Origin of the sequence: Rhodobacter viridis, assembly GCF_003217355.1 — a bacterium.
Lineage (GTDB): Bacteria > Pseudomonadota > Alphaproteobacteria > Rhodobacterales > Rhodobacteraceae > Rhodobacter > Rhodobacter viridis.
Genome location: NZ_QJTK01000004.1, coordinates 112,531 through 167,871 on the forward strand (window position 1 = coordinate 112,531; position 55,341 = coordinate 167,871).

Genomic DNA, 55,341 nt, shown 5'->3' on the forward strand with positions numbered 1-55,341 from the left:
AGGCGCGAGTTCGACGCGCGGGTTTTGAAGATCATGGTGCCCGCAACGGCGCTCGGGGTGGGGCTCGGCTGGGCCACGGCCTCGGTGGTGCCCGAGGCGGCGGTGACAGCGCTGGTCGGCGTGATCGGGGTGGTCTTTGCACTGAACGCGCTGGTGCGCCCAAGCCTTGGCGCGGCACGCGCGGCGCGGCTGACGCCCGGGATCTTCTGGGGCACGATCACCGGCTTCACCAGTTTCGTCAGCCATTCGGGCGGCCCGCCGTTTCAGGCCTATACGATCCCGCTCAACCTGCCGCGCACGGTCTTTGCCGGAACCTCGACGATCCTCTTTGCCTGGGTGAATGCGATCAAGCTCATTCCCTATGCGGCGCTGGGGCAGATCAATTTCGGCAGTCTTGGCATCGCGCTGAAACTGGCCCCGGTGGCGGCGCTGTCGGTCTTTCTGGGCGTGAAGCTGGTGCGGATCCTGCCGCACGAAATCTTCTACAAGCTTGTCACTTGGGCGCTGTTGCTGATCTCGCTCAAGCTTCTGTGGGATGTGCTCGTCTGAAACGTGGAGCGGGGCAGCGCCCCCTTTCGCGCCGGTGCGGCGTGCCGCGCCGGACCGCGTCAGGCGCCCTTGCCCTGAGCGGGCAGCGGTTCCGCCAGGCTTTGATAGTCATTGCCCGAAGCGATCAGACAGGTCTGGCCGGAGGGCAGGGTGACCAGCACCGAAAACGTTCCGCTCGCCTCCGAGGCGAAGATCTCCAGCACGGAATCGTTCGAGGCGATGCCCATGCCGTGACGGCTCTCGGCATAGCGGTTTTCCAGTTGCCGGACGATCTCGGCGCGGGTGCCGCAGGCCGGACCTTCGGCGGCGGCGGGCAGGGCGGCGACCAGAAGCGCCGCAAAGCCGGAGAACAGCGTGAACAGAAGCGGGCGCATCGGATGCCTCTTGCGGTTGGGGATGCAAAAAGGCTGCGCCCGACTCATTCAAAATAAGGTTAATGCGCCGCGGGCTCCGATCTGACCCGATTTCGCGACGTTATTCTGCGCTGCGGCAAATCCGGGCTTGCTGAATCTGTCCGCCTTGTGCTTCATCGCGCAAGATTGTTGCGAGGAGAGAATCATGACCGCTGCCCGCCCCACCCGTTCGGTGCTCTATATCCCCGGCTCGAAAGAGCGCGCGCTGGAAAAGGCCACGGGTCTGGCCTGCGACGCGATCATCTTCGACCTTGAGGACGCCGTGGCGGTCGAGGAAAAGGTCAATGCGCGTGCCATTCTGATCACGGCGCTGCGCGAGGCCGATTTCGGCGCGCGGATGCGGATCGTGCGGATCAACGGGCTCGACAGCGACTGGGGGCGCGAGGATGCGCTGGCGATGGCCGCGGCGCTGAAGGATGGCGTGAAGATCGACGCCGTGCTGATCCCCAAGGTCTCGACCAAATCCGATCTGGATGCCGTCGCGAACCTGATCCCGACCGTGCCGCTCTGGGCGATGATGGAGACGGCGCTCGGCATGCTGAATGCCGCCGACATCGCCGCGCATCCGCGCCTTGAGGGCATGGTGATGGGCACGAACGACCTTGCAAAAGAGCTGCAATGCCGCTTCCGCCCGGATCGTCTGGCGCTGCAGACGGGGCTGGGCCTGTGCCTGCTGGCCGCCAAGGCGTTTGGCAAGATCATCGTCGATGGCGTCTACAATGCCTTCAAGGATGACGCGGGGCTGAAGGCCGAATGCGATCAGGGCCGCGATATGGGCTTTGATGGCAAGACGCTGATTCACCCGGCGCAACTGGAGATTGCCAACGCCGCCTTTGCGCCCTCCGAGGCCGAGATCGACCTGGCCCGGCGCCAGATTGCCGCCTTTGACGAGGCGCAAGCCGCAGGCCAGGGGGTCGCGGTTGTGGATGGAAAGATCGTCGAAAACCTGCATATCGTGACGGCGCGGCAGGTCCTTGCGAAAGCGGAGGCGATTGCCGCACTCGCAAGTTGAGAGGCAAGCCATGTCATTGATGATCCTCGGCATCCTGCTTTGGGTGCTGCCCCATTCCTTCAAGCGCCTTGCACCGCGCAAGCATCTGATGCTGATGCCGCAGATCAAGGCGATCGACGCCGCGCTGATCCTGATCGGGACTGCGCTGATGGTGATCGGCTATCGCGCGACCGAGGCGATGCCGAACCTTTACGACCCGCTGCCGGGCATGGGGCATGCGAACAACACGCTGATGCTGATCGCGGTCTATCTGTTCGGTGTCGGTGGCGCGCGCTCGATCCTGATCGACAAGATGCGCCATCCGATGCTGACCGGCATGCTGCTTTGGGCGGTCGCGCACCTGCTGGTGAATGGCGATCCGGCCTCCGTCGTGCTCTTTGGCGCGCTGGGCATCTGGGCCGTGGCCGAGATGGTGCTGATCAACCGCGCCGGCCCGTGGAAGAAACCGAAACCCGGCTCGCTCAAGGGCGATCTGAAGAACCTGATCGGCACGCTGATGTTCTATGGCATCATCGTCTGGGTGCACCAGCTCGTCATCGGCCACAGCCTCTTTCTGGGGACCTATCCATGAAACTCTACCGGCTCCTGACCGAAGATGACACGTCGGCCTTCTGTCACAAGGTCTCGCTTGCGCTCTCGAAAGGCTGGGCGCTGCATGGCGACCCGGCCTATGGCTTCGACGCCGCGCGCGGCGTGATGCGCTGTGCGCAGGCGGTGGTGAAGGATGTGCCGGGCGACTACCACCCCGATCTGAAACTGGGAGAGCAGTGAATGGCAGCGAAGACGAACCCCGGACGGTTTTTTGAGGATTACAAGGTGGGGCAAGTGATCGAACACGCTGTCCCCCGCACGGTGGCCGAGGGCGAGCGCGCGCTGTATCACGCGCTCTATCCGGCCCGGCATGCGCTCTATTCGAGCGACGTCTTCGCCGCGCATTGCGGTCTGGACGGCTCGCCGCTTGATGACCTCGTGGCCTTCCATGTCGTCTTCGGCAAGACCGTTCCCGATGTCTCGCTGAATGCCGTCGCCAACCTTGGCTATGCCGAGGGGCGCTGGCTTCTGCCGGTCTATCCGGGGGACACCTTGCGCTCGGTCTCCGAGGTGATCGGGGTCAAGGAAAACTCGAACGGCAAGTCGGGCAATGTCTATGTCCGCACCCAAGGCCTGAACCAGAATGACGAGGTCGTGCTGGAATACGTCCGCTGGGTAATGGTGCGCAAACGCGATGCCGCGAGCCCCGCGCCGGAAGCCGTGCTGCCCGAGCTGCGCAAGGTCGTTCCGCCCGAGGATCTGGTGATCCCCGAGGGGCTGACCTTCGAGGATTACGACTTCACGCTCTCCGGCGAGCCGCATCGGTGGGGCGATTACGAGATCGGCGAGAAGATCGACCACGTCGATGGCGTGACGATCGAGGAAGCCGAGCACATGCTGGCCACCCGGTTGTGGCAGAACACTGCCAAGGTGCATTTCGACGCCACCTTCCGCGAGGATGGCAAGCGGCTGATCTACGGCGGCCATGTGATCTCGATGGCGCGGGCGCTCTCGTTCAACGGGCTCGCCAATGCGCAGATGATCGTGGCGCTGAACGGTGGCGCGCATGCGAATCCCTGCTTTGCGGGCGATACCGTCAAGGCCTGGTCCGAGGTGCTCGACAAGGCCGAGACCGAGGCCCCGGGCGTCGGCGCGATCCGGTTGCGGCTGGTTGCGGTGAAACAGGGTGCGGCGCCCTTTGCCCTGAAGGGCGAGGACGGAAAATACGCGCCCGAGGTGCTTCTGGATCTCGATTATTGGGCGCTGATGCCGATGTGATCGCAAATCTGCCCTGTGGCGGGTGAGTCGGACAAACGGGGCGGAAACCGGGTCACGGTTTCCGCCCCCTCTGTTTGCGCTGCCATGCGCAGGGCTGGAGGCCGCCTTGCCCGGGATGAAAAGCGGCATTTGAATGTTACCGGACGACATCCCCGCGCTGTGCGAATTTGTGATCACAAAGCGGTATTTCGTGCGTTTTTTTGCAACTGCGCGGGTGAAATTTGATCTGGATGCGTGACTTGGGCGCCGTGACCGCCTATTCAGGTTCCACAATTCCGGCCAACCCGTCTGCCTCCACTCTCTGGCCCGCGCAGACGGCCCAGCGAGTGAGGGACCCCAAATGGCTGAACCGAAACGGGTCGAGCGACCCCTTTCCCCCTTCATGATCGGCCCGTATTACCGTCCGCAGATGACGTCGATGAGCTCGATCCTGACCCGGATTACCGGCAATGCGCTCATTGCGGGCTTCGTGCTCGGCGCGTGGTGGCTGATCGCCGCCGTCTCGAGCCCCGGCTACTTCGGCTTCGTGAACTGGATCGTCACCTCGTGGCTGGGCTATCTCGTCTTTGCGGGGATGGCCTGGGCGATGTGGTATCACTACCTGACCGGGCTGCGGCACCTGCTGTGGGACACCGGCAAGGGGCTCGACATCGAAACCGCCGAGAAACTCGGCTGGGGGGCGATCATCGGCTCGGTCGTGCTGACGCTCCTGACCCTGATCATTCTGGCGATTTTCTGAGGAGGCAACCATGCGGTATCTGACCGATCGCAAACGCGCCGTCGGCAAGGGGGCCTCTGGTTCCGGCACCGAGCATTACTGGTGGATGACGATGTCCTCGGTGGCGCTCGCCTTCCTCGTTCCGACCTTCATCTTCGTCTTCGGCTCGGCCATCGGCGGCACGCAGGAAGAGGTGATCGCGCATTTCGCCCGGCCCTTCCCGGCGATCCTGACCGGCCTCGTCACGCTTGTGGGCATGCGCCACTTCGCCAAGGGCGCGCAGGTCATGCTGGAAGACTACACCCAGGGCAGCCTGCGCAAGGGGCTGGTGATCCTCGTCTATTCGCTGTCCTACGTGATCACGGCCCTCGTGCTGTACGCTCTGGCGAAGATGACTTTCCTCAGCATCGTGCTGAACTCGGCGAACTGACAGGGATACCCGGACAATGGCTTCCTATACTTATGAAACCCACAACTATGACGTGGTGGTGGTCGGTGCCGGTGGCGCGGGCCTGCGGGCGACGCTGGGCATGGCCGAACAGGGGCTGCGCACCGCCTGCGTGACGAAAGTGTTCCCGACCCGCTCGCACACGGTTGCGGCGCAGGGCGGGATTGCCGCTTCGCTGGGCAACATGGGCCCGGACAGCTGGCAATGGCACATGTTCGACACCGTCAAGGGGTCGGACTGGCTCGGCGATACCGATGCGATGGAATATCTGGCTCGCTCCGCCCCGGCGGCGGTCTATGAACTGGAACATTACGGCGTGCCGTTCTCGCGCACCGAGGCGGGCAAGATCTACCAGCGCCCGTTCGGCGGTCACACCACCGAATTCGGCGACGGCCCGCCGGTGCAGCGCACCTGCGCCGCGGCCGACCGCACCGGCCACGCCATCCTGCACACGCTCTATGGCCAGTCGCTGAAGAACAACGCGGAATTCTTCATCGAATATTTCGCGCTCGATCTGATCATGTCCGACGATGGCGTTTGCCAGGGCGTGGTGTGCTGGAAACTCGATGACGGCACCTTCCACGTCTTCAACGCGAAGATGGTCGTGCTGGCGACGGGCGGCTACGGCCGCGCCTATTTCTCGGCCACCTCGGCGCACACCTGCACCGGCGACGGCGGCGGGATGGTGGCGCGGGCTGGCCTTGCGCTGCAGGACATGGAATTCGTGCAGTTCCACCCGACCGGCATCTATGGCTCGGGCTGCCTGATCACAGAAGGCGCGCGCGGCGAGGGTGGTTACCTGACGAACTCGCAAGGCGAGCGGTTCATGGAACGCTATGCCCCGCATTACAAGGATCTGGCGCCGCGCGATTATGTCTCGCGCTGCATGACGCTGGAAATCCGCGAAGGCCGCGGTGTGGGCGAGCATAAGGACCACATCCACCTGAACCTCAGCCACCTGCCGAAGGAAGCGCTGGCCGAACGTCTGCCGGGCATCTCGGAATCGGCGAAGATCTTCGCCGGTGTCGACGTGACCAAGGAACCGATCCCGGTTCTGCCGACGGTGCACTACAACATGGGCGGCATTCCGACGAACTACTGGGGCGAAGCGCTGAACCCGACCAAGGACAACCCGAATGCCGTCGTTCCGGGCCTGATGGCCGTGGGCGAGGCCGGTTGCGCCTCGGTGCACGGGGCGAACCGCCTTGGCTCGAACTCGCTGATCGACCTCGTGGTCTTCGGCCGTGCCGCCGCGATCCGCGCGGGCGAAATCGTCGATCCGAAAGCGCGTCCGGCGGCCTACAACCAGGCCTCGGTCGACAAGTGCTTCGATCGCTTCGACGGGCTGCGCCATGCCAAGGGCGGCACGCCGACGGCGGATCTGCGTCTGCAGATGCAGCGCACTATGCAGGCCGATGCGGCGGTGTTCCGCACCGACAAGACGCTGGCCGAAGGCAAGGCGAAGATGACCGAGATCGCGGCGAAAGTGTCGGATCTGAAAGTCACCGACCGCTCGCTCGTCTGGAACAGCGACCTGATGGAAACGCTGGAACTGACGAACCTGATGCCGAACGCGCTCGCCACCATCGTCGGCGCCGAAGCCCGCAAGGAAAGCCGCGGCGCCCATGCCTCGGAAGACCATGCGACGCGCGACGACGCGAACTGGCGCAAGCACTCGATCATGCGGGTCGAGGGCAACAAGGTCGATCTGACCTACCGCCCGGTGATCACCGAACCGCTGACCACCGAAGCGGAAGGCGGCATCAGCCTCGCCAAGATCGCCCCGAAAGCGCGGACGTTCTGAGATGGCACGGGTCTGGGCATATGGGATCGCAGCGGCAGGGCTTGCCCTTGCCGGTTGCGGCCCCATGGCCCTGCCCGAAGCCGAAGAGCTTTGCGCCGAGGCCGTTGCCCCGAAAGCCCCCCTTTCCGGCGAAGGCCGGATGGGTATCGCCTCGGATGGCAACTTCCATTCGGATATCGATCTGACCTTCAACCTGGGCGCCGCCGGAGACCCCGGCGTCGCCTATGCGAATTGCGTCCGCGCCCGGGCCGGACAGGCGCCGAGCCGCCCCTATTACGACGTGGGCGGGAGGCGCTGAGATGGAGATGCTCTGCTTCAGCGACGTTCCCGTGATGCCGGTCACCCGGATCCGCGAACATATCCCGCTGGGCGGTCCGCTCTGGCCCGAGTTCGAGCGCCAGACCGCCGCCCGCTTCTGCCATTCCGGCCGTCCGGTCGATGCGGCGCCGCCGCTGCGCAAGCCGGTGCGGAACTTCCACCGTCCGGCGCTCTGGGGGGGCTATCTCAGCCACGAATTCGGCCATCTGGTCGCCGAGCACATCACCCGGCTTCTGCCCGCTGTCAGCCAGCGTGGCGAAGATGTGGTGTTGTTCACCCTGCCCACCGGGATGGCGCCCGAGGCGCTGGCACCCTGGGTCCATGATCTCTTCGAATGGCTGACGATGCCGCCGCGTCGCGCGCGTTTCGTCACCGAGCCGAGCCTCGCCCCCGAATTGCGCGTCTGCGCCCAGGGCGAGATGATGGGCGGCGTCGCCCCCGATCCGGCCTATCTCGACCTTCTCGACACGCTGCCCGACCGTCACGGGCTTGAGCTGCAGCCGCGTCTGCCGCTTGTCTATGTCAGCCGCGCCGGGCTTGTGGCGCAGGGCCGCGGCGGGCATCTGGGCGAGAGCTATCTGGCGGGCCTGCTTGCAGAGCTTGGCGTGACGGTCGTCGACCCCGGTCGCCTGCCGATCCGCGCGCAGATGCAGGCCTATGCCCAGGCCGAGGCGCTGCTCTTCGCCGAAGGCTCGGCGCTGCATGGCCGCCAGCTGCTGGGCCGTCTCGATCAGGACATTCACATCCTGCGCCGCCGCGCGGGGCTTGATGTCAGCAAGGCCGTGTTGACGCCGCGCTGCCGCAGCCTGCAGTATCACGATGTCGTCGCCGGGCATCTGACGGTTTCGGGCACGTTCAAGGGGCCCGAGCACACGACCCCGCGCGAATTCCGCCACCTTTACGCGGCCTTCTACGACCTGCCCGCGCTCTTTGCCGCTTTCGCCGATCTTGGCGTGCCGCTTGCCCGGCACTGGGACCCTGATGCCTGGCGCCAGGCGGTGCTTGACGACGCGCTGCACTGGCTCGTGGCCCAGGCTGCCCCGGTGGCGCAGGCCATTCCCAATCTCATCCGTCTCATCGAGCAGATTTCCACCCCCGATGAGCTTCTCGACTTGGCCGAGCCGCCCCCGGCCCGGTCCGCTTCGCACTGAAAGGACGCCCAATGGTTCAGTTCACGCTTCCGAAAAACTCCAAGATCCGCGTCGGCAAGACCTGGCCGCGGCCCGAGGGCGCCAAAAACGTGCGCAAGTTCAAGATCTACCGCTGGGACCCGGATACCGGCGAGAATCCGCGGGTGGACACCTATTTCCTCGACATGGACCGCTGCGGCCCGATGGTTCTGGATGCGCTCTTGAAGATCAAGAACGAGATCGACCCGACGCTGACGTTCCGGCGCTCCTGCCGCGAGGGCATCTGCGGTTCCTGCGCGATGAACATCGACGGGATCAACACGCTGGCCTGCATCTACGGTCTCGACGAGATCAAGGGCGATGTCCGCATCTATCCGCTGCCGCACATGCCGGTGGTCAAGGACCTCGTGCCCGACCTGACGCTGTTCTACGCGCAGCACGCCTCGATCATGCCGTTCCTGCAAACGACGACGAACAAGCCGGAAAAAGAATGGCTGCAGTCGATCGAGGACCGCAAGAAACTCGACGGGCTTTATGAATGCGTGATGTGCGCCTCGTGCTCGACCTCGTGCCCGAGCTACTGGTGGAACTCGGACCGCTACCTTGGCCCGGCGGCGCTGCTTCATGCCTATCGCTGGATCATCGACAGCCGCGACGAGGCCACGGCCGAGCGTCTCGATGCGCTGGAAGACCCCTTCAAGCTTTATCGCTGCCACACGATCATGAACTGCGCCAAGACCTGCCCGAAGGGGCTGAACCCGGCGAAAGCGATTGCCGAGATCAAGAAGTTGATGGTTGGTCGGCACGTCTGATCCGGTCTCGAACCCCAAAAGGCCCCGGCAATGCCGGGGCCTTTTTGCTGCGTTGCGGAAAATGCATATCGCAGTTGCAGCATTGGTCGTGTTTGTGAGCGCCAACATGGGATAGTTTGTCGCAGGGGAGAAGAGCGACCTACAGGAGCGTCCCATGTCGAAGATCGTCACCTTCCGGAAGAAATACGAGCAGGAAAAAGCCGCCGAAGCGCTGAAGATTCTGGCCGATGCCTGGGCCTATTACACGCCTGCCCGGGGCAAGGCCGACCTGGTCGAAGAGACCGAAATCGAACAGATGTTCGAATATTACGCGGCCTGAGCCGCGCGTGCCGCAAAAGCCCCCTTGCCGGTCGGCGGGGGCTTTTCTTTTGCGCCAAAGCCGGGTGAGACTGGGGCAAAGGAGACCGCGCCCCGTGAAACTGACCCATCCTGAACATGCCCCGCCCGCCGATGCCGCGCGCTCGCGCGCGATCAAGCCGGTGATCTGCTATCCGGTCGAGACGCTGCCGCGCCCCGATCTTGCCGCGCTGCGCGCCGCCCGCGACGGCTGGACGAAGACCGCCGAGGTGATCGTCCCCGCGCGCGAGGCGAAATATTTCGAAGTCCCGGCCGGGTGCTTCTTCCGCATCACCTCGACCCTGGGGCCGCAGGTCGGCGACCTGAACCTCTGGGCGGCTGAGGATCTGAACGAGCGCTTCTTTTCCGGCAAGACCCGGGCGCTGCACGGCACGCATCTGTCGACGGGGGATCAGCTCTGGTCCTCGATCCCCTATCTGCGGCCGATGGCGACGATCACCGAGGACACGCTCGACTGGTACGGCATCGACGAGCACGGCGGCTCGGTGCATGACGTGATTGGCACGCGCTGCGACCCCTATACGCATCACATGCTGTCGGGCGGGGACAATTACCACCATTGCTGCCACTCGAACCTGACCCGCGCGCTGACCGAGGCGACGGGGCTGATGAAACACGCCTGCGAGTTCCATGTGCATGACGTGCTCAATGTCTTCATGTGCACGGGCTTCACCCGCGACACCGGGCAGTATTTCATGAAGGCCTCGCCGGTGCGGCCGGGCGATTATCTGGAATTCTTCGCCGAGATCGATCTGGGCGGAGCGCTCTCGGCCTGCCCGGGCGGGGATTGCTCGTCTGAGCATTCCTCGGATGCGGCGGCCTGCTATCCGCTGCTGGTCGAAGTGTTTACCCCGAAAGCCCCGCCCGCGGGCCGGGTGTCGCCTGCGCGCAATGGCTATGATCGCACGCATGGCTGCGATCTCGACTGACGGGGCAGGGGGGCGCTGCCCCCCTTACTCCGGCTGTGGCGCCTGCAGTTCGGTTTCCAGAAACCGCTCGAAGGCTTCCAGATCGAGCGGCTCGAACTGCCCGAAGCTCTGGATCCAGACGATCGCCCCCTCCATCGCCGCCGGTTCGAGCTTGCACCATTTCACCCGGCCGCGCTTTTCCTGCGAGATCAGACCGGCCTCGGCGAGGATCGCCAGATGTTTCGAGATCGCCGCGAGCGACATCTGAAACGGCTCGGCCACGTCGGTCACGGCCATGTCGTCTTCGAGCAGCATGGTCAGGATCGCCCGCCGCGTCGGGTCGGCCAGCGCCGCAAAGACGGCATCAAGCGCAGAGGAAGGGTCATCGGTCATGCGCCGACTTTGCGCATGCTGCGGCAAAACGTCAACCGATCGGTTGAATATCACTTTGGCCCGATGCCTGCAAAAACCCTGCCCCCCATCTGGATGTGATTGCGCAAACTGACGTAAAAACAAGACCTTGCGGGCGCAGAAAGACTCTGTCAACGGCGTTGACTCATCGGGCTTGCGCCGTTAGACACAGCCTCAACCTGCGGGGAGCATCCATGTCCGATGAAGTTGCGGAAGAGCCCGATCCCGAGCGCCTGGCGGCGCTGGAGAAACGGATTTCGCAACTGAAGAAGGCGGAAGAGGCCCCCAAACGCGCAGCGGATGGTGACCTGCGCATGGCCGACATGGCCTGGCGGATGGTCATCGAACTGGTTTCGGGGCTGGGGATCGGCTTCGGCATCGGATTTGGGCTCGACGCCGTTTTCGGCACCAAGCCATTCCTGATGCTGATCTTCGTCTTCCTCGGTCTCGCGGCGGGGGTGAAGGTGATGCTTCGCTCGGCCGCGGACTTGACAAAGGCACAGGCAGCTGCGGCCGCAGCTGGCAAAGAGGGGAAATAGTCGTGGCAGAAGAAGCTGGCACCGGCCTTGTGTTCCACCCGATGGAACCGTTCAAGATTCACTCGCTGTTCAGCGGCGAGCCGATCAGCTGGTACGAATTTTTCGTTCCCACCAACACCACCCTGTGGATGGCGATCGGCGTTCTGGCCATCGCCCTGCTGATGGTCGTGGGGACGCTGCGTCGCGCCATCGTTCCGGGCCGTGTTCAATCGGTTGCGGAACTCGCCTACGGCTTCATCCACAAGATGGTCGAAGACGTGGCGGGCAAGGACGGTCTGGTCTACTTCCCCTATATCTTCACGCTGTTCCTGTTCATCGTCTTCTCGAACTTCCTCGGGCTGATCCCGGGGGCCTTCACGCCCACCTCGCACATCGCGGTGACGGCGGTCATGGCGATGGGCGTGTTCGTCGGCGTCACGGCGCTTGGCTTCATGAAGCACGGCAGCCACTTCCTCGGCCTGTTCTGGGTCTCGGCCGCGCCGCTGGCGCTGCGCCCGATCCTGGCCGTGATCGAGGTGATCTCCTACTTCGTGCGCCCCGTCAGCCACTCCATTCGTCTTGCCGGCAACATGATGGCTGGCCACGCGGTGATGGAAGTGTTCGCGGCCTTCGCTCCGCTGATCCTGTTCTCCTTCGTCGGCGTCATCGTGACCCCGCTGTCGGTGCTGGCGATCGTCGCGATGTATGCGCTCGAAATCCTCGTGGCCTTCGTGCAGGCCTACGTCTTCACCATCCTGACCTGCGTCTACCTGAAAGACGCGCTGCATCCGGGCCACTGAGGCCCGGACCGCAGACAGGTCTTCGAAACAACCTCAATTCAGCCAATTCCAACCTCAAGGAGTGTCCATCATGGAAGGCGATATCGTTCAAATGGGTGCCTACATCGGTGCTGGTCTTGCGTGCACCGGCATGGGCGGCGCCGCCGTCGGTGTGGGCCACGTCGTCGGCAACTTCATCTCGGGCGCGCTGCGTAACCCGTCGGCGGCCGCTTCGCAAACCGCCACCATGTTCATCGGTATCGCGTTCGCCGAAGCGCTGGGGATCTTCTCGTTCCTCGTCGCGCTTCTGCTGATGTTCGCCGTCTGATCCCTGCTACCTATCCTTGCGGTCGGGTGGGTGCCCCGCACCCACCCGGTAACTGAGGGGTCCAGGGGGACGACATGGCAAACGAAACTCAAGCGGTCGAAGCCGCTGCTGCTGTCGCCGGACACGCTGCCGAGGCTGCGGAAAAAGGCGGGATGCCGCAACTCGACTTCTCGACCTTCCCGAACCAGATCTTCTGGCTGCTGTTGGCTCTGGGCGCCATCTACTGGCTTCTGACCAACATCGCCATTCCGCGCATCGCGGGGATCCTTGCGGACCGCGCGGGCACCATCACCGGTGATATCGAAGCGGCGGAACAGTACAAGCTGAAGGCCAAGGACGCGGAAGCGGCCTATGCCAAGGCTCTGGCCGACGCCCGTGCGCAAGCGCAAAAGATCATCGCCGAGACTCGTGCGGCGATCCAGAAGGACCTTGATGCTGCCGCGGCGAAAGCCGATGCGGATATCGGGGCCCGGGTTGCGCAGTCGGAAGTGAAGATCGCCGAAATCCGCGCCGGTGCGCTGGAGGCGGTTCAGATCGTCGCCACCGACACGGCCACGGCCATCGTCACGGCGCTGGGCGGCAAAGCCGATACGAGCGCGGTCACCGCCGCGGTCGGTCAGCGGGTGAAGGGGTAACGCGATGAAGAAACTGACGTTCCTGCTGGTTGCTCTGGCGGCGAACCCGGCTTTCGCTTCGGAAGAAGGCCCGTTCGTCTCGCTGCGCAACGCGCATTTCGTGATCCTCACCGCGTTCCTCATCTTCCTCGGCGTCCTGATCAAGTTCAAGGTCCCGTCGATGCTGATGGGCATGCTCGACAAGCGTGCCGAAGGCATCAAGTCGGAGCTGGACGAGGCCAAGGCGCTGCGTGACGAAGCGCAGAAGATCCTGGCGAGCTACGAGCGCAAGGCGCGCGAAGTGCAAGGGCAGGCCGACGAGATCGTCGCCGCTGCCAAGCGCGACGCGCAACTGGCGGCCGAGCAAGCCAAGGCGGACCTGAAGGAGGCCATCGCGCGCCGCCTGAAGGGCGCCGAAGACCGGATCGCCTCGGCGGAAGCCGCTGCGCTGAAGGACGTGAAGGACCGGGCCGTGCAAGTGGCGGTTGCCGCTGCGGCCGAGGTTCTGGCGAACCAGATGTCGGCGGCCGAGAAGTCGAAGATGATCGACGCCTCGATCGCGGAAGTGGAAACCCGGCTGAACTGAGCCGATTTCCAGACCAGATCGAAAACCCGGCCTCGCGGCCGGGTTTTTTTCTTTTGGGCCGTGTCGCAACGGGGCAGGGCAAAAGAAAACGCGCGCCCGAAGGCGCGCGTCGTTCCTTGAACGGGGCAGGGGGCTCAGACGGCGCGGATCGGCGTCACTTTCGCCATTGCAGGCGCCGCATTCGCGTCGATGAAATCGAGCACCAGCGGGCGGATGTTGTTGCGCCAGGACGAACCCGCGAAAATGCCGTAATGGCCTGCGCCCGGCTCCAGATGCTGCGCCTTCTTGCTGTCGGGCAGGCCGGTGCAGAGCCGCAGCGCCGCCACGCATTGCCCGGGCGCCGAGATGTCGTCGTTCGAGCCTTCAACCGTCTTCACCGCGACGCGGGTGATCTTGCCGATATCGACGCGCTTGCCTTCGACCTCGAAGCGGTTCTGCGCGATCTCGAGCCCCTTGAAGATGCGCTCGACCGTCGACAGGTAGAATTCTGCGGTCATGTCCATCACCGCCAGATATTCATCATAGAAGATGTTGTGATGGTCGTGTTCCGAGCCTTCGCCCTTCGACTCCATCAGGATCTTGTCCGAGAAGGCCTTGGTGTGCTTGTCCATGTTCATCGAGATGAACGAGGCAAGCTGCATCAGCCCCGGATAGACCAGACGCCCGGCGCCCTTGTATTTGAAGCCGACGCGCTGGATCACCATGTGCTCGAGCTGGCCCATCGTGACGCGGCGGCCGAAGTCGGTCACCTCGGTCGCGGCGGCATCGGGGTCGATCGGCCCGCCAATGAGCGTCAGCGTGCGCGGCTGCGCCTCGGGCTCTTCCTCGGCCAGATAGGCGGTGGCGGCCAGCGTCAGCGGCGCCGGTTGGCACACGGCGATGACGTTGATGTCCGGGCCAAGAAGCCGCATGAACTCGACGAGATAGAGCGTGTAGTCTTCGATGTCGAACTTGCCCGCCGAAACAGGGATGTCACGCGCGTTATGCCAATCCGTCACGTAAACGTCAGCATCGGGCAGGAGGCTCGCGACGGTCGAGCGCAGGAGCGTCGCATAATGGCCCGACATCGGCGCAACCAGAAGGATACGCCGGGCCATCGGCGCCCGGCCCTGCACCTTGAAGTGGATCAGCGCGCCGAAGGGCTTGTCGACCAGCGTCTCGATTTCGATCAGGTGATCCTTGCCGTCGGCGGCGGGAATCGAGCGGATGCCCCAGTCGGGCTTGATGACCATGCGCGCGAAGCTGCGCTCGGTCACGCGGCCCCAAGCCGACATCAGCTTGAACATCGGGTGCGGCGTCAGCCCCCAGACAGGATAGGACGCCATGGCCCGGGCCGAGGCGCCCATCCACTCATTCGTGTTCCTGATGGTTTCCATCAGGTCATAGCTCATCATGCCCTTCATTGGCGCTCCCCAAGAAACCGCTCAATCGCCGCTTGTCCCTGTCCAAGCGGACGTTATGTTTCTTAGTCAAGGATAGGGAGGAAATATAGTTATGACAACGCCTGAAAAGGTCGAATCTGCTGCATCGCAGCAAATGCGGGACAATCTGGCGCGAATTGAGACCCTCACGCAACGCATGGTAGAAGCCATTGCGCAAAAGCGCCCGTTGAATCCGGCTCTGGAAGGGCCGGGGCTTGATCTTTACGTGTCGTCTTCGACCGCGCTGATGCGCGAGATGACGGCGAATCCCGCGAAGATCTTCGAGGCGCAGGTGAACTATTGGGCGCAGGCGATGACGCATTACATCGACGCCACCCATGCTTTCGCGCAAGGCACGTTCAAACCCCCGGCAGACCCGGGGCCGAAGGATCGCCGCTTTTCCAATCCGCTTTGGGATACCCATCCCTATTTCAACTTCATCAAGCAGCAATATCTGATCGCCTCGACCTCGATCGAAGAGGCGCTGGCGAAGATCGAGGGGCTTGACCCCGTCGATCGCAAGCGGCTCGAGATGTTCTCGAAGCAGATCATCGACATGATGGCGCCGACGAATTTTCTGGCGACCAACCCCGATGCGCTGGAAAAAGCCGTTGCGACAGAAGGGGAAAGCCTGGTGCGCGGGCTGGAGAATCTCGTGCGCGACATCGAGGCGAACCGGGGCGATCTGGTGATCACGCTCGCGGACAAGAACGCTTTCAGTGTCGGGCACAACATCGGCACGGCGAAGGGGCAGGTGGTCTATCGCAACCGGCTGATGGAGCTGATCCAGTACACGCCGACGACGCCCACCGTGCACAAGACACCGCTGATCATCTTCCCGCCGTGGATCAACAAGTTCTACATCCTCGATCTGAAGCCGCAAAACAGCCTGATCCGCTGGATCGTCGATCAGGGCTTCACCCTTTTCGTCGTCAGCTGGAAGAACCCGGACCGGTCTTACGCCGATGTGGGGATGGAGGATTACATCCGCGACGGCTATCTGACCGCGATCGAGGAGGTGAAGGCGATCACCGGCGAGAAGCAGGTCAATGCGGTGGGCTATTGCATCGCCGGAACGACGCTGAGCCTGGTTCTGGCGCTGCTGGAGAAGCGCAAGGACCGCTCGATCAAGACCGCGACCTTCTTTACCACGCTGACGGATTTCTCCGATCAGGGCGAGTTCACGCCGTTCTTGCAGGATGATTTCGTCGACGGGATCGAGCGTCAGGTGCGCATGGACGGGGTGCTGTCGAGCTATTACATGACGCGCACCTTCTCCTATCTGCGGGCGAATGACCTGATCTATCAGCCCGCGATCCGCAGCTACATGATGGGGGAATCACCCCCAGCCTTCGATCTGCTCTACTGGAACGGCGACAGCACGAACCTGCCGGGCAAGATGGCGGTGGAATATCTGCGCGGGCTTTGTCAGGCCGATGCCTTCACCACCGACGGCTTCGATCTGATGGGCGAGCTGCTGCATGTCTCGGGGGTCAAGGTGCCGCTTTGCGCCATTGCCTGCGAGACCGACCATATCGCGCCCTGGGTCGCCTCGTTCCACGGCGTCGCGCAGATGGGGTCGAACGACAAGACCTTCATCCTGTCGGAATCGGGCCATATCGCCGGGATCGTGAACCCGCCGACGAAGGAGAAATACGGTCACTACACCTCCGAGGTGCCGATCGAGGATCCGCAGGAATGGCGGGCTGGTGCGACCTATACCAAGGGCAGCTGGTGGCCGCGTTGGGGGGCCTGGCTCTCTGGCCATTCGGGCAAGATGGTGGCGGCGCGCGAACCGGGCGATGCCCGTCATCCTCCGCTTGCCCCCGCGCCCGGCACCTATGTCGCCGAGGTCGTTGTTCTCTGACGCCGGGATCGCGTCGAAAGGGGGCTTTGGCCCCCTTTCGTTTTGGTGACCTGCCTTGATGCAAATCAACCGCGGCGCGAATAATCGCGCTGCAATGCAGAAATTATTCTTGCAATGCTGCACTGCAGCATTTATATCTGAGTCAAGCGAACGGGCCCCGCCGCCTCGAAGGGCCCACTGACCGGAGCGACAGAAATGGCCAAGACCCAAGATCTCACCAAGATGATGCAAGACATGATGGCCTCGATGCCGATGGACATGTCGAAGATGCAGGATGCGTTCAAGGCGCAGACCGTGCTGACCGAAAAGATGGCCAAGGTTGCCATCGACGCCGCTGAAAAATCGACCGACATCTCGGCCAAATGGGCCAAGGACTCGCTGGCCAAAGTTGGCGCGCTGACCTCGTCGAAAGTCGAGCCGGCCGATTACGCCAAGGTGATGAGCGATTTCGCCTCGGCCTCGGTCGAAATGGCGACGGAAAACCTCGCCGCCTTCGCCGAAGTGGCGAAGAAGGTTCAGATGGACACCGTCGAGCTGATGCTGGCCGCTGGCAAGGAAATGACCGAAGAAACCACCGCGGCCGTGAAAAAAGCGACCGAGGAAGTGACCGCCGCCGCCAAGAAGACCGTCGCGGCGAAGTAATCGGGATCGACCCGGTTCTCTCCTCCCTGCCGGGTTGACCATGGGCGCACTTCGGTGCGCCCTTTTCTTTTGTTGCTTTTGCCGCGGCGCGGCCTAAACATTGCTGCAGCGCCAATAAAACCACGGGGAGGAGAGACCATGGCCGATGAGGCGAAACCGTTGCTCATCAAGCGGTATGCGAGCCGGCGGCTCTACAACACCGAGACGAGCGACTATGTCACGCTCGAGGACATCGCATCCTTCATCCGCCAAGGGCGCGAGGTGCAGATCGTCGATCTGAAATCGGGCGACGACCTGACGCGGCAATATCTGCTGCAGATCATCGCGGAACATGAAAGCCGGGGCGAGAACGTGCTGCCGGTCGACGTGCTGACCGATCTGGTGCGCAGCTATGCGACGCAGGCGCAATCGGTGGTGCCGCAATTCCTGGCCGCGAGCTTCGAGATGCTGCGCGAAGGCCAGTCGAAGATGATGGAGAATCTGTCCACCTTCCCGGCGGTCCCCGGTTTCGAGGCGCTGCAGCGTCAGCAGGAAGCGTTCCTGAAGACGATGATGGCGGGCTGGGGCGCCGCGGTCGGCACCACGCCCGAAGCGGGTGGCGGTGAGACGGCGGGCGGGCGCGAAGAGCTTGACGCGATCAAGAAGCAGCTGGCCGATCTGCAGTCGAAGCTGTCGAAACTTTGAGCCGGGCGGGGGGCGCTGCCCCCCGTCCCCCCGCTCGGGGGCGTGCCCCCGAGACCCCCGGCCCGGATCTGGGCTGTTTTCTTGAAATTGCAGGGGCTTCCATGGGCGCGGGCTTGCCAAAGCAAGGCCGGGGTCGTCATTCTGGCCCGGACAGGGGGCGCGGATGACAGGCAAGGCGAAAGGGCGGGGCGAGAAGATCAGCCTCTGGGCGGTCGAGATGCTGGTGGCGACGGCCGAGGAAGGCGCGATCACCGCCGCCGCGCGGCGGCTGGGCGTTTCGGCCTCGGCGGTCAGTCAGCAGATCGTGGCGCTGGAAACCGCGCTGGGGGCGGAACTCGTCGATCGCACCGCGCGGCCCTTTGGATTGACCGCCGCGGGGCGGGCCTTTCTGCCCCATGCCGAGGCGATGCTCGATGAACTGGCGCGCGGTCGCGCCGGGGTGGGGCTGGCCGATCCTGCCGGGCTGCGCAGTTTCCGCCTTGGCATGATCGAGGATTTCGAGGCCGAGGTGACGCCGCTTCTGCTGTCGGGCATGGGCGCCGAGCTGACCGCCTGCCGCTTCCTGCTGGAAACCGGGCCGAGCCATCGGCTGGCGGCGCAGCTCGAGGCGCGGGCGCTCGACATGGTGGTGGCGGCCGAGATCGAAGGCGCGCAGGAAGGGCTGGAGCTGCATCCGCTTCTGTCCGAGCCTTTCGTGGCGGTCTGGCCGGAGGGTCAGCTGGGCGCCGATCTGCCACTTCTGCATTATTCGCGCCGCACGCTGATGGGGCAGCAGATCGCGGCCTATCTGGGGCGGATCGGCGAGAGCCCCGGGCATCGGTTCGAAATCGACAGCACCCCGGCGATTCTGGCGATGGTGGCAGCGGGGCAGGGCTGGTCGATCCTGACCCCCTCGGGCGTGCTGCACGGCAAGCGCGCGGGGGTGGCGCTGGCGCCGCTGAAAGGGCCGGGCATGAGTCGCCGTATCGTTCTGAGCGCGCGGGCGGGCACGATGGGCGATCTGCCTGGCGCGGTCGCCCTGCGGCTGCGGGGGCTTTTGGCCGAACGGATCGTGGCGCCCGCGCTGATCGAGGCGCCGTGGCTTCAGGCCGCTTTGCGCGTCGAATGAAAACGCCCGCTGTCGCGGGCGTTTGAGGTCAGACCAGACGGCTTTGCGCCAGCGCGGCTTTCACGAAACCGGCAAAGAGCGGGTGCGGCGCAAAGGGTTTCGACTTCAGCTCCGGGTGGAACTGCACGCCGATGAACCACGGATGGTCCTTGTGCTCGACGATCTCGGGCAGGCGGCCATCGGGGCTCATGCCCGAGAACACCAGACCGCAGTTTTCAAGCGCCTCGCGATAGGTGATGTCGACCTCGTAGCGGTGGCGGTGGCGTTCCTCGATCTCGGTCTTGCCATAGACTTCGGCCACTTTCGAGCCCGCGGTCAGATGCGCCGAATAGGCGCCCAGCCGCATCGTGCCGCCCTTGTCGTCGGTCACTTTCCGCTCGACCCGGTGGTTGCCCTGCACCCATTCCTTGAGGTGGTAAACCACGGGCGTGAAACGCTTTTCACCCGCCTCATGGTCGAATTCCTCGGAGCCCGCATTCGCCACGCCCGCCATGTTGCGTGCCGCTTCAATCACCGCCATCTGCATGCCAAGGCAGATGCCGAGATAGGGCACGCCCTTTTCACGGGCGAATTGCGCCGCGCGGATCTTGCCCTCGGTGCCGCGCTCGCCAAAGCCGCCGGGCACGAGGATCGCGTGGAAGGGCTCCAGATGCGGCGCCGGGTCTTCGCGTTCGAAGATCTCGGCGTCGATCCACTCGGCCTTCACCCGCACCCGGTTCGCCATGCCGCCATGCGTCAGTGCCTCGGCGATCGACTTGTAGGCGTCTTCCAGCTGCACATATTTGCCGACGATGGCGACGCGAACCTCGCCCTCGGCATGGGTCAGCCGGTCCATCACGTCTTCCCAGCGGCTCATGTCCGGCCGCGGCGCGGGCGAGATGCCGAAGGCGTTCAGCACGGCCTGATCGAGCCCGGCACGGTGATAGGCCAAGGGCGCCTCGTAGATCGAGCGCAGGTCATAGGCCGGGATCACGCTGTCGGGGCGGACGTTGCAGAACAGCGCGATCTTCGCGCGTTCCTTGTCCGGGATCGGATGTTCCGAGCGGCACACCAGAACGTCGGGCTGCAAGCCGATCGAGCGCAGTTCCTTGACCGAGTGCTGGGTGGGCTTGGTCTTCAATTCGCCGGAGGCCGCCAGATAGGGCAGCAGCGTCAGATGCATGAAGATGCACTGCCCGCGCGGCCGTTCCTGCGCGAATTGGCGGATCGCTTCGAAGAAGGGCAGGCCCTCGATATCGCCGACCGTGCCGCCGATTTCACACAGCATGAAATCGACCTCGTCATCGCCGACGGCAATGAAGTCCTTGATTTCATTGGTGACGTGCGGGATCACCTGGATCGTCTTGCCAAGGTAGGCTCCGCGGCGTTCCTTTTCCAGAACGTTCGAATAGATCCGCCCGGACGACACCGAATCCGTCTTGCGGGCGCTGACGCCGGTGAAGCGCTCGTAATGACCCAGATCGAGATCGGTCTCGGCGCCGTCATCGGTGACGAAAACTTCGCCATGCTCGAAGGGCGACATCGTGCCCGGATCGACGTTCAGATAGGGATCGAGCTTGCGCAGTCGCACCGAGAAGCCGCGGGCCTGCAGAAGGGCGCCGAGGGCGGCCGAAGCCAAGCCCTTGCCCAGCGAGGAAACCACGCCCCCGGTGATGAAGACATAACGCGCCATGAGACCCCCGTGACAAGCAAAAGAAAGGCTTGTTCCGGTCGGGATCGACCGGAACCACGGGATTTGACTGTTACACGATTCGCAGCCTGCCCGCAACCAGACCGCAAGACTTGGAGTAAACTATGCGCTGAACGCCCCAGTGCTTGTGGCCTCAGTTCGAGGCAGGCGCCTGCGAATAGGGCGAAACGCCACCCGGCAGCGCCGGCATGTTCGAGCTCGGCGCCGGGGTTTCCGGCTGCGCGGGCGCTTCGGCCGGGGCCGGAGTCTCGGTCGCGGCGGGCGGCGTCACCGGCGGAACGACGGGTTCGTCGGTCGCGGCCGGCGGAGCCGTGGTTTCGGGCGCGGCGGGCGCTGTGGCCGTGGTCGTGTCGATCACCGAGGCTTCCTTGCCCGCGCGGGCCGACAGCACGGTCAGCGTGATCGAGGTCGTCAGGAAGCCGATCGCGAAGACCCAGGTCAGCTTGGTCAGCGCATTGGCCGCCTGCCGCCCGGTCATCACGCCGCCACCGCCACCGCCGCCCATGCCAAGGCCGCCACCTTCCGAGCGCTGCAGCAGCACCACCCCGATGAGGAGGAACGCCAGCACGAGGTGGACAACGAGGATGACGTTTTGGACGTTTTCCATGAGGGGAGCCGCGCCTTTTTTCAATCGACGCGCCTATCTAGGCGCTTGGCCGTCTGCGCGCAACCCGGTTTTCTGCCGCGCGGAGCCACGGCCCGGGTCCTTGCGGCGAAAAATCGGTTTCCCCCGGGCGCTCACCCCGCTATATGTCGCGCGGTTTTCAGACCAGCGGAGAAATCGAATGGCCAACGTGGTGGTTGTCGGCGCCCAATGGGGCGACGAGGGCAAGGGCAAGATCGTGGACTGGCTCTCGGAACGGGCCGACGTGATCGCCCGCTTTCAGGGCGGCCATAATGCGGGCCACACGCTCGTCATCGGTGGCAAGGTCTACAAGCTGAACGCGCTGCCCTCGGGCGTCGTGCGCGGCGGCAAGCTCTCGGTGATCGGCAACGGCGTCGTGCTCGACCCGTGGCACCTGGTCAAGGAAGTCGCGGCGATCCGCGAGCAGGGTGTCGCGATCAACCCGGAGAACCTGATGATCGCGGAAAACACCCCTCTCATCATGCCGTTCCACGGGGAACTCGACCGCGCCCGCGAGGCGCAGGCTTCGGTCGCCAAGATCGGCACCACCGGCCGCGGCATCGGGCCTTGCTATGAAGACAAGGTCGGCCGTCGCGTCATCCGCGTTGCCGATCTGGCCGATGACGAAACCCTGCAACTGCGCGTCGATCGGGCGCTCGTGCACCACAACGCGCTGCGCGCCGGTCTCGGGCTTGGCCCGATCGACCGCGAGGCGCTTCTGGCGCAGCTGCGCGAGATTGCTCCCGAGATCCTGCAATATGCGAAGCCGGTCTGGAAAGTGCTCAATGAGCTGCGCAAGGCCGGCAAGCGCATCCTGTTCGAAGGCGCGCAGGGCTCGCTGCTCGACATCGATTTCGGCACCTATCCCTTTGTCACCTCCTCGAACGTGATCGCGGGGCAGGCGGCGACGGGCGTCGGCCTTGGGCCGAATGCGGTCGATTACTCGCTGGGCATCGTCAAGGCCTACACCACCCGCGTCGGTGAAGGCCCGTTCCCGACCGAGTTGAAGGACGACGACGGCGAGCGTCTGGGCACGCGCGGCCATGAATTCGGCACCGTCACCGGGCGCAAGCGCCGCTGCGGCTGGTTCGATGCGGTGCTGGTGCGCCAGACCTGTGCGATCTCGGGCATGAAGGGCATCGCGCTGACCAAGCTCGACGTGCTCGACGGCTTCGAGACCCTGAAGATCTGCGTTGCTTACGATGTCGATGGCGTGCGCTACGACTATCTGCCGACGCAGGCCGCGCTGCAGGCGAAGGCGAAGCCGATCTACGAGGAAATGGACGGCTGGTCGGAAAGCACCCAGGGCGCGCGGTCGTGGAACGATCTGCCGGGCGCGGCGGTGAAATATGTCCGCCGGATCGAGGAGCTGATCCAGTGCCCGGTGGCGATGCTCTCCACCAGCCCCGAGCGCGACGACACCATCCTTGTGACCGACCCCTTCGAGGATTGATCCCGTGCCGATCCCCTACAAGACCCGCCGTCGCCTTGCGCTGTTCGTTCTGGTCGTGGGCCTGCCTGCCTATATCGTCGTGGCGGTCAGCGCCGTGGCCTGGGCCGAAGGGCGCTGGGGGGCGATGCCTTGGTGGGGATCGGTCCTTGTCTATGTCGTGCTCGGCTTCCTCTGGATCGCGCCGATGAAGCCGATCTTCATCGGCGTCGGCAAACCGGACCCGGACGCGCCGCAGACGAACGACAAATGAAAACGGAGGGGCTTGCCCCTCCGTTTCGCTTTTCTCTCGGTCGTGGTTTCAGGCCCGGGCCTTGAAGAACCGGCTCGCCTCGGTGATCGCATATTGGCCGCGCTTCACCTTGGCGATCTTGCCCTGACGCAGCAGCGTGCCGAACATCCGCAGCCGATCTTCGCGGCTGAAGCTCCCGTCCCCGATCGCCGAGACCTTGCTCATGATCTGCGGCGGCGAGAAATGCGGCCGCCCCTCGACCTGCGCCGTATAGGCGGCGGCGGCTTCCAGAAGCTCGGCCAGACCCTGCGGCGACCGGCTTTGCGCGAATTCGGCAAAGCTCGAGGCCTCTTCGGGGCTCAGCGGCACTTCGACCTCGTCTTCCGTCAGGCTGTCGGACGCGGTGTCCTGCGCGAGGCTCGCGGCGCTGATCCGGCGCGGGCGAACCGCCTGCGCCTTGGCGACGGCCTCGGCGGGGGCGCGATCGACGCGCTGTTCGGAGACCAGCACCAGCGGCGCGGGGCGCACTTCGGGGCGGGCCGCGGTCTGATGATGGCTCTCGCCGACCGAGGGCAGCACCGGCCGACGCGGCCGCACCGCTTGCGTCAGATCCTGCCGATAGGGGGCCGTCTCGTCCTTTTCGACCCCATCGCCCGCGACGCGACGCTCGGCCACGGTGGCGGCAACGGCGGCCTTGAGATGCGCGATCGCCGAGATCCGGCGCCGGTTCTCGTTGCCCGCCATCTGCGCATCGGCCTTTTCGAGCAGCCGCGGCAGGTCGCCCTCGGGCAGCGGCGGCACTTTCGAGGTGGGCCGCACGGGCACGAGGATCGGCTCGGTCGGCTGCGTGCGCCGATCGACGAAGCCGGGCGGCAGCTCTTCGGGCAGGAAGGCGGCAACGGCTGTCGGTTCCGGCTCGTCCTCGGCGAACAGCGTATCAAGGTCGATCGTCGGGGTCGTCGGGGGGACGGCTTCGGGCGCGACGCTTTCGGCGAGGGACTCCTCTGTCAGGTCTTCCGGTTCGGGATCGAGGTCGACCACCAGCGCTTCGATCCCGGCCTCGGCCTCGGCGTCCGGATCGGCCTCGACCGCAGCAGCGGCCGTGGCTTCGACGCCCTCGGCTTCGATTCCGGTCGTGGTGCTCTCGTTGCTCCAGCCTTCGATGCCCCAATCGACATCGCCCAGATTGTCCGTCAGCGCCGCAAGTTCCGCCATCAGCTCGGCTTCCGCCTCGGGGCTGAGCCCCGGGGCCTCTTCCGCAGCCGCGTCGCTTTCGGGCGCCGGGGCCTCGGCAACGGTCGCCGAAACGGCCGCGATCATCTGCGCCAGTTCGTCATCGGCAGCCGTCGCCTCCGCGACAGGCTCGGCCTCCGGCTCGGTGACGGATGCCGTCGCCACCTCAGGCAGCGCGACTTCCACGACGCGCTCGGCGACGCGGGGGCCGTCCGCGGCCGCATCGGAGCGACGCAGCTTGATGACACGCGCCCGGATCACCGGGCGCGGAGTCTCGACGGGGGCAGGTTGCTCCGTCGCTTCCGCCACCGGTTCGACCGGCGCGGGCATCGGCGCGGGCACAGGGGCTTCGGGCTCGGCAGCGCTCTCGGCCGCGGCGGCTTCGACTGGCGCGACGTTGGCGTCGGCGACCGGCGCAGCAGGCTCGGCCTGCACCAGCCGCGCGGCGCGGCGTTCGGCGCGACGGCGCATGCGTTCGGCCTTTTCCGGGTCCATGCCGGACACCGTGGCCTCGTCCTCGTCGTCGGCCTCGTGGTCGGGCGCGCGCTCCTCCGGGGCCGTATCTTCGAGAGCGGGCGCATCCGAGCTCGGTGTTTCGGGGGCCTGATCGGTCTCGATGTCCTCGGCTTCATCCGGGCTCAGCGGGCCGGAAATATCGAGGGCAAAGCCGAAATCCTCCGGCGCTGCCGCAACCTGTTCCGCGGGGGCGCGGAGTTCGGGCTCCGGATCGGGCTCCGGTTCGGCAGGCGCCTGCGCGGCGCGGGCCTGGGCCACGGCCGAGCGGATGCGTTGCAACTTCGCCGCCACCGATTCGCTGATCGGATCGCTGGCCGGTTCGACCCGCGGGGTCGCGACGGGGGGCGCGACAGGGGCGGTCGCAACCGGAGCTGTGTTCGGCACGGTTGCCAGTGCGACGGCCGGTGTGGCGACTGCCGCCGGTGCAGGCTCGGCCTGTTCCGGCGCCGCCGGATCGCTTGGCCGCAAAATAACGCCATTTTTCTGTATTTTCGCCTCGACCCGGCGCGCCATTTCCCGCTCGGCGATGCGATGCAGCATCTCCGCATCGGGCTGCGGCGGCTCGGCGCCGAAATACCGGTCCTCGGCGGCCAGATCGCGGAAATACTCCGCAATCGCCTTCATCGTCGTGAAGGGCTCATCGAACCCCTCAAGCGTGCACGAGAAGGTGCCGTAGGACACGGTTAAGATCTTGCTCGCTCCAACCATGGGCCTTTCGCCTCTACTGATCCTCATTGCATTCACCATCTTCCGGAACTGGTTCTTTCCGGTGAACGAAAAAGGGCAAATGCAGGGAATTTTAGCGATATAGGTTGCACGGCTTTGCCTTAATCGTAATCAATCATGCCATGAACGAGGAAATTGTCCATTGTGAAGCCGGGGTAACGCTCCTTGGCGGGGGAATCGCGTCTGCGGCCGATGTTGCGATTTCGTTAACGATCGCGCCCGTGCTGGTGGCGGCCGATGGCGGCGGGGATCGGGCGCTTGCGCTGGGTCTGACGCCTGCGGCGGTGATCGGCGACATGGACAGCCTGTCGGCGGCGGGCCGTGCGGCGCTGGCCGGGCGGCTTCATCCGGTAGCCGAGCAGGACAGCACCGATTTCGGCAAATGCCTGCGCCTTGTCGCGGCGCGGTTCTATCTGTGCCTTGGCCTCACCGGGCTCAGGCTTGATCACACGCTGGCGGCGCTGACCGAGCTGACCTCGCGCCCCGATCAGATCGTGCTCCTGATCGCCGAGGACGAGGTGATCTTTCGCGCGCCGCCGCGGCTTTGCCTCGATCTTCCCGTCGGCACGCGGGTGTCGCTGCATCCGATGGGGGCGGCGTCCGGGCGCTCGACCGGGTTGCGCTGGCCGATCGACGGGCTCGCTTTCGCTCCCGAGACCCGCACCGGAACCTCCAATGAAGCGGTCGGGCCGGTCGAGTTGCAGATCGACGGCCCGATGCTGGTGCTGGTGCCGAAGGATCAGCTCAGGCCCGTGCTGCACGCGCTTTTGCCGCCAGCCGCTCGCGGTGAATGATGTAAAGCCCCGAGGCGGTGATGATGCCGATGCCGACCCAGGTCAATGCATTCGGGAAATCGCCGAAGACCAGATAGCCAAAGAGCGTCGCCGTCAGCATTTCGAAGTAATGCAGCGGCGCCAGCGTCGAGGAGGGGGCGTATTTCAGCGCGTAGCTCATCGACATGTGGCTGACGGTCGAGGCAAGGCCGACGCAGAAGCACCAGAGCCAGAAGATCCCCTCGGGCGCCTCGAACCGCATCTGGCCGATTTCGAGCTGGCCGCCGAGGGCAAGGATCGGGATCAGGATCAGGATCGCGGCCCAGGCGGTGTGCAGGTTCATCGGCACCGGATGCATGTGGCGCGACAGCGCCCGCGTCAGCAGGATGTAAAGCGCGAAACCGACCGCCGTGCCGAGCGGATACAGCGCGACGGCGCCGAAAACCGCAAACGACGGCTGGATCACGAAGAGCGCGCCGATGAACCCCACGACCGAGGCGCCGATGCGGCGCGGTCCGACCTCTTCGCCCATGAAGAAGCGGCCGATGAACAGGATGACGAAAGGCTCGACGAAGGCGATGGCCAGCGCATCGGCGATCGGCATGTGCTGCACGGCCGCTACAAAGGAATAGGTCGACAGGATCGACACCGCGGCGCGGGCAAAGGTCAGCCCAAGAGCGCGGCGGCTCATCCCCCAGGGATGGCCGAGAAGCGCGACGATCGGCACCATCAGGAGCAGCTGTGCGACATAGCGGCCCAGCGTGACCGTGCCGACCGGCACGGCCTGGGCGGCCAGTTTCGAGGCGACGTCGATCAGCGGCGCGATGATGCAAAAGCCGAGCATCAGCAGGATGCCGGGCAGGATACGGTCTTGATGGCTCATGCTTTCGCCTAGCCTGCGGGGCAGGGGGCGTCCATCCCGAAAGCGACCGATCCCGGGCGATTTGCCGCGACCCGCATTGCCGGGTTGAGTGCGGCCGCGCTTGGGGGTTAGGTTTTCCCGAAGCTTCAGGAGACTGCCATGACCGATTTCTTCGACAGCCCCGAGGGCCGCCGCATCGCCTATGACCATCGTCCGGGCAAGGGGCCGGGGGTGATGTTCCTGCACGGGCTGCATTCCGACATGACCGGCACCAAGGCCACCGCGCTTGACGCCTGGGCGGCGGAAACCGGCCGCGCCTTCCTGCGGTTCGATTGCTCGGGGCACGGGCAATCCTCGGGCGTCTATGCCGAAACCTCGGTCGCGGAGTGGTATCAGGATGCGCGCTCGGTGCTGTTGAACCTGGCCGAGGGGCCGCAGATTCTGGTCGGCTCGTCGATGGGCGGTTGGTTGGCGCTTTTGCTGGCGCGGGAATGCCCGGAGAAAGTCGCAGGTCTGGTGACGATCGCGGCGGCGGCCGATTTTACCGAAGACGGCTATTGGGCCAGCTTCTCGCCCGACCAGCAGGCGCGGTTGATGGAACAGGGCTATCTCGACCTGCATCACGGCGGGCCGGTGCCCTACCGCATCAGTCGCAAGTTCATCGTCGATGGCCGCGATCATTTCGTGCTGCGCAGCCCACTGTCGCTGCCCTTCCCGACGCGGCTGCTGCAGGGCTCGGAGGACCGGGCCGTGCCGCCGGACTGGGCGGTGAAGCTTTTCCACCACGCTTCGGGGCCTGATATCCGGCTGACGATGGTGAAGGGCGCGGATCACAACTTCTCGGCCCCTGACAATCTGGTGCTGATCACGGCGACGATCGACGAGATTTCGCCGATCTGAGACAGAAAAGCCGATCCCCGTCTTCGAAGGGATTAACCTTTCGCCCCGCCCGCGCTAGTTTCGCGCAAAAAGCGCGGAACCGCGCGGGTGACTGGGGTGAGCATGTCTGCCGATCCGTTGATCTTTCTGCCGGGCTTCATGTGTGATGCACGGCTGTTCTGGCATCAGATCATTGATTTTTCCGCCGATCGCACGGTGATGGCGGTGCCGCTGGCCGGGGCGACGATCGAGGAGATGGCGGAAGCCGTCATCGCCGTCGCGCCGTCCCGGTTCTGTCTGGTCGGGCATTGGCTGGGCGCGCTCGTCGCGATGGAGGTTTTGCGCCGCGTGCCCGAACGGGTCTCTGGCCTTGTGATGATCGATGTTTCGCATCTGTCAGAGACCCCGGCCATGGCCGCCAGTCGCGAACCGCGGATCATCCGCGCCCGCACCGGGCGGCTTGACGAAGTGATGCTTGAAGAAATCCCCGCGTCGGCGCTGGCGCCGGGCGAGGGGCGGGCCGAGGTGCAGGCGATGCTCCTGGAAATGGCCGGGACCTTGGGCCCCGAGGTCTTCACCAATCAATCCCGGGCCTTGATGCGTCGGCCCGATCAGCAGCGCGCCTTGCGCAATACGAGGGTGCGGACGCTGCTGCTCTGCGGGGAACATGACACGATCTGCCCGCCGCGGCGACACGAGTTTCTGGCCGAGCTCATGCCGCAAGCCGAGTTTCGGCTGATCCTCGGCGCCGGGCATCTGGCGCCGCTCGAGCAGCCGATCAAGGTGTCGACGGCGCTGCGCAGCTGGCTTGAGGCGCCGCTGCGCAGCTGAATGCGCGGGTTCAGGCGCTGCGCCGCGACACGAAGAGCGCCTTGCCGGGGTCTTCGGCGGCGGGCGTGTAACGGGGGCGCATCTCCTCCCCTTTCAACCGGAACGCCGCAACCGACTCGGCCAATGCGGTGGCCTCGCCCTGCAGCGAGCGCACCGCAGCATTGGTTTCCTCGAACACGGCGGCGTTTTGTTGCGTCGTGCGGTCGAGTTCGGTCGTGGCATTCGAAATCTCGCCGATCCCGGTCGCGGTTTCCTGCGAGGCGGTGACGATCTCGGAGATCTTCTGCGCCACATCCTCGACCCCGGCCACGATCTCGCGCAGCGCCTGACCGGAATCATGCACAAGCCCGACCCCATGATTGACGTTGTTCGAGGCCGTTTCGATCAGCCGGGCGATTTCGCGCGCGGCCTCGGAAGACCGCTGCGCAAGCGCCCGCACCTCCGAGGCGACGACGGCAAAGCCCCGTCCTGCATCGCCCGCCCGCGCGGCTTCAACCCCGGCGTTCAGCGCCAGCAGGTTGGTCTGGAAGGCGATGTCATCGATCACCTGGAGGATTCGCCCGATCGCCTCGGACGAGGTCTTGATCTCGTCCATGGCCGACACCGCACGGGTCACGACTTCGTGGCCCTTGCCAGCCCGGTTCGAAATCGCCGTCACGGCGCTGCGGGCCGTCTGCGCCGAGTTCGCGGCAGACCGCACGGTGGCCGACATCTGCTCGAGCGCCGAAGCGGTTTGTTCCAGCATCGCGGCGTTGCGTTCCGAGCGACGGGCAAGATCGTCGGCCGCCCCCGCGATTTCGCGGGCTGAAGTGTCGACGGCCGTGGCCGATATCGAGATGTCGGTCAGCGTGCCGGTCAGGCTCTCGGTGGTGCGGTTCATCGTTTCGGCGATCTCGGCAAAGATGCCGTGGAATCGGGTCGGCATCCGATGCGTCAGATCGCGCTCGGCCAGGCGCTCAAGTGCGACACGCACCGCTGTCAGCCCATCATCCGCGGCCTCGCCGATCCGGTTCATGCCGGCGCAAAGATCGGCGAACACCCCGGTCTTGTCGTCGGTGCGCAGCCGGCGCGAGAAATCACCTTCGGCGCAAGCGGCCACCACTTCAGCGATTTCCTGCGCGGCGGCATGCTCGCGTGCCTGAGCGGCGGCGGCGGCGGCGCGTTCCTCCTCGGCTTTGCGGGCGCGGTCGGCCATTTCGGCCCGTTCCTGAGCGGCGGCGGCGGCGCGGGCCTGGTCTTCGCGTTCGGCCGCAGCCGCGCTTTCGACTTCGAGCCGCTGGCGTTCCAGAATCGTCGCGCGGAAGCTTTCCAGCGCCGCAGAGATCGAGCGCACCTCGCTGACCCGGGCGTTCGGAACGCTGATATCCGTCCGACCTTCGGCCAGTTCCTGCACCGCGGTCGTCACGTCGCGCAGCGGCATCACCGTCGCCCGGAACAGTCGCACCGCCGAGAAGGCGAGCACCAGCATCCCGATCACGCCAGCAACTCCCATCAGCATGTAGCCGCGGGCCTTTTCGGTATCGGCCTTCGCCTGCAACTGCGCGACGTCGCTGCCAAAATGCGCGCGCAAGGCATCGAGCGCTTTCGGCATCGTGTCATAGCTTTCGTCGCAAGCGCGGGTCGTATCGCCGATCTGCAGGGCAAGATCGGCGTATTGATGGAAGGCTTCCTGATATTCGGTCAGCTTCGCGAGGGTCCGATCCCGGTGCTGCTGAGACAGGAACATCGTGTCGGGATAGGTGCTGAAGGTCGCGATTTCCTTGTCGAGTTCGTCGATATATTTCGGGTCGAGACGCATGATGAAGTCTTTTTCGTGCCGCCGCATCTTCAGCAGCGTGATTTCGACCTTCGGCACGGCGATCGATCCGATCATCTTTTCCGCGGCGTGAACCGCGGTGCGCAGCTGTCCCTCGAGACCCGATTCCGCATCGAGGCCAAGCACCCGGCGCGTGTCCGCGTAAAGCGCGAAATTCTCCTCATAGGTGTCCAGCAGGTCCTGCATCGCTGCGGCCTGAGTCGCGCTGGCGGTCAGCCCCAGCGCACTGGTTTCGGTCACCAGGTCCTTGAGCTCGGCCGAGGCCCGGGCGATCTTCTTCGCATGATCTTCGATCTGCGCCTCTTCGCGCGAGATGCGGAATTTCGCTTCGAGGTCGCGCGCCGAGGCAAGTGTGCGCTCGAGCGTGGCCAGATCGGCGTTCAATTCCGCGATCGAGACGCTTTGGCGTTCGGCGGCCCTGTCGATCAGGGCCGAATAGAAGATGGTCGCAAAGACCGCCAACGTGCAGATGACGATGACGAGGCCCATGCGGACGAGGTAGGAAAGGAAGCTGCGGGACGTGCCTGCGCGTGCCATGCGGTTGCTCCGAAAGTTCGCCATCGCAAAATCCCCTAAAGGAATTAAGGGCAGGTGAAGCTGCGCCAAGATTGGTCAACTTGTTGCTTTTGTCGCAGCTTTTCCGTCACGCGATCCCCGAAAAGCAAACCCCGGCACGAGGCCGGGGCTGCGGGGGTTCTGGACAGACGGGCCAAGGGGGCGGCCCTTCAACAGGCGATCTGGTGCTCCCAGGAATTGCCAGACACATGGGTGCCGATGCGGAAGACGGCACTGAATTCCTTCAGAGTGCGCGCCTCGTGCAAGAGCCCCTGCGTCGCGGCCGAATTCTCTTCGAACATCGCGGCGTTGTGCTGGGTCACCTGATCGAGTTGGTTCACCGCGGCCGTCACCTCGGCAATGCCCGAGGATTGCTCGGCGGCGGCATTTGCGATCCCGTCCAGCAACGTGTCGAGTTCGGTGACCAGCGCTTCGATTTCGCCCAGGGCGGTGTCGGACCGCGCCGCCAGATCGACCCCGGCCGCGACCTGCCGCGACGAGGTGTCGATCAGCGCCGCAATCTCGCGCGCGGCTTCCGAGGAGCGTTGCGCCAGCGCCCGCACCTCCGAGGCCACGACGGCAAAGCCGCGCCCGGTCTCGCCCGCGCGCGCGGCTTCGACCCCGGCGTTCAGCGCCAGGAGGTTGGTCTGGAAGGCGATGTCATCGATCACATGGGTGATGCGCGAAATCTTGTCCGAGCTTTGCGCGATGTCGTCCATGGCGCGTTGCGTCTGGCGTACGACCTCCCGCCCGGTGGCGGTGGTGGAGCGCGTGCGGTTCACCGCCTGCGCGGCCGACCGCGCCCCTTCGACCGATTGCGCGACCGAGGCTGCCATCTCGTTCATCGCCGCGGCCGTTTCCTCCAACGAGGCTGCCTGAGTCTCGGTGCGCCGCCCGAGTTCCATCGAGGCCGTGCCGAGCTGCCCGGCTTCGGTTTCGACCACATCGGTTGTCTGCACGATCGAGCTGATCAGCCCCGCGACCTTGTCGATGGCGGCGTTGAAATCATTGCGCAATCCCTCGTAAGCGGGGGGGAAGGTCTCGGTGATCCGCGCTGTCAGATCGCCCGCCGACAGCGCCTGCAGACCCTGCGCCAGAGCGGTGACGACATTCAGTTGCTCGCGCATCTGTGCCTCCCGCTCGGCCTCGGTCCGCTGCCGCTCGGCCTCGCGTTCGGCCTGACGGGCGGCTTCGGCGCGTTGCAGTTCCGCCTCGGCCTCCTGTTCGCGCTGCCGCAGGGCTTCCTCGCGCTCGCGCGCCTGCAGCTCGGCTCGGGCCATCTCGGCCTCCTGCGCACGCCGCTGCCGCGCCAGTTCCGCCTTTTCCGCCAACGAGGCCCGGAATACTTCAAGCGCCCGCGCCATCTCGCCCACCTCGCCGCGGACCGTGGTGCAGGGCACCGCCGTTTCGGTATCCCCCTCGGTCATCTTGCGCATCCGGTCATGCACCGCCCCGAACGGGCCGGTGACCGAACGTGCCAGCGCTGTTGCTGCGCCGCCCAGCGCCAGCAGGCCAACGAGCATCGAGATCAGCGAAACCTGACGCAGGCCGGACAGCGCCGCGGCGATGTCGGCAACATAGGAGCCGGTGCCGACGATCCAGCCCCAGGGGGCGAAATCGCGCACGAAGCCGATCTTTTCCTCGGGCGTGTCGCTGTCGGGCTTCTTGAAATGATATTGGATTTCGCCACTGCCCGCGGTCTTGGCGATGTCGAGCATCTCGACGAAGATCTTCTTGCCGTAGGGATCGGTGTAGCCCAGTTGCGACTGCCCGACCCAGGCCGGCATCGTCGGATGCGCCTGGATCACGCCTTCATGATCCAGGACGAAGAAATAGCCCGCCTTGTCGAAGCGCAGCGCCGTCAGACGGCGCGCGCCTTCCGCTTTGGCCTCGGCGGCGGTGAGTTTGCCCGTCTGTACCTGCGTTTCGAGGTCGGCCAGCACGCCAATGGCGGTGTCGACCACGTCACTCAGATGTTGCTCCCTCATGTCATAAGCGTTTTTGACCGCAAAGTGCAGCAGGGTTTCGGACAGGATGACGAGCGCGATCGCGGCTATGGCCACGATCGCATAGATGCGAGCGGATATACCGAAGAATTTGTTTTTCATGGGCCTTGGAGACTGGGAAGGTGGAGGTGCCTGGCCAGAGAACGGTACGAGCAAAACTTGGAAACAGGGCCGGAGTGGAGCCTCAGTCTTGCAAGCATCCGTCAAGATTCCCTTACAGATCTGGAGTTGTTTCAGGTTGACTTAACGTCGCAAACACAATGTCGCAGGTCGCTTTCCGTTTCCGGGCGGCAAGGTTGTGCGCTGAGTCCCCTGTCGGGAGCCGGTATGAGGAGGAAGAACGAGGGCGACTCTCCCCAGAAAGCGGCCGATGGCAAGTAGGTTTCCAATTTTCCATTTTGGTGAGAGATTTGGCGTTGGTGTGGGTTTTTGCGGGCGCCCGACGTGTTGCGCAAATGCGCGGCGACACCCGTTCAAACCGCTTCGATGCAGGCAAAAATCAACCTTTAGGTGAGATTTGTATGCGCAATTTCCACCCAAAACGGGGCCGATCCGGTCGTAAATTTGGCGATGATCCTACGGATGGCGGCTTCGGGTGGGTTTTCTGCTCGGTTTTGTGCTGTGATGCGCCGGAAATGAAGCGCGCTTGCCGCGCGTGATCGGCCGTCTTTCCCGACTTGTCCCGGAATCAAGGTTCTTCGCCGCACGTGCGGGGCGAATTTCGGAAATAATGGTCAGTAATTTTTACTTATCGCGCATCGAGGTCCTCGGGGTCGCGAAACCGTCCGTTCTGAGTGGGTGAAAAGCTTTTTACCAACCAAGGCAAAACGTTTGACCCTCCCGCCGGTTGGGCGCAATTTTGACCCATCCCAAGGGAAGGGTGGAGGATGGAGAGGTTCGGGCCGCTTTAGGATCGCAGGTCTTGGAACATGGATACGGGGTCGGGTCGGACCAAAGGCCCCCGATGACATGGCGTCGGTGCCGGAACAGAACCGCATCAGACCACAAGAATTGCGGCGATTGTGCTCGACCTCTCCATGACCCTCGACCGGACGTTGGCGCCACTTGTTACCTTGCCACGTGCCCCTCCGGTCCTTTCCCTTCGATCCGCGGTTTCACCGCCCGTTCTCTGCCGTTGAGTGCCCTGATGCTTGCCCTCGAGACGACCCCAGTTCCCCGGTTTCCGGCCCGGATGCTTTCCGAGCCGGTCGCGCTTTCCGAGGATGCGGGGCACGAAGGCCGTGGCAAGGTGACGATCCAGCTTGATTCGCGGGGACAGGTGCATCACGTCGATCTGCAGATCCTCGCCCTGCGCGGCTTCGAGGAATTCATTGAAGGCCGCCCCTGTGACGAGGTGCCCGAGGCGGTGCAGCGGCTCTGCGGCACTTGCCCGGTCAGTCATCATCTGGCGGCGGTCAAGGCGATGGACCGGATCGCGGGTTACGACCGGCTCACCCCCACGGCGGAAAAGCTGCGCCGGCTGATGCATTTCGGCCAGTTCGTGCAAAGCCATGCCGTGCATCTGTATCATCTGACCGAGCCCGACCTGCTTCTGGGTTTCGACAGCGAGACCAATCGGCGCGGCCTTGTCGATGTGGCGCGCAGCTTTCCGCAACTCGCCACCGAAGGCGTGCTGATGCGCCGCTTCGGGCAGGAGGTGGTCCGCGCCGTCATGGGCCCTCGTCTTGCGGGGGCGGGAGCGGTTCCGGGCGGCATGCGCCGGGCGCTGAGCCGCGAAAGCCGTGATCTTCTGCGCGCCGATGTCGATCAGGTGATCGACTGGGCGGTGGGCGCGCTGCGCGTGCTCGAACGTCTGCACGACACCAATCCGGCCTTCTACGATCATTTCGGCGAAGTCGGCGGCAACATGATCGGCCTTGTCGGCCGGGGTGGGGCGCTGGATTTCTACACCGGTCGGCTGCGGGCCCGCGATGCGCTGGGCGTGACGCTCTTCGACGGTGTTGCCCCCGCGGCCTATCGCGGTGTTCTGGCCGAAGAGCCCGGCCCGGGCGGTCCGCATATTCGCGCGCTTGGCCCCGAGGCGGGCTGGTATCGCGTCGGCCCGCTGGCCCGTTTGCAGGTCTGCGACCTTCTGACCTCCGAGAAGGCCGAGACCGAACGGCAGCGGCTTCTCGCCGTCGGTGGCGGGAAGCCGTTGCATGGAACGCTGTTCTATCACGGGGCGCGGCTGGTCGAGCTGCTGCATGCGGCCGAGCTGATCCGGGATCTTCTCGACGATCCCGAGCTGCTGGGGCACGATCTGATGGCTGATCGCGGGGCACCCCAGCGCGAGGCGATCGGCGTGATCGAAGCCCCGCGCGGCACGTTGTTCCACCGCTACGAGGTCGACGACGACGCCCGCGTGCGCCGCTGCGAGTTGATCATCTCGACCGCCAACAACACCCAGGCGATGAACGCGGCGGTCCGCAAGGTCGCGGCAGAGTATTTCGACGGCAGCGAGATCACCGAGGGGCTCTTGGGTCATATCGAGGTCGCGATCCGGGCCTATGACCCTTGTCTGGCCTGCGCCACCCATGCGCTGGGGCAGATGCCGCTTTCGGTCGAATTGATCGACGCCGCGGGCGCGGTTGTCTCGGGCCTGCGCCGGGGCGCCGACGGGGGGGTGTCATGCTGCGTTCCATCCTAGGTCCGCGTCTGGTCGTCTTTGCCTGGGGCAATGAAAGCCGCGGCGATGACGGGCTTGGCCCGCGGCTGGCGGCAAGGATCGCGACGGCGGGCTGGCAACACATCACGCTGATCGAGGATGTGCAGCTGCAGGTCGAACATGCGCTCGATCTCGTCGGGCAGGACATGGCGCTGTTCATCGATGCGGGGATGGGCACGCCCGCGCCCTTTGCCTTCGTGCAGACCGCGCCGCGCCGCCACCTTGGGCATTCGACGAGCCACGGCATCGGCCCCGAAGGCGTGCTTGAGGCCTTCCGGCAGGTCATGCATGACGAGCCGCCGCCCGCTTTCGTGCTGTGCCTGCGTGGCGAAAGCTTCGCGCTGGAGGAAGGCCTGAGCGAGACCGCCCGGGAAAATCTGGCGAAGGCCTGGGGCTTTCTGATCCCGCTGCTGTCCTGGCCGGGGCTCGATCGCTGGCAGGCGGCCGAGACCGGCCCGCTCGAGGATCTTTCGCCCCTGCACGAGAACCGCCGTCGCCCGGCGGCCGAGTAAGCCCCCCGTTTCAGCGCGGTCTGCCGGGGCCAGCCCCTTGCGCGGGGCTCTTGGCCCGATATGCTGAGCCCGACCCCACCGGAGCTGCATCATGCCCCGACCGCCCGTCAAGGACAGTCCGCCCCGTTTCGACCCGGCCAATCTGGGCGGCCTCCTGCCCGGCATGGAGGCCAGCGATGCCGTCTGGGTCGATGTGCTCTCGGCCGTCGACCGCACCTATGCCGAACTTGTCGATTATCAGGAGCGGCTTGAGCGGCAGAACCACGAACTCGAGGATCTGCGGTCGTATCTCGGTTCGATCTTCGCCTCGGTCTCGGATGCGCTGATCGTCGCCTCGCGCACGGGGGAGGTGCTGGGCACCTCGGCCTCGGTCGAGGCGCTGACCGGTGCGCGGTCCGAGGTCTGGCAGGGGCGGCCCCTCTCGGCGATGTTCGACCCGGCCTCTGGCGCGCGGCTCGAACGCACGATGGCCGAGGCCGCAAACCGCCGCGCCCCCGTGACGGTCGAGGCGGCGCTGCTGGGTCCGCGCGGGCCCGCACCGCTTGAACTTTCGGTCAGCCCGCGGCTCGATGAGCGCGACCGCATCATCGGCTATGTGCTGACCGGCCGCCCCTTGGGCGAATTGCGGCAGGCCTATTCGGAACTGGAACGCTCGCATGCCGCGCTGATCGCGGCGCAGGCGCAGCTGGTGCGCAATGAAAAGCTTGCCTCGCTTGGCCGTTTGCTGGCGGGGGTGGCGCATGAACTGAACAACCCGATTTCCTTCGTCTATGCCAATGCCCATGCGATGGAGCGCTATGCCGCGAAATTCGAGACCTATTTCGCCGCGGTGCAGGCGGGCGTCCCGCGCGAGGAACTGGTGGCCCTGCGCGAAACTCTGAAACTCGAACGCGAAGTCGGCAATCTGCGTATCGCCATCAATGGCGCCCGCGACGGCGCCGAACGTGTCCGCGCCATCGTCGAGGATCTGCGCCGGCTCTCGTCGGAGGGCACCGGCGAGCAGGTCGTCTTCGATCTGGTGGCGACGGCGGGGGTGGCGGCCGATTGGGTGCGGCGCGGCTCGAAGACGGCGGTGGCGGTCGAGTTCACCGGCCTGCCGAAGCTCGACGTGATCGGGCGGCCCGGCCATATCCAGCAGGTGGTGATGAATCTGGTGCAAAATGCCATCGATGCGATGGGCGATTTTCAGGACGGCCGCATCCGCATCGAAGCGCGGATCGCGGGCGACCGCGGCGAGCTCGTCGTCTCCGATACCGGGCCGGGCGTGCCCGAGGACGTGGCCGCGACGATCTTCGATCCGTTCTTCACCACCAAGGACGTCGGCAAGGGCACCGGGCTTGGTCTCTCGATCAGTCACAAGATCGTCGAGGAACACGGCGGGCGGCTCAGGCTTTTGCCCGAAAACCCCCTTGGCGGCGCCTGTTTCTGCTTCGATCTGGCGCTGGCGGGGGAACCGCAATGAAGGTTCTGTGGTTGCAGGCCTCGGGCTGCGGCGGCTGCACGATGTCGGCGCTTTGCGCCGAGGCGCCCGATCTGATCGACACGCTTGCTGCAGCGGGCGTCGAATTCCTCTGGCATCCGGCGCTGAGCCTTGCCTCGGGGGGCGAGGTGACGCGGCTCCTGCAGGCGCTTGAGGCCGGAGAGATTGCGCTTGATTGTCTGGCGGTCGAGGGCGCGATTGCCCGCGGGCCGATGGGCACCGGGCGGTTTCAGATGCTCTCGGGCACCGGGCGCTCGATGCTCGACTGGGTGCGGGCGCTCGCGCCGAAGGCCGCGCATGTGGTGGCGGTCGGGTCCTGTGCGGCCTATGGCGGCGTGACCTCGGCCGGGGGGAACCCCTCCGATGCGGTGGGGCTGCAGTATGACGGCGCGCATCCGGGCGGGGTGCTGGCCGCGGGCTTCCGGGGCGGGCTCGGCCTTCCCGTCGTCAATGTCGCGGGCTGTCCGACCCATCCGGGCTGGGTGACCGAGACGCTGATGCTGCTCGCCAAGGCGCGGCTGACCGAGGCCGATCTCGACAGTCTCGGGCGGCCGCTCTTTTACGCGCAGCATCTTGTGCATCATGGCTGCCCGCGCAACGAATTCTATGAATACAAGGCCTCGGCGCTGCAGCTCTCGGATCTGGGCTGCATGATGGAGCACCTGGGCTGTGTTGGCACGCAAGCCGTGGGGGATTGCAACATCCGGCCGTGGAACGGCGAGGGCTCCTGCACCCGCGGCGGCTATCCCTGCATCGCCTGCACCGCGCCCGAGTTCGAGGAACCGCGCCACCCCTTCACCGAAACGCCAAAAGTGGCGGGCATTCCGGTGGGTCTGCCCGCCGACATGCCGAAGGCCTGGTTCATGGCGCTGGCGTCGCTCTCGAAAGCCGCGACGCCCGAGCGGATCGCGAAGAACGCGGTGGCCCCGCGCGTGGCCGTGACGCCGACGATCCGCAAGCCCGGAGGTCGGCGATGAGCGACACGCCGCGTCTGGTCGTCGGCCCCTTCAACCGGGTCGAGGGCGATCTGGAGGTGCATCTCGACATCTCCGAGGGGCGCGTCGCCGCGGCCCGGGTCAATGCGCCGCTCTATCGCGGTTTCGAGCGCATGCTGGAGGGGCGGGCCCCTGGTGACGCGCTGACGCTGACGCCGCGGATCTGCGGCATCTGCTCGATCTCGCAATCGGCGGCCGCGGCGCGGGCGCTGGGCGCGGCGATGGGGCTGGTGCCGACCGATCAGGGCGCGATGCTTGCGGCGCTCATTCATGCGGTCGAGAATGTCTCGGACCATCTGGTGCATTTCAACCTGTTCTTCATGCCCGATTTCACCCGGCCCTGTTACGCCGCCCGGCCGTGGTATCCGCGCGCCGTCGCGCGGTTCGCCGCGATCGAGGGACAGGCGGCCCGGGCCGCCATCGCGGCGCGGGCTGGGCTGATGCACATCCTTGGCCTTGTCGCCGGGAAATGGCCGCATACGCTGGCGCTGCAGCCGGGCGGCGTCACCCGCACGCCCGGCGCGCGCGACGTGCTGCGCATTCAGACCGAGCTGCGGATGTTCCGCAAGCATCTGGAAACGCAGGTCTTTGGCGGCCCGCTTGAAGACTTCGCTGCGCTCGACAGCCGGTCGGCGCTGATGCGCTGGGATCGCGGCGATGCGGGGCTTTTCCTTGAAATCGCGGCCGATCTGGACCTTGACGCGCTGGGCCGTGGCGCCGGGCGCTATCTGAGTTTCGGCGCCTATCCGCTGGCCGAGGGGCATGGCTTCGCCCCCGGCCTCTGGCAGGCGGGCGAGGTCACGGCGCCGAACATGGCGGCGATTGCCGAGGATCTGAGCCATTCCTGGATGCTGGGCGGCATGGCCCATCCCTTCGACGGCGTGACCCGCCCCGACGAGACGATGCGCGAGGGCGCCTACAGCTGGTGCAAGGCGCCGCGGCTGGAGGGCGCGCCGGTCGAGGTGGGGGCGCTGGCGCGGCAGCTGATCGACGGCCATCCTCTGGCGGTGCAGTTGGCGGGCGGTGGCGTGCTGGCGCGGGTCGCCGGGCGGCTTCTGGAACTCGCGCGGACACAGATCCTGATGGAGGCCTGGGCCGAGGCGCTTGACCCGGGCGCGGTCTTCATGCGTCAGGGCAACCTGCCCGAGACGGGCGAGGGCGCGGGGCTGGTTGAGGCCGCGCGCGGCAGTCTGGGGCATTGGCTGCGGATCGAAGGCGGCAAGATCGCGTCTTACCAGATCATCGCGCCGACGACCTGGAACTTTTCCCCGCGCGATGCTCAGGGGGTGCCGGGGCCTCTGGAAGCGGCGCTGGTTGGGGCTCCGGTCGAGCCGGGCGAAGATAGCCCGGTTTCGGTGCAGCATATCGTGCGCAGTTTCGATCCCTGCATGGTGTGCACCGTGCATTGAAACCGGCTGGGGGCTTTGCCCCTCTCAGGGCTGCCACGGGCAGCCCGTTCGATTGGAAAGCCTTCCACCGGAAGGCTTTTCGATCCAATCTCACCCCAGCGTATTGGGACCAAGAAGAAAATGCAGGGTTGGCAGATCAGGGTGCGCGGGCAGGTGCAAGGGGTGGGGTTCCGGCCCTTCGTCTGGCAATTGGCGCGGGCGCGCGGGTTGCGCGGAGTGGTGCTGAACGACGCCGAGGGAGTGCTGGTGCGGGTCGTGGGGGCGCTTGGTGATTTCGCCGAGGCCTTGCGGGATCAGGCGCCGCCCTTGGCGCGGGTTGATGCGGTCGAGGTGGCCGCAGTTGTTCTTGACGACCTGCCCGAGGGGTTCGAGATCGTCGCCTCGGGTGGGGCAGGGGCCGAGACGCGGGTGACGCCCGATGCCGCGACCTGTCCGGCCTGTCTGGCCGAGATCCGGGGCGAGGGGCGGCGGCGCGGCTATGCCTTCAGCAACTGCACCCATTGCGGGCCGCGCTTCACCATCCTGCAAAGCCTGCCCTATGACCGTGCCCGCACGACGATGGCCCCCTTTGTGATGTGCCCGGCCTGTCGCGCGGAATACGGCGATCCGGCGGACCGGCGCTTTCATGCGCAGCCCATTGCCTGCCCCGACTGCGGGCCGCGGCTGTGGCTCGAGGCCGGGGGCGTCGAAGTCGCGGGGGATGCCATCGCCGCGGCGGCTAAGCGGCTGAAGGCAGGGGAAATCCTTGCGGTGAAAGGGCTCGGCGGCTTTCATCTGGCCTGCGATGCCGCCAATGCCGGGACGGTCGATCTATTGCGCGCGCGCAAACGCCGCCCCGCAAAACCCTTTGCGCTGATGGCCCGCGAAGGCGATCTGGAGCGGATCGTGTCCGTCAGCCCGGGCGCCTTGGCCGCTTTGCGTGACCCGGCCGCGCCGATTGTCCTCATGCCGTCGCGGGGCGTGCTGCCCGAAACCGTCGCCCCCGGCGTGGCCGAGCTGGGCGTGATGCTGCCCTATACGCCGCTGCATCATCTGCTGCTCGATGCCTTTGGCGGCGTGCTGGTGATGACCTCCGGCAACCTGTCGGGCGCGCCGCAGGTGATCGGCAATGACGAAGCGCGCGACAAGCTTTCCGCCTTTGCCGACGCCTTTCTGATGCATGACCGCGAGATTGCCCGGCGGCTGGATGACTCGGTCGTTCGGGTCGATCCGCCGATGGTGTTGCGCCGCGCCCGTGGGCAGGTGCCGGGTACGCTGCCGCTGCCGCCGGGGTTCGAGACCGCGCCGCAGGTCGTCGCTTACGGTGGGCAGATGAAGGCCGCGCTGTGCCTGATCAAGAACGGGCAGGCGCTGCTCGGCCATCACCTTGGCGAGCTGGACGAAGCCCTGACCTGGGAGGCGTTCCAGCAGGCCGATGCCGATTATGCGGGCCTTTTCGACCATCATCCGCAGGCGGTGGCCATCGATCTGCACCCCGATTTCCGCGCCAGCCGTCACGGCGCCAAACGGGCCGAGGCGCTTGGCGTGCCGATGATCGCCGTGCAGCATCACCACGCCCATATGGCCGCCTGTCTGGGCGAGAACCTTTGGCCGAAGGACGGCGGCAAGGTGGCGGCGATCGTGCTCGACGGGCTCGGGCTTGGGCCCGATGGCACGGTCTGGGGCGGCGAGCTGCTTCTGGGCGATTACACCGGCTTCGAGCGCATCGCCTGGCTCAAGCCCGCGGCGCTGATCGGCGGGGATCGCGCGCAGCTGGAGCCTTGGCGCAATGCGCTGGTGCGGCTCGATGCGGCGGGGCTCTCCGATCTTGCGGATCGGCTTTTCCCGGAGGCCCCGCGCGATCTGGCGCGGCAGATGGCCATGAAGGGGATCAACGCGCCGCTGTCCTCCAGCGCGGGGCGACTTTTCGATGCGATCGCCGCCTGTCTGGGGATCTGTCCGATGCGCCAAAGCTACGAGGGCGAGGCGGCGATGCGGTTGGAATCACTTGCTTCCGAGACCGGACCCGGCCCCGATCTGCCCGTCGTCGCGGGCGAGATCGACCCCGCGCCGCTGTTTCAACTTCTGGCGGCAAACGAGCCCCCCGCGCGCATCGCCCATGCGCTGCATGCAAGCCTTGCGCGCGCGTTTGCGACGCAGGCGGCGCAGCTGATCGAGAGCGGTCGGGCTCAGGCGGTGGTGCTGTCGGGGGGCTGTTTCCAGAATGCGAAACTTGCAACCTTGACGCGAAAAATGCTGGCGGGGCAAAGGATTCTGACGCACCGCAGCATTCCCGCCAACGACGGAGGGCTGGCACTGGGTCAAGCGCTCGTCGCAGCGGCGAAATTGGAAGGAAATTGACCAGACTGGAAAGATCATTGAACTTAAACCTTCCAGATTTTTTGCGTGACAAAATCACACACCATTGAAGTTAAACAATAATTTTTTCTGCGACATTTTGCCGTTTCTCATTGGCGGAAACCGGCCCAAACGTGACAATTCCACTCTACCCATGGGCGCGTCTTGCTGGTCACGACGCTTCCCGAGGCAAGGGAGGGATAATTGTCGGACATCGAAACTTTCTATGACGTGATGCGGCGTCAGGGGATCACCCGGCGCAGTTTCATGAAGTTCTGTTCGCTGACCGCGGCGGCGCTGGGCCTTGGCCCGTCCTTCGTGCCGCAGATCGCGGAGGCGATGGAAACCAAGCCGCGCACGCCGGTCGTCTGGGTGCATGGGCTTGAGTGCACCTGCTGCTCGGAAAGCTTCATCCGCTCGGCGCATCCGCTGGCGAAAGACGTTGTGCTGTCGATGATCTCTCTGGATTACGATGACACGCTGATGGCCGCCGCCGGTCACGCCGCCGAAGCGGCGTTCGAGGAAACCATCGAGAAATACAAGGGCAACTACATCCTCGCCGTCGAGGGCAACCCGCCCTTGAACGAAGACGGGATGTTCTGCATCACCGGCGGCAAGCCCTTCGTCGAAAAGCTGCGCCACGCCGCCGAGGGCGCGAAGGCGATCATCAGCTGGGGCGCCTGTGCGTCTTACGGCTGCGTGCAGGCCGCGGCGCCGAACCCGACGCAGGCGACGCCGGTGCACAAGGTGATCACCGACAAGCCGATCATCAAGGTTCCGGGCTGCCCGCCGATCGCGGAAGTCATGACCGGCGTGATCACCTACATGCTGACCTTCGATCGCATGCCCGAACTCGACCGTCAGGGCCGCCCGGCGATGTTCTATTCGCAGCGCATCCACGACAAATGCTACCGCCGTCCGCATTTCGACGCCGGTCAGTTCGTCGAGCACTGGGACGACGAGAACGCGCGCAAGGGCTATTGCCTTTACAAGATGGGCTGCAAGGGCCCGACCACCTACAACGCCTGCTCGACCGTGCGCTGGAATGGCGGCGTCAGCTTCCCGATCCAGTCGGGCCACGGCTGCATCGGCTGTTCGGAAGACGGGTTCTGGGATCAGGGCAGCTTCTATGACCGGCTGACTACGATCAAGCAATTCGGCATCGAGGCCACCGCCGACAAGATCGGCTGGACCGCCACCGGTCTGGTCGGCGCTGCCGTCGCAGCCCATGCGGCCGTCTCCGTGCTCAAGCGGGCGCAGAAAAAGAACGAGGAGGCGTAAGCCATGACGACCCAAACGCCGAACGGCTTCACCCTCGACAACAGCGGCAAGCGCATCGTCGTCGACCCGGTCACCCGGATCGAAGGCCATATGCGCTGCGAAGTGAACGTCAACGATCAGGGCATCATCACCAACGCCGTCTCGACCGGGACGATGTGGCGCGGCCTTGAAGTCATCCTGAAGGGCCGCGATCCGCGCGACGCCTGGGCCTTCACCGAACGCATCTGCGGCGTCTGCACCGGCACCCATGCGCTGACCTCGGTCCGCGCCGTCGAGAATGCGCTGGGGATCACCATCCCCGACAACGCGAACTCGATCCGCAACATCATGCAGCTGAACCTGCAGATCCACGACCATATCGTGCACTTCTACCATCTGCATGCGCTCGACTGGGTGAACCCGGTCAACGCGCTTCGCGCGGATCCGAAGGCGACGTCGGAACTGCAGCAGATGGTGAGCCCGAGCCACCCGCTCTCCTCCCCCGGCTACTTCCGCGACGTGCAGAACCGTCTGAAGAAGTTTGTCGAATCCGGGCAGCTCGGGCTTTTCAAGAATGGCTACTGGGACAACCCGGCCTACAAGCTGCCGCCCGAAGCCGATCTGATGGCGACGACGCACTATCTGGAAGCGCTCGACCTGCAAAAGGAAGTGGTGAAGATCCACACCATCTTCGGCGGCAAGAACCCGCATCCGAACTGGCTGGTGGGCGGCGTGCCGTGTCCGATCAACGTCGATGGCGTGGGCTCGGTCGGCGCGATCAACATGGAGCGTCTGAACCTCGTCTCCTCGATCATCGACCGCTGCACCGAATTCACCCGCAACGTCTATCTGCCCGACCTGAAAGCCATCGGCGGTTTCTACAAGGACTGGCTCTACGGCGGCGGGCTTTCGGGCAAGTCGGTGCTGTCCTATGGCGACATCCCGGAAAACCCGAATGATTTCAGCCCCGAGCAGCTGCATCTGCCGCGCGGTGCGATCATCAACGGCAACCTGAACGAAGTGCTCGACGTCGACACCTCCGACCCCGAGCAGATCCAGGAATTCGTCGATCACTCGTGGTACGAGTATGGCGAGCCGGGCAAGGGGCTGCACCCCTGGGATGGCGAGACGAAGCCGAAGTTCGAGCTTGGGCCGAACCTTGTCGGCACCCGCACCAACATCGAGAACATCGACGAAGGCGCGAAATATTCGTGGATCAAGGCGCCGCGCTGGCGCGGCAACGCGATGGAAGTGGGGCCGCTGGCCCGCTACATCGTCGGCTACGCCAAGGGCCACGAAGACATCAAGAACCAGGTCGAAGGCCTGCTGCGCGACATGAACCTGCCGGTCACGGCGCTGTTCTCGACGCTCGGTCGGACGGCTGCGCGGGCGCTTGAGGCCGAATATTGCACGCGGCTGCAAAAGCACTTCTTCGACAAGCTCGTCACCAACATCAAGAACGGCGACAGCTCGACCGCGAATGTCGACAAGTGGGATCCGTCGCGCTGGCCCAAGGAAGCCAAGGGCGTCGGCATGACCGAAGCGCCGCGCGGCGCGCTGGGCCACTGGGTCAAGATCAAGGACGGCCGCATCGAGAACTATCAATGCGTCGTGCCGACGACCTGGAACGGCTCGCCCCGCGACAGCCAGGGCAACATCGGCGCCTTTGAGGCCTCGCTGATGGACACGAAGATGGAACGTCCCGAGGAACCGGTCGAAATCTTGCGCACCCTGCACAGCTTCGACCCGTGCCTGGCCTGCTCGACCCACGTCATGTCGGCCGAAGGCGAACCCCTGACCACCGTCAAGGTCCGGTAAGGGGGGCGCCATGAAGGGAGTTTCTGACGAAAGGATAAACGCACCAGTCCGTGGCCCCGACGAGATCTTCGAGGCCTCGCGACTGACCGGCGACGCCACCCGCGAAGACCTCGAAAGCATCCGGCGGCGAACGTCCGTCTATGTCTACGAGGCCCCGGTCCGGGTCTGGCACTGGGTCAACGCGCTGGCGATCACCATTCTGGTGATCTCCGGCTACTTCATCGGCTCGCCGCTGCCCTCGATGCAGATCGGCGAAGCGACGAGCCAATTCGTCATGGGCTACATCCGCTTTGCGCATTTCGCCTGTGGCGTGGTGCTGTCGGTGGGCTTCTTCGGGCGCATCTACTGGGCTTTCGTGGGCAACCGCCACGCCTGGCAGATGTTCTACATCCCGGTCTTCAACAAGCGCTACTGGCAGGAATTCTTCTTCGAGCTCCGCTGGTACCTGTTCCTTGAAGAGGAGCCGAAGAAGTACATCGGGCACAACCCGCTGGCGCAGGCGGCGATGTTCACCTTCATCACGCTCGGCATCACCTTCATGATGGTGACGGGCTGGGCGCTTTACGCCGAAGGTGAAGGGCAGGGCTCGGTTCCCGATACGCTCTTCGGTTGGGTGCTGGGCCTCGTGCAAAACAGCCAGCGGCTCCACACGCTGCACCATCTCGGCATGTGGTCGATCGTGATCTTCGCGATCATCCACATCTACGCCGCCGTCCGCGAGGACGTGATGAGCCGCCAGTCGATGGTCTCGACGATGATCTCGGGACACCGGACGTTCAAGGACGACCGTATCGAGTGACCGTGGTGAAAGTTACGGGCCGGGCGCAGAGCACTCTGCGCCCGGCTTTTTTGTGGAAATTTCACTTCCAATTTGGCAGTGAAAATGGTAAGAAGATTTCCGAAATATGCGATATTCCGACTCTCTTCCCGGGTTTATCCGGGCTGGGGGCTGGATCATAAGGGCTGAACGCCCGCGCGAGCGGCGGTCTAGGGAGGGACCCATGCCAGCATTCCAACCTGAACGGGTGCTCGTTCTGGGCATCGGCAACGTGCTTTGGGCCGACGAGGGCTTCGGGGTGCGCTGTGTCGAGCGCATGGCCGAAACCCATGCGCTGCCTGCGAACGTCAAGCTGCTCGATGGCGGCACGCAGGGGCTTTACCTGCTGCCTTTCCTTGAAGAGACCGATGCGCTGATCGTCTTTGATGCGGTCGATTTCGGCTTCACGCCGGGCACGCTCGTGACGATGCGTGATGATGACGTGCCCGCCTTCATGGGGGCGAAAAAGATGAGCCTGCATCAGACCGGCTTTCAGGACGTGATCGCGACGGCGCAGCTGATGGGCTATTGCCCGGAGCGGATGACGCTGATCGGCTGTCAACCGGTCGAGCTCGAGGATTACGGCGGCAGCCTGCGCCCGGCCGTGGCCGAGCAGATCGATCATGCGATCCTCGAGGCCGTGCGCGAGCTTCGCGCCTGGGGCATCGAGGTGGCGCGGGGATCGACCGAAAGCAACGATCTCGTCGATCCGTCGCTGGCCCGCGATGTCTACGAACGCGGGCGCCCCTCCGAAGACGAGGCCTGCCGCATCGGCGATCACCGCTTCTTCCCCTCCGCCGCGAAGGTCCGCGCCTGATGTGCGTCGGTATTCCCGTGCAACTTCTGTCGGTTGACGGCATCCGCGGTGACGTGATCGAGGACGGCCGTCCGGCCATCGTCGATCTGTCGCTCACCCCCGAGGCGCGGCCCGGTGACTGGGTTCTGGCCTTTCTGGGCGCCGCCCGCGAAGTGCTGACGCCAGACGCGGCCGCACAGATTTCGTCGGCCCTCAATGGGCTGCGTTCGCTGATGGCGGGCGGTGATCTCGGCGATGCTTTCGCCGATCTCGAAGCCCGTTCGCCGCAGCTCCCCCCCCATCTTCAAGCCGCGCTCGACGCCGGCAAGACCACCGCCTGAGGACCTCATGCACGACTTTCACATGCCCGACACGGCGGCGCCCTCGGGCAAGACCCATCCGTTGGTCACCCGGCTTTCGACCGAATTCGGCTGGCCGCGGCTCGACAATGCGCATGACCTGCGTGAATTCACCACCCGGCCGGGGGCGCATTGCCTGTTCGTGCCGGGCGACAGCGCGCGCAATCTGGAAACCCCCGATGCGGCCGTGGTCCTGCCCGAGCTGCGTCAGGCCTTCCAGAATGCCTTCGACTGCGCCGTGGTCGGTGACGGCATCGAGACCGAACTGCGCGAAACGACCCGAGTTCTGAAGACCCCCTCGTTCCTGTTCTTCCGCGACGGCGACTTCCTTGGCGGTATCGAGAAGATCCGCGACTGGGACGATTACATCGCCCGCACGTCCCACATCCTTGCCGCGAAAGGCTGAGCCATGGTTTCGAATTTCCACCTGCCCCCCGTCGGTTTCGGCCCCGGCTCGCAGCCCGAAGGCGATGAGGAACTGGGTTACATGCAGCTGCCCTCGGGCATGCGGACCTATTCGGCGCATCTGCCCGAGGTCGAGGATACCTCGGCCGTTGCCCCGGCGCTGAAACTGCTCTCCGACGTCGCCGCGGCGGCCGAGGCCTGCGCGCTGGGTGGCATGGCGAGCTTCGATCTGGAAGGGCTCGATGCGCAGAACCGCGCGCTGATCGCCGAGACGATGGGGCAGGGCGAGGTCGCGATGAAGATCCGCGGCATCCCGGCGCTGATGGTGCAGGAATCGGTCTTTGCCGGGGTCTGGTCGGTGGCGGGCGTGGGGGTCGATCGCATCGAGGTGGGCGCGGTCCCCGCCGCGGCGCTGTCGCGTGCCTTCGAGCCGTTCCGCAAGGGGCAGACCTCGTTGCCGCCGCTTGCCGACGGGGTGGTGAATGCCCCGGCGCTGATCGCGGAACTCTTCGACAAATCCGCGGCTTACGTGGGCGGCGCGGCCGATGTCATCAACCTGACGCTGCTTCCGCATACCGAAGAAGACCTGACGCTGCTCGATTACATGCTGGGCGAGGGCGCGGTGACGATCCTCTCGCGCGGCTATGGCAATTGCCGGATCACCGCGACGGCGACGCCGCATGTCTGGCGCGTGCAGTTCTACAATTCGACCGATGCGTTGATCCTCGACACGATCGAAGTGACGGTGATGCCCGAAGTGGCCTTGGCCGCGCGCGAAGACCTTGAAGACAGTGCCGCCCGCATCCGCGAAGTGCTGGAGGCGATCCGTTGAGCGGGGCCGCGCGCGCGGGCTTCGAGGGCTCGTATCTTGGCGCCAACGACCGGATTTCCGATCTGGCGATCATGGAATGCAAGATCTGCTGGACGCCCTATGATCCGGCGACGGGCGATGATTTCCGGCAGGTTCTGCCGGGTACGCCCTTCACCCAACTGCCCGAGGACTGGCATTGCCCGAATTGCGATGCGCCGAAAGCGCAGTTCATCGTGCAAAGCGACCCCGGCGCCCCCGCGCTTCTGGAGCAGCAGCGCGTCGATGCGCAGGTGGCGGCCCTCGTCGCCGATTTCCGCGAGATCTGGCACTCGAAGATGCGCGATGTGCCGCTGGTGAACAAGGCGCTGTCCATTGAAGCCGTGGGCTTTCACAGCCATGCGGGCCGCGGTCTGGGCGTGCTTGTCAGCCCGTGGTTCATGAATCTCGTCCTGCTTCCGGCCGAGGGCGAGGATTGGTCCGAGCTGATCCCCGGCGCCAAGGAAGACGTGCATTTCGCCTCGGGAACCTATGAATTCATCCACAATCGGCGCGAGATGGTGGGCGGCTACAAGGCCTGTTCCCTTTACGCCACGATGGGTGATTTCCAGACCCAGATGCAGGCGGTCGATCTGGCGCGCGCCGTGATGATCGAGCTTTTCAAGGAAGAAAACCGCGCCGAGACCGACCGCGCCGCCGAAATCCGCGCCACGCGCACGGCGGAACTGGCGGCGGTCGAGGCGGCTGAGGCGGCACAAGCCGAGGCCGAAGCCGCTGCAAAGGACCGGGCCGAGGCGATGGCGCAGCCGACGCGGCGGCGGCTGATCTCGGCGGGCCTTGCGAGCGAGCCGGAGGATGTCGCGGAATGAGCCCTGCGTTGCGCATCGTGCTGCGCCCCGAGGGGCAGCGGCTGGCGGTGGCGATGACCCCTCCCGATCCGTTGCCGGTCGCGGCTTTGATGCTGGGCAAGCCCCCCGAAGAGGTGGCGGTGCTGCTGCCGCGCCTGTTCAACCTCTGCGGCGCGGCACAGGGCCATGCGGCGCGTCTGGCGCTGGGTCTGAAGGCTGACGCGGCCCCCTCGCGGCGCGAGATCCTGCGCGATCATCTGGCGAAGCTCTGCCTGATCTGGCCGAAGCTTCTCGGCCTGACGCCGCAGCCCTTGCCCGACGCCTGGGCCGAGGGCGGCGCGGCCTTGCAAGCCTGGCTGTGGGGCGGCGCGAAACCCGCGGATCTGTGGCACTTCCTGACCTCGGGGCAGGGGGTGTCGCCGCTTCTGGCCACTTTGGGCCATGCGTTCGCGCCGGGCGAGGCGGTGGCAGTCCTGCCGCCGCTGACCGATCCGATGGCCTTGACAGCGCAGGAAAATTCCCCGGCCGGGCGGGTGGCGGATGATCCGCTGATGCGTCAGGCCGAGGCCCGCTTTGGCCGCGGTCCGCTCTGGCGCGCGCTTGGTCGCATCGTCGATCTGCACCATCTGGCGCTGGCGCCGCTCGCGGCGGAAGTGCCGAAGCCGGGGCTTGCGCTCGTGGCCGCGGCGCGCGGCACCTATGCGCTTTCGGCCCGGGCCGAGGCCGGGATGGTCACGGCGCTCGCGCGGGTCACCCCCACCGATCATCTTCTGGCCCCCGGCGGGGCGCTTGCGCTGTCGCTGGCGACGCTGCCCGCGGCCAAGGCCGGTCTGGCGGCTTTGGTGATCGACATGCTCGACCCCTGTGTGGCAGTCTCGGTTCAGGAACTTGCCCATGCATGAGATGTCGATCGTCGAAGGGATTCGCACGGTGATCGAAGAGGCTGCACGGGCAAACGGGTTTTCAAAGGTGACGATGGTGCGGCTCGAGATCGGGCGGCTGGCGGGGGTGGAGCGCGCGGCGCTGGAATTCGCCTTCGACGTGGTCCTGCGCGGTTCCGTGGCCGAGGGTGCCAGCTTGCAGATTTTCGATCTTCCCGGGCAGGCAGCCTGCTTTGACTGCGGAAAAACGGTCGAAATCGAACATAGGCTGGATCTGTGCCCGGAATGCGGCGGGGCTCGTCTGCTGGTGCAGGGGGGCGAGGAGATGCGGATCAAGGATTTGGAGGTGCTCTGATGTGCACGGTATGCGGGTGTGGCGGTCACAGCGTCGAGGACCAGTTCAAGGACCATCTGAAAAGTCAGGGCAAATCCGCCGCGGCGCACAAGCCCGCGCCTTTCGCCGTTCTGGCCGAGGCGAAGGGCACGCACAGCCATTCCCACAGCCATTGGCACACCCATGCCGACGGCACGAGCCACAGCCATCCGCATGACCATTCGCACAGCCACGACGCCGGTCACGGTGCCGAGGCGGAAACCGATCATCCGCATGCCCATGGCCACGATCACGGCCATTCGCATGCGGCTTGCGCGCATGACATCCATCTTGGCCACGGTCCCGCAGGCACCGAAGTGCCCGGCATGTCGCAGGCGCGGCTGATCGAGATCGAGACCGACATCTTGTCGAAAAACAACCAATATGCCGCCCGCAACCGCGCCGGGCTGGCGCAAAAGAGTGTTTTTGCAACCAACCTCGTGTCCTCGCCCGGGTCGGGCAAGACGACGCTGCTGGTGAAGACGATCCAGATGCTCGGCGCGCAGCCCCTGGCCGTGATCGAGGGCGATCAGCAGACGACGAATGACGCCGATCGCATCCGCGCGACCGGAGCGGCGGCGATTCAGGTCAATACCGGCAAGGGCTGCCATCTGGACGGTGCGATGGTCGAACAGGCGCTGGCGCATCTGCCGCTGCCCGAGGGCGCGCTTTTGTTTATCGAAAACGTCGGCAATCTGGTCTGCCCCGCCGCCTTCGATCTGGGCGAAGATGCCAAGGTGGCGATCCTGTCCGTCACCGAAGGCGAAGACAAGCCCTTGAAATACCCGGACATGTTCGCCGCCGCAGGTCTGGCGATCCTGAACAAGGTCGATCTGGCGCCGCATTGCGATGTCGATCTGGACCTTTACGAGGCGAATATCCGCCGGGTGAATCCGGCGATCGAGGTGCTGCGCGTTTCGGCCCGCACCGGCGAGGGCATGGCGGCCTGGATCGACTGGCTGCGCGCAGGTCTGGCACGGAAGGCGCGCTGATGTCCGCCTCGACCCCTGCGATCCTTCTGGTCGATGACGAGCCGCATTCGCTGACGGCGATGAAGCTCGCGCTCGAGGACGATTTTGACGTTCTCACCGCGCAGGGCGCCGAGGCGGCGATCGCGATTCTGGAAGAGGAATGGGTGCAGGTCATCATCTGCGACCAGCGGATGCCGGGCCGGACCGGGGTCGATTTCCTGACCGAAGTGCGCGAGCGCTGGCCGGAAACCGTCCGCATCATCATCACCGGCTATACCGACAGCGCCTCGATGATGGCGGCGATCAATGATGCGGGCATCCATCAGTTCCTGACCAAGCCCTGGCATCCCGAGCAGCTTCTGTCCTCGGCGCGCAACGCGGCGCGGATGTTCACGCTGGCGCGCGAAAACGAGCGGCTCTCGCTCGAGATGCGGCTTCTCAATTCGACCTCGGAAAGCCGGGTGGAAAAGCGGCGCCGCGCGCTGCGCGAGGGCATGGGTTTCGAGACGATCCTGCGCGCGCCGAATTCCGCGATGAACGGGGCGATTGCGCTGGCGCGGCAGTTTGCCAGTTTCGACGTGCCGGTGCTCTTGCGCGGCGAGCCCGGTTCCGGCCGGGCGCAGCTGGCGCGGGCGATGCATTATGTCTCGCTGCGTTCGGACAAGCCGTTTTACGAGATCAACCTCGCCGGTTTGCCCGAAGATCTGGCGATGATCGAGCTTTTCGGGGCGCGCCGTGGCGTGCTGCCGGGCGGGGTGGCGAAGATCGGTCTGGCGCAAAAGGCGGACCGGGGTACGCTCTTCGTGGCGGGGGTCGAGGCGGCGAGCCCGGCGCTGCAACTGGCGCTGCTGCGGATGCTGGGCGACGGCGCGATCACGCCGCTCGGCGGACAGGAGACGGCCTCGACCAACCTGCGGCTGATCACCGGCGCTGCGGCCGATCTGCGCGCGATGGTGGCCGAGGGGAAATTCCGCTCGGATCTTTATTATGCGCTCTCGGCGGGCGAGATCGCGATGCCGCCTCTGCGTGCCCGGCGCGGCGATGTGGCGCTTCTGGCGCAATCGATGCTGGCCGAGGCGGCGGTGCGGCATGGCAAGCAGGCTCTGGGCTTCGATGCCGCCGCGCTCGAGTTTCTGGAAAACTACGACTGGCCCGGCAACTTGCGGGAATTGCACAATGAAGTCACGCGGATGCTGATTTTCGCGCAAGACAATGTGCTCGGCGCCGAGCTGATTTCGCGCCACATCCTGCAGGCCGCGCCCTCGGAAAGCGGGGCGGATCGCTCGGCCGACGAGGTGATGACGGCGGAGGGCACGCTCAAGGATCGGGTCGAGCTGATCGAGATGCGGATCCTGCGCGAGACGTTGACCCGCAACCGCTGGAACAAGAGCCGGGCGGCGGCGGAGCTGGGGCTGAGCCGGGTCGGCTTGCGGGCCAAGCTTGACCGCTACGGCATCGAGCACCCGGCGGGGCGGGTGCAGGAAGAGGAGGAAGACTGATGTGTCTGGGGATTCCGGGCCAGATCGTGGCGATCACCGACGCCGGTCGGATGATGGCCTTGGCCGATGTGTCGGGGGTGAAGCGCGAGGTCAACGTCGCCTGTGTGGCGGAAGGGCCGCTTGAGGCGCTGGTCGGTCATTGGGCGCTGATCCATGTCGGCTTCGCGATGAGCCTGATCGACGAGGACGAGGCCGCGCGGACGCTGGAGGCCTTGCGCGATCTGGGCGAGGCGCAGGAGACCTTGGCGCAGATGGCCGAGGGCGCTGCGGCGCTGGAGGGGCGGGCATGAAATTCGCCTCGGAATTCCGCGACCCCGCCTTGGCCAAGGGCCTGCTGGCCGAGATTGCGAAGCTGGCCGAGCAGATTGGCGCGACACGTGAAAAGCCTGTCCACATCATGGAGATCTGCGGCGGGCACACGCATTCGATCTTTCGCTACGGGCTCGACAAGCTGATCCACGAGGGGATCGAATTCATCCACGGGCCGGGCTGCCCGGTCTGCGTGCTGCCGCGCGCGCGGGTCGATGAATGCATCGAAATGGCCGAGCGGCCCGAGGTGATCTTCACCACTTTCGGCGATGCGATGCGGGTGCCCGGATCGAAACTTTCGCTTTTGCAGGCGAAGGCGGCGGGGGCGGATATCCGGATGGTCTATTCGCCCTTGGACGCGCTGGAACTCGCCCGGCGCAACCCGGGGCGCGAGGTGGTGTTCTTCGGTCTGGGGTTCGAGACGACGACGCCCTCGACCGCGCTCGCGATCCAGCAGGCGGCGCGCGAGGGGCTGACGAATTTCAGCGTCTTTTGCAACCACATCACCGTACCCGAGCCGATCAAGGCGCTGCTGGATGACCCCTACATGATGCTCGACGGCTTCATCGGGCCCGGGCATGTGTCGATGGTGATCGGCATCCATCCCTACGATTTCATTGCGCAAGACTACGGCAAGCCGCTGGTCGTCGCCGGGTTCGAGCCGACCGATCTGCTGCAGTCGGTGCTGATGGTGCTGCGCCAGATCGCCGAGGGGCGGGCGGCGGTCGAGAACCAATATGCCCGCGTCGTGCCCGAGCATGGCAACAAGGTGTCGCTCGCCGCGATCGCGGATGTCTATGAGCGGCGGCCCTCGTTCGAATGGCGGGGGCTGGGGGAGATCGACGCCTCGGGGCTGCGGATCCGGCCGGCCTATCGCGCCTATGATGCCGAGGAGAAATTCGGCATCGGCTATGCGGGCAAGCGCGCCGAGGTCGAAGAGGCCGAGGGCTGTGCCTGCGGCGCGGTGATGACCGGGCGGATGAAGCCCGTCGCCTGTCCGCAGTTCGGCAAGGGCTGCACGCCGGAGATGCCCTTGGGCGCCTTGATGGTGAGTTCGGAAGGGGCCTGTGCGGCCTACTGGCAATACGGCGGGGCGCGGGCGGCGGAATAGCTTCGGGGGCGTTTGCCCCCGACCCAAGCGGGGGGCGGCTGCCCCCCGCACCCCCTGCCCGGGGGAGAGGCGCTCTCCCCCGGACCCCTGCGAAATCTGGAGCAAGATGAGATGGCGTTGAGAGATGAGCGGGTGACGCTGGCCCATGGCGGTGGCGGCAAGGCGATGCGGGACCTGATCGAGGAGGTCTTCACCGCCGTCTTTCAGCCGCCCGGCATGGAAGATCAGGCGCGTCTGACCGAGGCGGCGCTGGCCGAG

General features: G+C 65.4%; 57 protein-coding genes (2 of these 57 cut by a window edge). 48 read left to right on the forward strand and 9 right to left on the reverse strand.

Annotation, left to right across the window (positions count from 1 at the left end; all coding sequences use genetic code 11):
- Positions 1-549, forward strand: the 3' portion of a protein-coding gene (locus tag C8J30_RS07665) for a sulfite exporter TauE/SafE family protein (protein WP_181420814.1). It extends 186 nt beyond the left edge of the window; 549 of the gene's 735 nt are visible here — the last part of the coding sequence; its start codon lies off the left edge, out of view; it ends in the stop codon at positions 547-549.
- Positions 550-608: 59 nt separating this feature from the next.
- Here C8J30_RS07665 and C8J30_RS07670 read toward each other — a convergent pair whose 3' ends face one another.
- Positions 609-923, reverse strand: coding sequence for a hypothetical protein (locus C8J30_RS07670; RefSeq protein WP_110805259.1), 315 nt, complete (start codon positions 921-923; stop codon positions 609-611).
- A 184-nt stretch (positions 924-1,107) separates the two neighbouring features.
- Here C8J30_RS07670 and C8J30_RS07675 point away from each other — a divergent pair, with 184 nt between their 5' ends.
- The 12 genes from C8J30_RS07675 (at position 1,108) to C8J30_RS07725 (ending at position 10,299) form a co-directional block, all read left to right on the forward strand.
- Positions 1,108-1,974 (forward strand): HpcH/HpaI aldolase/citrate lyase family protein, encoded by an 867-nt coding sequence (locus C8J30_RS07675; RefSeq protein WP_394341919.1) that lies wholly within the window; start codon positions 1,108-1,110, stop codon positions 1,972-1,974.
- 10 nt (positions 1,975-1,984) lie between these two features.
- Positions 1,985-2,545, forward strand: a complete 561-nt coding sequence (locus C8J30_RS07680) for an NnrU family protein (protein ID WP_110805260.1) — start codon at positions 1,985-1,987, stop codon at positions 2,543-2,545.
- On the forward strand, positions 2,542-2,745 hold the full coding sequence (locus C8J30_RS07685) for a DUF1737 domain-containing protein (protein ID WP_110805261.1): 204 nt from the start codon (positions 2,542-2,544) through the stop codon (positions 2,743-2,745). The genes C8J30_RS07680 and C8J30_RS07685 overlap by 4 nt, the downstream gene beginning before the upstream one ends.
- Positions 2,746-3,783: a MaoC family dehydratase gene (locus tag C8J30_RS07690; RefSeq protein ID WP_110805262.1), complete on the forward strand. Its 1,038-nt coding sequence runs from the start codon at positions 2,746-2,748 to the stop codon at positions 3,781-3,783.
- 340 nt (positions 3,784-4,123) lie between these two features.
- Positions 4,124-4,522: a succinate dehydrogenase, cytochrome b556 subunit gene (gene sdhC / locus C8J30_RS07695; RefSeq protein ID WP_110805263.1), complete on the forward strand. Its 399-nt coding sequence runs from the start codon at positions 4,124-4,126 to the stop codon at positions 4,520-4,522.
- 10 nt (positions 4,523-4,532) lie between these two features.
- Positions 4,533-4,931 (forward strand): succinate dehydrogenase, hydrophobic membrane anchor protein, encoded by a 399-nt coding sequence (gene sdhD / locus C8J30_RS07700; protein WP_110805264.1) that lies wholly within the window; start codon positions 4,533-4,535, stop codon positions 4,929-4,931.
- Between the two features lie 16 nt (positions 4,932-4,947).
- A complete protein-coding gene (gene sdhA, locus C8J30_RS07705) occupies positions 4,948-6,753 on the forward strand; it encodes a succinate dehydrogenase flavoprotein subunit (protein WP_110805265.1) in 1,806 nt (601 codons plus the stop codon).
- Positions 6,754-6,817: 64 nt separating this feature from the next.
- A complete protein-coding gene (locus C8J30_RS07710; RefSeq protein WP_110805266.1) occupies positions 6,818-7,051 on the forward strand; it encodes a hypothetical protein in 234 nt (77 codons plus the stop codon).
- Between the two features lies 1 nt (position 7,052).
- Complete coding sequence (locus C8J30_RS07715) at positions 7,053-8,222, forward strand: glycosyltransferase 61 family protein (protein WP_181420809.1); 1,170 nt, start codon at positions 7,053-7,055, stop codon at positions 8,220-8,222.
- Between the two features lie 11 nt (positions 8,223-8,233).
- Positions 8,234-9,013 carry a succinate dehydrogenase iron-sulfur subunit gene (locus C8J30_RS07720; protein WP_110805268.1) on the forward strand — a complete coding sequence of 260 codons (780 nt, stop codon included), beginning with the start codon at positions 8,234-8,236 and terminating at the stop codon, positions 9,011-9,013.
- Between the two features lie 154 nt (positions 9,014-9,167).
- On the forward strand, positions 9,168-9,332 hold the full coding sequence (locus C8J30_RS18580) for a hypothetical protein (RefSeq protein WP_181420810.1): 165 nt from the start codon (positions 9,168-9,170) through the stop codon (positions 9,330-9,332).
- A 94-nt stretch (positions 9,333-9,426) separates the two neighbouring features.
- Positions 9,427-10,299 (forward strand): urea carboxylase-associated family protein, encoded by an 873-nt coding sequence (locus tag C8J30_RS07725; protein ID WP_110805269.1) that lies wholly within the window; start codon positions 9,427-9,429, stop codon positions 10,297-10,299.
- Between the two features lie 24 nt (positions 10,300-10,323).
- Here C8J30_RS07725 and C8J30_RS07730 read toward each other — a convergent pair whose 3' ends face one another.
- A complete protein-coding gene (locus tag C8J30_RS07730; protein ID WP_110805270.1) occupies positions 10,324-10,671 on the reverse strand; it encodes an ArsR/SmtB family transcription factor in 348 nt (115 codons plus the stop codon).
- 212 nt (positions 10,672-10,883) lie between these two features.
- Here C8J30_RS07730 and C8J30_RS07735 point away from each other — a divergent pair, with 212 nt between their 5' ends.
- From C8J30_RS07735 to C8J30_RS07755, 5 genes are all read left to right on the forward strand, one after another.
- A complete protein-coding gene (locus C8J30_RS07735) occupies positions 10,884-11,228 on the forward strand; it encodes an AtpZ/AtpI family protein (RefSeq protein WP_110805271.1) in 345 nt (114 codons plus the stop codon).
- A gap of 2 nt (positions 11,229-11,230) precedes the next feature.
- A complete protein-coding gene (locus C8J30_RS07740) occupies positions 11,231-12,007 on the forward strand; it encodes a F0F1 ATP synthase subunit A (RefSeq protein ID WP_245909727.1) in 777 nt (258 codons plus the stop codon).
- 70 nt (positions 12,008-12,077) lie between these two features.
- The gene (locus C8J30_RS07745) at positions 12,078-12,314 is read left to right on the forward strand and encodes a F0F1 ATP synthase subunit C (RefSeq protein WP_013066486.1); all 237 of its coding nucleotides are present in this window, start codon (positions 12,078-12,080) and stop codon (positions 12,312-12,314) included.
- Positions 12,315-12,388: 74 nt separating this feature from the next.
- A complete protein-coding gene (locus C8J30_RS07750) occupies positions 12,389-12,949 on the forward strand; it encodes a F0F1 ATP synthase subunit B' (protein WP_110805273.1) in 561 nt (186 codons plus the stop codon).
- A 4-nt stretch (positions 12,950-12,953) separates the two neighbouring features.
- Positions 12,954-13,514, forward strand: a complete 561-nt coding sequence (locus C8J30_RS07755; protein ID WP_110805274.1) for a F0F1 ATP synthase subunit B — start codon at positions 12,954-12,956, stop codon at positions 13,512-13,514.
- 134 nt (positions 13,515-13,648) lie between these two features.
- On the opposite strand, the gene phaZ is transcribed toward C8J30_RS07755, so the two are convergent.
- Complete coding sequence (phaZ, locus tag C8J30_RS07760; protein ID WP_110805275.1) at positions 13,649-14,917, reverse strand: polyhydroxyalkanoate depolymerase; 1,269 nt, start codon at positions 14,915-14,917, stop codon at positions 13,649-13,651.
- A gap of 91 nt (positions 14,918-15,008) precedes the next feature.
- On the opposite strand from phaZ, the gene C8J30_RS07765 reads away from it, so the two are divergent.
- The 4 genes from C8J30_RS07765 to C8J30_RS07780 all read left to right on the forward strand — a co-directional run bounded on the left by C8J30_RS07765 (position 15,009) and on the right by C8J30_RS07780 (position 19,236).
- A complete protein-coding gene (locus C8J30_RS07765) occupies positions 15,009-16,802 on the forward strand; it encodes a class I poly(R)-hydroxyalkanoic acid synthase (RefSeq protein WP_110805276.1) in 1,794 nt (597 codons plus the stop codon).
- Positions 16,803-16,997: 195 nt separating this feature from the next.
- Entirely contained in the window at positions 16,998-17,444 is a 447-nt protein-coding gene (locus C8J30_RS07770) for a phasin family protein (RefSeq protein WP_110805277.1), read from the forward strand.
- A 138-nt stretch (positions 17,445-17,582) separates the two neighbouring features.
- Positions 17,583-18,128, forward strand: coding sequence for a polyhydroxyalkanoate synthesis repressor PhaR (phaR, locus tag C8J30_RS07775; RefSeq protein WP_110805278.1), 546 nt, complete (start codon positions 17,583-17,585; stop codon positions 18,126-18,128).
- A 163-nt stretch (positions 18,129-18,291) separates the two neighbouring features.
- A complete protein-coding gene (locus C8J30_RS07780) occupies positions 18,292-19,236 on the forward strand; it encodes a LysR family transcriptional regulator (protein ID WP_110805279.1) in 945 nt (314 codons plus the stop codon).
- A 28-nt stretch (positions 19,237-19,264) separates the two neighbouring features.
- Here C8J30_RS07780 and C8J30_RS07785 read toward each other — a convergent pair whose 3' ends face one another.
- Both C8J30_RS07785 and secG read right to left on the reverse strand, forming a co-directional pair.
- A complete protein-coding gene (locus C8J30_RS07785; RefSeq protein ID WP_110805280.1) occupies positions 19,265-20,908 on the reverse strand; it encodes a CTP synthase in 1,644 nt (547 codons plus the stop codon).
- Between the two features lie 151 nt (positions 20,909-21,059).
- Positions 21,060-21,533, reverse strand: a complete 474-nt coding sequence (gene secG / locus C8J30_RS07790) for a preprotein translocase subunit SecG (RefSeq protein WP_110805281.1) — start codon at positions 21,531-21,533, stop codon at positions 21,060-21,062.
- Between the two features lie 178 nt (positions 21,534-21,711).
- On the opposite strand from secG, the gene C8J30_RS07795 reads away from it, so the two are divergent.
- Positions 21,712-23,004: an adenylosuccinate synthase gene (locus C8J30_RS07795; RefSeq protein ID WP_110805282.1), complete on the forward strand. Its 1,293-nt coding sequence runs from the start codon at positions 21,712-21,714 to the stop codon at positions 23,002-23,004.
- Positions 23,005-23,008: 4 nt separating this feature from the next.
- A complete protein-coding gene (locus tag C8J30_RS07800; protein ID WP_110805283.1) occupies positions 23,009-23,254 on the forward strand; it encodes a DUF2842 domain-containing protein in 246 nt (81 codons plus the stop codon).
- Positions 23,255-23,302: 48 nt separating this feature from the next.
- Here the strand turns inward: C8J30_RS07800 and C8J30_RS07805 are convergent, their stop codons facing one another.
- Entirely contained in the window at positions 23,303-25,690 is a 2,388-nt protein-coding gene (locus tag C8J30_RS07805; protein ID WP_110805284.1) for a hypothetical protein, read from the reverse strand.
- A gap of 140 nt (positions 25,691-25,830) precedes the next feature.
- Here C8J30_RS07805 and C8J30_RS07810 point away from each other — a divergent pair, with 140 nt between their 5' ends.
- A complete protein-coding gene (locus tag C8J30_RS07810) occupies positions 25,831-26,502 on the forward strand; it encodes a thiamine diphosphokinase (protein ID WP_110805285.1) in 672 nt (223 codons plus the stop codon).
- Here the strand turns inward: C8J30_RS07810 and C8J30_RS07815 are convergent.
- Positions 26,453-27,364 carry a DMT family transporter gene (locus C8J30_RS07815; RefSeq protein WP_110805286.1) on the reverse strand — a complete coding sequence of 304 codons (912 nt, stop codon included), beginning with the start codon at positions 27,362-27,364 and terminating at the stop codon, positions 26,453-26,455. The genes C8J30_RS07810 and C8J30_RS07815 overlap by 50 nt on opposite strands.
- 138 nt (positions 27,365-27,502) lie before the next feature.
- On the opposite strand from C8J30_RS07815, the gene C8J30_RS07820 reads away from it, so the two are divergent.
- Together C8J30_RS07820 and C8J30_RS07825 are read left to right on the forward strand one after the other, a co-directional pair.
- Positions 27,503-28,243, forward strand: a complete 741-nt coding sequence (locus C8J30_RS07820; protein WP_110805287.1) for an alpha/beta hydrolase — start codon at positions 27,503-27,505, stop codon at positions 28,241-28,243.
- 102 nt (positions 28,244-28,345) lie between these two features.
- The gene (locus C8J30_RS07825) at positions 28,346-29,053 is read left to right on the forward strand and encodes an alpha/beta fold hydrolase (RefSeq protein WP_110805376.1); all 708 of its coding nucleotides are present in this window, start codon (positions 28,346-28,348) and stop codon (positions 29,051-29,053) included.
- Between the two features lie 10 nt (positions 29,054-29,063).
- On the opposite strand, the gene C8J30_RS07830 is transcribed toward C8J30_RS07825, so the two are convergent.
- Positions 29,064-31,406, reverse strand: coding sequence for a methyl-accepting chemotaxis protein (locus tag C8J30_RS07830; RefSeq protein ID WP_181420811.1), 2,343 nt, complete (start codon positions 31,404-31,406; stop codon positions 29,064-29,066).
- A gap of 188 nt (positions 31,407-31,594) precedes the next feature.
- Positions 31,595-33,532, reverse strand: coding sequence for a methyl-accepting chemotaxis protein (locus C8J30_RS07835; RefSeq protein ID WP_110805289.1), 1,938 nt, complete (start codon positions 33,530-33,532; stop codon positions 31,595-31,597).
- Between the two features lie 1,090 nt (positions 33,533-34,622).
- Here C8J30_RS07835 and C8J30_RS07840 point away from each other — a divergent pair.
- The 21 genes from C8J30_RS07840 to hypE form a co-directional block, all read left to right on the forward strand.
- Positions 34,623-36,077, forward strand: a complete 1,455-nt coding sequence (locus tag C8J30_RS07840; RefSeq protein ID WP_245909728.1) for a Ni/Fe hydrogenase subunit alpha — start codon at positions 34,623-34,625, stop codon at positions 36,075-36,077.
- Entirely contained in the window at positions 36,059-36,607 is a 549-nt protein-coding gene (locus C8J30_RS07845; RefSeq protein WP_110805291.1) for a hydrogenase maturation protease, read from the forward strand. Before C8J30_RS07840 ends, C8J30_RS07845 begins: the two co-directional genes overlap by 19 nt.
- A gap of 163 nt (positions 36,608-36,770) precedes the next feature.
- The gene (locus C8J30_RS07850) at positions 36,771-38,069 is read left to right on the forward strand and encodes a sensor histidine kinase (RefSeq protein WP_181420815.1); all 1,299 of its coding nucleotides are present in this window, start codon (positions 36,771-36,773) and stop codon (positions 38,067-38,069) included.
- Positions 38,066-39,064: an NADH-quinone oxidoreductase subunit B family protein gene (locus C8J30_RS07855; RefSeq protein ID WP_110805293.1), complete on the forward strand. Its 999-nt coding sequence runs from the start codon at positions 38,066-38,068 to the stop codon at positions 39,062-39,064. The genes C8J30_RS07850 and C8J30_RS07855 overlap by 4 nt, the downstream gene beginning before the upstream one ends.
- Positions 39,061-40,491, forward strand: coding sequence for a nickel-dependent hydrogenase large subunit (locus C8J30_RS07860; RefSeq protein WP_110805294.1), 1,431 nt, complete (start codon positions 39,061-39,063; stop codon positions 40,489-40,491). The genes C8J30_RS07855 and C8J30_RS07860 overlap by 4 nt, the downstream gene beginning before the upstream one ends.
- A 120-nt stretch (positions 40,492-40,611) precedes the next feature.
- Positions 40,612-42,831, forward strand: coding sequence for a carbamoyltransferase HypF (hypF, locus tag C8J30_RS07865; protein WP_110805295.1), 2,220 nt, complete (start codon positions 40,612-40,614; stop codon positions 42,829-42,831).
- Positions 42,832-43,032: 201 nt separating this feature from the next.
- Entirely contained in the window at positions 43,033-44,109 is a 1,077-nt protein-coding gene (locus tag C8J30_RS07870; RefSeq protein WP_110805296.1) for a hydrogenase small subunit, read from the forward strand.
- A gap of 3 nt (positions 44,110-44,112) precedes the next feature.
- Positions 44,113-45,906 carry a nickel-dependent hydrogenase large subunit gene (locus C8J30_RS07875; protein WP_110805297.1) on the forward strand — a complete coding sequence of 598 codons (1,794 nt, stop codon included), beginning with the start codon at positions 44,113-44,115 and terminating at the stop codon, positions 45,904-45,906.
- Positions 45,907-45,916: 10 nt separating this feature from the next.
- On the forward strand, positions 45,917-46,705 hold the full coding sequence (cybH, locus tag C8J30_RS07880) for a Ni/Fe-hydrogenase, b-type cytochrome subunit (protein ID WP_181420812.1): 789 nt from the start codon (positions 45,917-45,919) through the stop codon (positions 46,703-46,705).
- 202 nt (positions 46,706-46,907) lie between these two features.
- Positions 46,908-47,540: a HyaD/HybD family hydrogenase maturation endopeptidase gene (locus tag C8J30_RS07885; protein ID WP_110805298.1), complete on the forward strand. Its 633-nt coding sequence runs from the start codon at positions 46,908-46,910 to the stop codon at positions 47,538-47,540.
- The gene (locus tag C8J30_RS07890) at positions 47,540-47,860 is read left to right on the forward strand and encodes a HypC/HybG/HupF family hydrogenase formation chaperone (RefSeq protein WP_110805299.1); all 321 of its coding nucleotides are present in this window, start codon (positions 47,540-47,542) and stop codon (positions 47,858-47,860) included. The genes C8J30_RS07885 and C8J30_RS07890 overlap by 1 nt, the downstream gene beginning before the upstream one ends.
- A 7-nt stretch (positions 47,861-47,867) precedes the next feature.
- Complete coding sequence (locus tag C8J30_RS07895; protein WP_110805300.1) at positions 47,868-48,284, forward strand: thioredoxin domain-containing protein; 417 nt, start codon at positions 47,868-47,870, stop codon at positions 48,282-48,284.
- Between the two features lie 3 nt (positions 48,285-48,287).
- Positions 48,288-49,115, forward strand: coding sequence for a hydrogenase expression/formation protein (locus C8J30_RS07900; RefSeq protein WP_110805301.1), 828 nt, complete (start codon positions 48,288-48,290; stop codon positions 49,113-49,115).
- Between the two features lie 71 nt (positions 49,116-49,186).
- Positions 49,187-49,960, forward strand: a complete 774-nt coding sequence (locus C8J30_RS07905) for a [NiFe]-hydrogenase assembly chaperone HybE (RefSeq protein WP_181420816.1) — start codon at positions 49,187-49,189, stop codon at positions 49,958-49,960.
- The gene (locus tag C8J30_RS07910) at positions 49,957-50,841 is read left to right on the forward strand and encodes a hydrogenase expression/formation protein HupK (protein ID WP_110805303.1); all 885 of its coding nucleotides are present in this window, start codon (positions 49,957-49,959) and stop codon (positions 50,839-50,841) included. Before C8J30_RS07905 ends, C8J30_RS07910 begins: the two co-directional genes overlap by 4 nt.
- Positions 50,834-51,175 (forward strand): hydrogenase maturation nickel metallochaperone HypA, encoded by a 342-nt coding sequence (gene hypA, locus C8J30_RS07915; RefSeq protein WP_110805304.1) that lies wholly within the window; start codon positions 50,834-50,836, stop codon positions 51,173-51,175. The genes C8J30_RS07910 and hypA overlap by 8 nt, the downstream gene beginning before the upstream one ends.
- Positions 51,175-52,185 (forward strand): hydrogenase nickel incorporation protein HypB, encoded by a 1,011-nt coding sequence (gene hypB / locus C8J30_RS07920; protein ID WP_110805305.1) that lies wholly within the window; start codon positions 51,175-51,177, stop codon positions 52,183-52,185. Before hypA ends, hypB begins: the two co-directional genes overlap by 1 nt.
- Positions 52,185-53,663 carry a sigma-54-dependent transcriptional regulator gene (locus tag C8J30_RS07925; protein ID WP_110805306.1) on the forward strand — a complete coding sequence of 493 codons (1,479 nt, stop codon included), beginning with the start codon at positions 52,185-52,187 and terminating at the stop codon, positions 53,661-53,663. Before hypB ends, C8J30_RS07925 begins: the two co-directional genes overlap by 1 nt.
- The gene (gene hypC, locus C8J30_RS07930) at positions 53,663-53,953 is read left to right on the forward strand and encodes a HypC/HybG/HupF family hydrogenase formation chaperone (protein WP_110805307.1); all 291 of its coding nucleotides are present in this window, start codon (positions 53,663-53,665) and stop codon (positions 53,951-53,953) included. Before C8J30_RS07925 ends, hypC begins: the two co-directional genes overlap by 1 nt.
- Positions 53,950-55,083 (forward strand): hydrogenase formation protein HypD, encoded by a 1,134-nt coding sequence (gene hypD, locus C8J30_RS07935; RefSeq protein ID WP_110805308.1) that lies wholly within the window; start codon positions 53,950-53,952, stop codon positions 55,081-55,083. Before hypC ends, hypD begins: the two co-directional genes overlap by 4 nt.
- Before the next feature lie 111 nt (positions 55,084-55,194).
- A protein-coding gene (hypE, locus tag C8J30_RS07940; RefSeq protein ID WP_110805309.1) for a hydrogenase expression/formation protein HypE crosses the window boundary here: on the forward strand, positions 55,195-55,341 show its 5' end (the start). It continues 876 nt past the right edge of the window; the window shows 147 of its 1,023 coding nt (coding positions 1-147); it begins with the start codon at positions 55,195-55,197; its stop codon lies beyond the right edge, outside the window.

What these genes read in the sequence shown, in the direction of transcription:
- C8J30_RS07670 (WP_110805259.1), bottom strand. Translation starts at nt 923, where the DNA reads ATGCGCCCGCTTCTGTTCACGCTGTTCTCCGGCTTTGCGGCGCTTCTG.
- C8J30_RS07675 (WP_394341919.1), top strand. Translation starts at nt 1,108, where the DNA reads ATGACCGCTGCCCGCCCCACCCGTTCGGTGCTCTATATCCCCGGCTCG.
- C8J30_RS07680 (WP_110805260.1), top strand. Translation starts at nt 1,985, where the DNA reads ATGTCATTGATGATCCTCGGCATCCTGCTTTGGGTGCTGCCCCATTCC.
- C8J30_RS07685 (WP_110805261.1), top strand. Translation starts at nt 2,542, where the DNA reads ATGAAACTCTACCGGCTCCTGACCGAAGATGACACGTCGGCCTTCTGT.
- C8J30_RS07690 (WP_110805262.1), top strand. Translation starts at nt 2,746, where the DNA reads ATGGCAGCGAAGACGAACCCCGGACGGTTTTTTGAGGATTACAAGGTG.
- sdhC (WP_110805263.1), top strand. Translation starts at nt 4,124, where the DNA reads ATGGCTGAACCGAAACGGGTCGAGCGACCCCTTTCCCCCTTCATGATC.
- sdhD (WP_110805264.1), top strand. Translation starts at nt 4,533, where the DNA reads ATGCGGTATCTGACCGATCGCAAACGCGCCGTCGGCAAGGGGGCCTCT.
- sdhA (WP_110805265.1), top strand. Translation starts at nt 4,948, where the DNA reads ATGGCTTCCTATACTTATGAAACCCACAACTATGACGTGGTGGTGGTC.
- C8J30_RS07710 (WP_110805266.1), top strand. Translation starts at nt 6,818, where the DNA reads ATGGCCCTGCCCGAAGCCGAAGAGCTTTGCGCCGAGGCCGTTGCCCCG.
- C8J30_RS07715 (WP_181420809.1), top strand. Translation starts at nt 7,053, where the DNA reads ATGGAGATGCTCTGCTTCAGCGACGTTCCCGTGATGCCGGTCACCCGG.
- C8J30_RS07720 (WP_110805268.1), top strand. Translation starts at nt 8,234, where the DNA reads ATGGTTCAGTTCACGCTTCCGAAAAACTCCAAGATCCGCGTCGGCAAG.
- C8J30_RS18580 (WP_181420810.1), top strand. Translation starts at nt 9,168, where the DNA reads ATGTCGAAGATCGTCACCTTCCGGAAGAAATACGAGCAGGAAAAAGCC.
- C8J30_RS07730 (WP_110805270.1), bottom strand. Translation starts at nt 10,671, where the DNA reads ATGACCGATGACCCTTCCTCTGCGCTTGATGCCGTCTTTGCGGCGCTG.
- C8J30_RS07735 (WP_110805271.1), top strand. Translation starts at nt 10,884, where the DNA reads ATGTCCGATGAAGTTGCGGAAGAGCCCGATCCCGAGCGCCTGGCGGCG.
- C8J30_RS07745 (WP_013066486.1), top strand. Translation starts at nt 12,078, where the DNA reads ATGGAAGGCGATATCGTTCAAATGGGTGCCTACATCGGTGCTGGTCTT.
- C8J30_RS07750 (WP_110805273.1), top strand. Translation starts at nt 12,389, where the DNA reads ATGGCAAACGAAACTCAAGCGGTCGAAGCCGCTGCTGCTGTCGCCGGA.
- C8J30_RS07755 (WP_110805274.1), top strand. Translation starts at nt 12,954, where the DNA reads ATGAAGAAACTGACGTTCCTGCTGGTTGCTCTGGCGGCGAACCCGGCT.
- phaZ (WP_110805275.1), bottom strand. Translation starts at nt 14,917, where the DNA reads ATGAAGGGCATGATGAGCTATGACCTGATGGAAACCATCAGGAACACG.
- C8J30_RS07765 (WP_110805276.1), top strand. Translation starts at nt 15,009, where the DNA reads ATGACAACGCCTGAAAAGGTCGAATCTGCTGCATCGCAGCAAATGCGG.
- C8J30_RS07770 (WP_110805277.1), top strand. Translation starts at nt 16,998, where the DNA reads ATGGCCAAGACCCAAGATCTCACCAAGATGATGCAAGACATGATGGCC.
- phaR (WP_110805278.1), top strand. Translation starts at nt 17,583, where the DNA reads ATGGCCGATGAGGCGAAACCGTTGCTCATCAAGCGGTATGCGAGCCGG.
- C8J30_RS07780 (WP_110805279.1), top strand. Translation starts at nt 18,292, where the DNA reads ATGACAGGCAAGGCGAAAGGGCGGGGCGAGAAGATCAGCCTCTGGGCG.
- C8J30_RS07785 (WP_110805280.1), bottom strand. Translation starts at nt 20,908, where the DNA reads ATGGCGCGTTATGTCTTCATCACCGGGGGCGTGGTTTCCTCGCTGGGC.
- secG (WP_110805281.1), bottom strand. Translation starts at nt 21,533, where the DNA reads ATGGAAAACGTCCAAAACGTCATCCTCGTTGTCCACCTCGTGCTGGCG.
- C8J30_RS07795 (WP_110805282.1), top strand. Translation starts at nt 21,712, where the DNA reads ATGGCCAACGTGGTGGTTGTCGGCGCCCAATGGGGCGACGAGGGCAAG.
- C8J30_RS07805 (WP_110805284.1), bottom strand. Translation starts at nt 25,690, where the DNA reads ATGGTTGGAGCGAGCAAGATCTTAACCGTGTCCTACGGCACCTTCTCG.
- C8J30_RS07810 (WP_110805285.1), top strand. Translation starts at nt 25,831, where the DNA reads ATGAACGAGGAAATTGTCCATTGTGAAGCCGGGGTAACGCTCCTTGGC.
- C8J30_RS07815 (WP_110805286.1), bottom strand. Translation starts at nt 27,364, where the DNA reads ATGAGCCATCAAGACCGTATCCTGCCCGGCATCCTGCTGATGCTCGGC.
- C8J30_RS07820 (WP_110805287.1), top strand. Translation starts at nt 27,503, where the DNA reads ATGACCGATTTCTTCGACAGCCCCGAGGGCCGCCGCATCGCCTATGAC.
- C8J30_RS07825 (WP_110805376.1), top strand. Translation starts at nt 28,346, where the DNA reads ATGTCTGCCGATCCGTTGATCTTTCTGCCGGGCTTCATGTGTGATGCA.
- C8J30_RS07830 (WP_181420811.1), bottom strand. Translation starts at nt 31,406, where the DNA reads ATGGCACGCGCAGGCACGTCCCGCAGCTTCCTTTCCTACCTCGTCCGC.
- C8J30_RS07835 (WP_110805289.1), bottom strand. Translation starts at nt 33,532, where the DNA reads ATGAAAAACAAATTCTTCGGTATATCCGCTCGCATCTATGCGATCGTG.
- C8J30_RS07840 (WP_245909728.1), top strand. Translation starts at nt 34,623, where the DNA reads ATGCTTTCCGAGCCGGTCGCGCTTTCCGAGGATGCGGGGCACGAAGGC.
- C8J30_RS07845 (WP_110805291.1), top strand. Translation starts at nt 36,059, where the DNA reads ATGCTGCGTTCCATCCTAGGTCCGCGTCTGGTCGTCTTTGCCTGGGGC.
- C8J30_RS07850 (WP_181420815.1), top strand. Translation starts at nt 36,771, where the DNA reads ATGGAGGCCAGCGATGCCGTCTGGGTCGATGTGCTCTCGGCCGTCGAC.
- C8J30_RS07855 (WP_110805293.1), top strand. Translation starts at nt 38,066, where the DNA reads ATGAAGGTTCTGTGGTTGCAGGCCTCGGGCTGCGGCGGCTGCACGATG.
- C8J30_RS07860 (WP_110805294.1), top strand. Translation starts at nt 39,061, where the DNA reads ATGAGCGACACGCCGCGTCTGGTCGTCGGCCCCTTCAACCGGGTCGAG.
- hypF (WP_110805295.1), top strand. Translation starts at nt 40,612, where the DNA reads ATGCAGGGTTGGCAGATCAGGGTGCGCGGGCAGGTGCAAGGGGTGGGG.
- C8J30_RS07875 (WP_110805297.1), top strand. Translation starts at nt 44,113, where the DNA reads ATGACGACCCAAACGCCGAACGGCTTCACCCTCGACAACAGCGGCAAG.
- cybH (WP_181420812.1), top strand. Translation starts at nt 45,917, where the DNA reads ATGAAGGGAGTTTCTGACGAAAGGATAAACGCACCAGTCCGTGGCCCC.
- C8J30_RS07885 (WP_110805298.1), top strand. Translation starts at nt 46,908, where the DNA reads ATGCCAGCATTCCAACCTGAACGGGTGCTCGTTCTGGGCATCGGCAAC.
- C8J30_RS07890 (WP_110805299.1), top strand. Translation starts at nt 47,540, where the DNA reads ATGTGCGTCGGTATTCCCGTGCAACTTCTGTCGGTTGACGGCATCCGC.
- C8J30_RS07895 (WP_110805300.1), top strand. Translation starts at nt 47,868, where the DNA reads ATGCACGACTTTCACATGCCCGACACGGCGGCGCCCTCGGGCAAGACC.
- C8J30_RS07900 (WP_110805301.1), top strand. Translation starts at nt 48,288, where the DNA reads ATGGTTTCGAATTTCCACCTGCCCCCCGTCGGTTTCGGCCCCGGCTCG.
- C8J30_RS07905 (WP_181420816.1), top strand. Translation starts at nt 49,187, where the DNA reads ATGGAATGCAAGATCTGCTGGACGCCCTATGATCCGGCGACGGGCGAT.
- C8J30_RS07910 (WP_110805303.1), top strand. Translation starts at nt 49,957, where the DNA reads ATGAGCCCTGCGTTGCGCATCGTGCTGCGCCCCGAGGGGCAGCGGCTG.
- hypA (WP_110805304.1), top strand. Translation starts at nt 50,834, where the DNA reads ATGCATGAGATGTCGATCGTCGAAGGGATTCGCACGGTGATCGAAGAG.
- hypB (WP_110805305.1), top strand. Translation starts at nt 51,175, where the DNA reads ATGTGCACGGTATGCGGGTGTGGCGGTCACAGCGTCGAGGACCAGTTC.
- C8J30_RS07925 (WP_110805306.1), top strand. Translation starts at nt 52,185, where the DNA reads ATGTCCGCCTCGACCCCTGCGATCCTTCTGGTCGATGACGAGCCGCAT.
- hypC (WP_110805307.1), top strand. Translation starts at nt 53,663, where the DNA reads ATGTGTCTGGGGATTCCGGGCCAGATCGTGGCGATCACCGACGCCGGT.
- hypD (WP_110805308.1), top strand. Translation starts at nt 53,950, where the DNA reads ATGAAATTCGCCTCGGAATTCCGCGACCCCGCCTTGGCCAAGGGCCTG.